This window comes from Actinokineospora lacus, from assembly GCF_053813445.1.
In genome coordinates this window covers 403,266-459,752 of sequence record NZ_JBQERA010000005.1, presented here as the reverse complement: position 1 = coordinate 459,752, position 56,487 = coordinate 403,266, and the positions used below count along the sequence as shown (strand labels likewise).

General features: G+C 72.0%; 50 protein-coding genes and 2 pseudogenes (2 of these 52 running past the window's edge). 27 read left to right on the top strand and 25 right to left on the bottom strand.

The features are described from left to right. The 3 genes in view from ACTG9Q_RS15340 to ACTG9Q_RS15330 are tightly spaced (at most 45 nt apart) and all read right to left on the bottom strand, a layout consistent with a single transcriptional unit that may run on beyond the window. Positions 1-186, bottom strand: partial view of an LLM class flavin-dependent oxidoreductase gene (locus tag ACTG9Q_RS15340; protein WP_455573438.1) — the 5' portion only. Its footprint begins 717 nt before the window's first position; 186 of the gene's 903 nt are visible here — the first part of the coding sequence; it begins with the start codon at positions 184-186; its stop codon lies beyond the left edge, outside the window. 45 nt (positions 187-231) lie between these two features. Beyond that, positions 232-1,419, bottom strand: coding sequence for a cytochrome P450 (locus ACTG9Q_RS15335; RefSeq protein WP_455573437.1), 1,188 nt, complete (start codon positions 1,417-1,419; stop codon positions 232-234). Then, positions 1,416-2,723 (bottom strand): helix-turn-helix domain-containing protein, encoded by a 1,308-nt coding sequence (locus ACTG9Q_RS15330; protein WP_455573436.1) that lies wholly within the window; start codon positions 2,721-2,723, stop codon positions 1,416-1,418. The genes ACTG9Q_RS15335 and ACTG9Q_RS15330 overlap by 4 nt, the downstream gene beginning before the upstream one ends. A 196-nt stretch (positions 2,724-2,919) precedes the next feature. Here ACTG9Q_RS15330 and ACTG9Q_RS15325 point away from each other — a divergent pair, with 196 nt between their 5' ends. The 6 genes from ACTG9Q_RS15325 (at position 2,920) to ACTG9Q_RS15300 (ending at position 8,225) form a co-directional block, all read left to right on the top strand. After that, positions 2,920-3,921 (top strand): thymidylate synthase, encoded by a 1,002-nt coding sequence (locus ACTG9Q_RS15325; RefSeq protein ID WP_455573435.1) that lies wholly within the window; start codon positions 2,920-2,922, stop codon positions 3,919-3,921. Beyond that, complete coding sequence (locus ACTG9Q_RS15320; protein WP_455573434.1) at positions 3,918-4,421, top strand: nucleoside 2-deoxyribosyltransferase; 504 nt, start codon at positions 3,918-3,920, stop codon at positions 4,419-4,421. The genes ACTG9Q_RS15325 and ACTG9Q_RS15320 overlap by 4 nt, the downstream gene beginning before the upstream one ends. Further along, on the top strand, positions 4,421-5,221 hold the full coding sequence (gene thiD / locus ACTG9Q_RS15315) for a bifunctional hydroxymethylpyrimidine kinase/phosphomethylpyrimidine kinase (RefSeq protein WP_455573556.1): 801 nt from the start codon (positions 4,421-4,423) through the stop codon (positions 5,219-5,221). The genes ACTG9Q_RS15320 and thiD overlap by 1 nt, the downstream gene beginning before the upstream one ends. Then, the gene (locus ACTG9Q_RS15310; RefSeq protein WP_455573433.1) at positions 5,218-6,312 is read left to right on the top strand and encodes an NAD(P)/FAD-dependent oxidoreductase; all 1,095 of its coding nucleotides are present in this window, start codon (positions 5,218-5,220) and stop codon (positions 6,310-6,312) included. Before thiD ends, ACTG9Q_RS15310 begins: the two co-directional genes overlap by 4 nt. Further along, positions 6,309-7,052 carry a TenA family protein gene (locus tag ACTG9Q_RS15305; RefSeq protein WP_455573432.1) on the top strand — a complete coding sequence of 248 codons (744 nt, stop codon included), beginning with the start codon at positions 6,309-6,311 and terminating at the stop codon, positions 7,050-7,052. Before ACTG9Q_RS15310 ends, ACTG9Q_RS15305 begins: the two co-directional genes overlap by 4 nt. A 177-nt stretch (positions 7,053-7,229) precedes the next feature. Continuing rightward, positions 7,230-8,225 carry a tetratricopeptide repeat protein gene (locus ACTG9Q_RS15300; RefSeq protein ID WP_455573431.1) on the top strand — a complete coding sequence of 332 codons (996 nt, stop codon included), beginning with the start codon at positions 7,230-7,232 and terminating at the stop codon, positions 8,223-8,225. 312 nt (positions 8,226-8,537) lie between these two features. On the opposite strand, the gene ACTG9Q_RS15295 is transcribed toward ACTG9Q_RS15300, so the two are convergent. Next, on the bottom strand, positions 8,538-9,101 hold the full coding sequence (locus ACTG9Q_RS15295) for a hypothetical protein (protein WP_455573430.1): 564 nt from the start codon (positions 9,099-9,101) through the stop codon (positions 8,538-8,540). 245 nt (positions 9,102-9,346) lie between these two features. On the opposite strand from ACTG9Q_RS15295, the gene ACTG9Q_RS15290 reads away from it, so the two are divergent. Beyond that, positions 9,347-10,456, top strand: coding sequence for a hypothetical protein (locus ACTG9Q_RS15290; RefSeq protein WP_455573429.1), 1,110 nt, complete (start codon positions 9,347-9,349; stop codon positions 10,454-10,456). 5 nt (positions 10,457-10,461) lie between these two features. On the opposite strand, the gene ACTG9Q_RS15285 is transcribed toward ACTG9Q_RS15290, so the two are convergent. Then, positions 10,462-10,680: a hypothetical protein gene (locus ACTG9Q_RS15285; RefSeq protein ID WP_455573428.1), complete on the bottom strand. Its 219-nt coding sequence runs from the start codon at positions 10,678-10,680 to the stop codon at positions 10,462-10,464. Between the two features lie 208 nt (positions 10,681-10,888). Between ACTG9Q_RS15285 and ACTG9Q_RS15280 the strand changes: the two genes are divergently transcribed. After that, complete coding sequence (locus ACTG9Q_RS15280) at positions 10,889-11,818, top strand: TIGR03619 family F420-dependent LLM class oxidoreductase (protein WP_455573427.1); 930 nt, start codon at positions 10,889-10,891, stop codon at positions 11,816-11,818. Positions 11,819-11,837: 19 nt separating this feature from the next. Here the strand turns inward: ACTG9Q_RS15280 and ACTG9Q_RS15275 are convergent, their stop codons facing one another. Continuing rightward, entirely contained in the window at positions 11,838-12,713 is an 876-nt protein-coding gene (locus tag ACTG9Q_RS15275; protein ID WP_455573426.1) for a hypothetical protein, read from the bottom strand. Between the two features lie 199 nt (positions 12,714-12,912). Between ACTG9Q_RS15275 and ACTG9Q_RS15270 the strand changes: the two genes are divergently transcribed. Continuing rightward, positions 12,913-13,530: an RNA polymerase sigma factor gene (locus tag ACTG9Q_RS15270; protein WP_455573425.1), complete on the top strand. Its 618-nt coding sequence runs from the start codon at positions 12,913-12,915 to the stop codon at positions 13,528-13,530. 9 nt (positions 13,531-13,539) lie between these two features. Here the strand turns inward: ACTG9Q_RS15270 and ACTG9Q_RS15265 are convergent, their stop codons facing one another. After that, complete coding sequence (locus tag ACTG9Q_RS15265; RefSeq protein ID WP_455573424.1) at positions 13,540-14,376, bottom strand: hypothetical protein; 837 nt, start codon at positions 14,374-14,376, stop codon at positions 13,540-13,542. Positions 14,377-14,633: 257 nt separating this feature from the next. On the opposite strand from ACTG9Q_RS15265, the gene ACTG9Q_RS15260 reads away from it, so the two are divergent. Next, positions 14,634-15,200, top strand: coding sequence for a peroxiredoxin (locus ACTG9Q_RS15260; RefSeq protein ID WP_455573423.1), 567 nt, complete (start codon positions 14,634-14,636; stop codon positions 15,198-15,200). Between the two features lie 224 nt (positions 15,201-15,424). Here the strand turns inward: ACTG9Q_RS15260 and ACTG9Q_RS15255 are convergent, their stop codons facing one another. The 3 genes from ACTG9Q_RS15255 to ACTG9Q_RS15245 all read right to left on the bottom strand — a co-directional run bounded on the left by ACTG9Q_RS15255 (position 15,425) and on the right by ACTG9Q_RS15245 (position 18,942). Continuing rightward, positions 15,425-15,802 (bottom strand): BP74-related protein, encoded by a 378-nt coding sequence (locus ACTG9Q_RS15255; protein WP_455573422.1) that lies wholly within the window; start codon positions 15,800-15,802, stop codon positions 15,425-15,427. Positions 15,803-15,997: 195 nt separating this feature from the next. Next, the gene (locus ACTG9Q_RS15250) at positions 15,998-17,212 is read right to left on the bottom strand and encodes an MFS transporter (protein WP_455573421.1); all 1,215 of its coding nucleotides are present in this window, start codon (positions 17,210-17,212) and stop codon (positions 15,998-16,000) included. 191 nt (positions 17,213-17,403) lie between these two features. Then, complete coding sequence (locus ACTG9Q_RS15245; RefSeq protein ID WP_455573420.1) at positions 17,404-18,942, bottom strand: proprotein convertase P-domain-containing protein; 1,539 nt, start codon at positions 18,940-18,942, stop codon at positions 17,404-17,406. A 471-nt stretch (positions 18,943-19,413) separates the two neighbouring features. Here ACTG9Q_RS15245 and ACTG9Q_RS15240 point away from each other — a divergent pair, with 471 nt between their 5' ends. Continuing rightward, positions 19,414-20,277 (top strand): sterol desaturase family protein, encoded by an 864-nt coding sequence (locus ACTG9Q_RS15240; protein ID WP_455573419.1) that lies wholly within the window; start codon positions 19,414-19,416, stop codon positions 20,275-20,277. A 354-nt stretch (positions 20,278-20,631) separates the two neighbouring features. Further along, positions 20,632-21,330 carry a lysoplasmalogenase family protein gene (locus tag ACTG9Q_RS15235; RefSeq protein ID WP_455573418.1) on the top strand — a complete coding sequence of 233 codons (699 nt, stop codon included), beginning with the start codon at positions 20,632-20,634 and terminating at the stop codon, positions 21,328-21,330. A gap of 61 nt (positions 21,331-21,391) precedes the next feature. Here the strand turns inward: ACTG9Q_RS15235 and ACTG9Q_RS15230 are convergent, their stop codons facing one another. Both ACTG9Q_RS15230 and ACTG9Q_RS15225 read right to left on the bottom strand, forming a co-directional pair. Continuing rightward, positions 21,392-21,949, bottom strand: a complete 558-nt coding sequence (locus tag ACTG9Q_RS15230; RefSeq protein WP_455573417.1) for an RNA polymerase sigma factor — start codon at positions 21,947-21,949, stop codon at positions 21,392-21,394. 380 nt (positions 21,950-22,329) lie between these two features. Continuing rightward, on the bottom strand, positions 22,330-24,060 hold the full coding sequence (locus ACTG9Q_RS15225; RefSeq protein WP_455573416.1) for a protein kinase domain-containing protein: 1,731 nt from the start codon (positions 24,058-24,060) through the stop codon (positions 22,330-22,332). Positions 24,061-24,264: 204 nt separating this feature from the next. Here ACTG9Q_RS15225 and ACTG9Q_RS15220 point away from each other — a divergent pair, with 204 nt between their 5' ends. After that, positions 24,265-25,431 carry a hypothetical protein gene (locus ACTG9Q_RS15220; protein ID WP_455573415.1) on the top strand — a complete coding sequence of 389 codons (1,167 nt, stop codon included), beginning with the start codon at positions 24,265-24,267 and terminating at the stop codon, positions 25,429-25,431. A gap of 63 nt (positions 25,432-25,494) precedes the next feature. Here ACTG9Q_RS15220 and ACTG9Q_RS15215 read toward each other — a convergent pair whose 3' ends face one another. After that, positions 25,495-26,676: an MFS transporter gene (locus tag ACTG9Q_RS15215; protein ID WP_455573414.1), complete on the bottom strand. Its 1,182-nt coding sequence runs from the start codon at positions 26,674-26,676 to the stop codon at positions 25,495-25,497. A gap of 362 nt (positions 26,677-27,038) precedes the next feature. Here ACTG9Q_RS15215 and ACTG9Q_RS15210 point away from each other — a divergent pair, with 362 nt between their 5' ends. Then, a complete protein-coding gene (locus tag ACTG9Q_RS15210; RefSeq protein WP_455573413.1) occupies positions 27,039-28,454 on the top strand; it encodes a S8 family peptidase in 1,416 nt (471 codons plus the stop codon). 501 nt (positions 28,455-28,955) lie between these two features. On the opposite strand, the gene ACTG9Q_RS15205 is transcribed toward ACTG9Q_RS15210, so the two are convergent. The 4 genes from ACTG9Q_RS15205 to ACTG9Q_RS15190 all read right to left on the bottom strand — a co-directional run bounded on the left by ACTG9Q_RS15205 (position 28,956) and on the right by ACTG9Q_RS15190 (position 31,695). Next, positions 28,956-29,168 (bottom strand): hypothetical protein, encoded by a 213-nt coding sequence (locus ACTG9Q_RS15205; protein WP_455573412.1) that lies wholly within the window; start codon positions 29,166-29,168, stop codon positions 28,956-28,958. Continuing rightward, positions 29,165-30,361: a hypothetical protein gene (locus ACTG9Q_RS15200; protein ID WP_455573411.1), complete on the bottom strand. Its 1,197-nt coding sequence runs from the start codon at positions 30,359-30,361 to the stop codon at positions 29,165-29,167. The genes ACTG9Q_RS15205 and ACTG9Q_RS15200 overlap by 4 nt, the downstream gene beginning before the upstream one ends. Then, entirely contained in the window at positions 30,325-30,990 is a 666-nt protein-coding gene (locus ACTG9Q_RS15195) for a hypothetical protein (RefSeq protein ID WP_455573410.1), read from the bottom strand. The genes ACTG9Q_RS15200 and ACTG9Q_RS15195 overlap by 37 nt, the downstream gene beginning before the upstream one ends. Positions 30,991-31,098: 108 nt before the next feature. Then, on the bottom strand, positions 31,099-31,695 hold the full coding sequence (locus ACTG9Q_RS15190) for a DUF4328 domain-containing protein (RefSeq protein WP_455573409.1): 597 nt from the start codon (positions 31,693-31,695) through the stop codon (positions 31,099-31,101). Positions 31,696-32,143: 448 nt separating this feature from the next. On the opposite strand from ACTG9Q_RS15190, the gene ACTG9Q_RS15185 reads away from it, so the two are divergent. The 7 genes from ACTG9Q_RS15185 (at position 32,144) to ACTG9Q_RS15155 (ending at position 37,696) form a co-directional block, all read left to right on the top strand. Further along, positions 32,144-33,292 carry a sensor histidine kinase gene (locus ACTG9Q_RS15185; protein WP_455573408.1) on the top strand — a complete coding sequence of 383 codons (1,149 nt, stop codon included), beginning with the start codon at positions 32,144-32,146 and terminating at the stop codon, positions 33,290-33,292. Further along, positions 33,285-33,716 (top strand): roadblock/LC7 domain-containing protein, encoded by a 432-nt coding sequence (locus ACTG9Q_RS15180; RefSeq protein ID WP_455573407.1) that lies wholly within the window; start codon positions 33,285-33,287, stop codon positions 33,714-33,716. The genes ACTG9Q_RS15185 and ACTG9Q_RS15180 overlap by 8 nt, the downstream gene beginning before the upstream one ends. Positions 33,717-33,799: 83 nt before the next feature. Beyond that, positions 33,800-34,135, top strand: coding sequence for a DUF742 domain-containing protein (locus ACTG9Q_RS15175; RefSeq protein ID WP_455573406.1), 336 nt, complete (start codon positions 33,800-33,802; stop codon positions 34,133-34,135). Continuing rightward, on the top strand, positions 34,116-34,706 hold the full coding sequence (locus ACTG9Q_RS15170; RefSeq protein WP_455573405.1) for a GTP-binding protein: 591 nt from the start codon (positions 34,116-34,118) through the stop codon (positions 34,704-34,706). Before ACTG9Q_RS15175 ends, ACTG9Q_RS15170 begins: the two co-directional genes overlap by 20 nt. Before the next feature lie 32 nt (positions 34,707-34,738). After that, positions 34,739-35,995, top strand: coding sequence for a styrene monooxygenase/indole monooxygenase family protein (locus tag ACTG9Q_RS15165; protein ID WP_455573404.1), 1,257 nt, complete (start codon positions 34,739-34,741; stop codon positions 35,993-35,995). A gap of 185 nt (positions 35,996-36,180) precedes the next feature. Then, positions 36,181-37,107 (top strand): AAA family ATPase, encoded by a 927-nt coding sequence (locus ACTG9Q_RS15160; RefSeq protein WP_455573403.1) that lies wholly within the window; start codon positions 36,181-36,183, stop codon positions 37,105-37,107. A gap of 25 nt (positions 37,108-37,132) precedes the next feature. Next, the gene (locus ACTG9Q_RS15155; protein WP_455573402.1) at positions 37,133-37,696 is read left to right on the top strand and encodes a DUF4232 domain-containing protein; all 564 of its coding nucleotides are present in this window, start codon (positions 37,133-37,135) and stop codon (positions 37,694-37,696) included. 580 nt (positions 37,697-38,276) lie between these two features. Here the strand turns inward: ACTG9Q_RS15155 and ACTG9Q_RS15150 are convergent. From ACTG9Q_RS15150 to ACTG9Q_RS15130, 5 genes and pseudogenes are all read right to left on the bottom strand, one after another. Continuing rightward, positions 38,277-38,846: pseudogene (locus ACTG9Q_RS15150) on the bottom strand (alpha/beta fold hydrolase); the annotation flags it as partial. 428 nt (positions 38,847-39,274) lie between these two features. After that, positions 39,275-43,550: pseudogene (locus tag ACTG9Q_RS15145) on the bottom strand (type I polyketide synthase); the annotation flags it as partial. 309 nt (positions 43,551-43,859) lie between these two features. Continuing rightward, complete coding sequence (locus ACTG9Q_RS15140) at positions 43,860-44,078, bottom strand: hypothetical protein (RefSeq protein WP_455573401.1); 219 nt, start codon at positions 44,076-44,078, stop codon at positions 43,860-43,862. Positions 44,079-44,230: 152 nt separating this feature from the next. Continuing rightward, on the bottom strand, positions 44,231-45,967 hold the full coding sequence (argS, locus tag ACTG9Q_RS15135) for an arginine--tRNA ligase (protein WP_455573400.1): 1,737 nt from the start codon (positions 45,965-45,967) through the stop codon (positions 44,231-44,233). A 384-nt stretch (positions 45,968-46,351) separates the two neighbouring features. Beyond that, complete coding sequence (locus ACTG9Q_RS15130; protein ID WP_455573399.1) at positions 46,352-46,999, bottom strand: hypothetical protein; 648 nt, start codon at positions 46,997-46,999, stop codon at positions 46,352-46,354. A 31-nt stretch (positions 47,000-47,030) separates the two neighbouring features. Between ACTG9Q_RS15130 and ACTG9Q_RS15125 the strand changes: the two genes are divergently transcribed. Further along, positions 47,031-47,201: a hypothetical protein gene (locus ACTG9Q_RS15125; protein WP_455573398.1), complete on the top strand. Its 171-nt coding sequence runs from the start codon at positions 47,031-47,033 to the stop codon at positions 47,199-47,201. A 126-nt stretch (positions 47,202-47,327) separates the two neighbouring features. Further along, positions 47,328-47,591, top strand: a complete 264-nt coding sequence (locus ACTG9Q_RS15120) for a hypothetical protein (RefSeq protein ID WP_455573397.1) — start codon at positions 47,328-47,330, stop codon at positions 47,589-47,591. Positions 47,592-47,669: 78 nt separating this feature from the next. Here the strand turns inward: ACTG9Q_RS15120 and ACTG9Q_RS15115 are convergent, their stop codons facing one another. Then, entirely contained in the window at positions 47,670-48,293 is a 624-nt protein-coding gene (locus tag ACTG9Q_RS15115; protein WP_455573396.1) for a VanZ family protein, read from the bottom strand. A gap of 274 nt (positions 48,294-48,567) precedes the next feature. After that, positions 48,568-49,887 (bottom strand): hypothetical protein, encoded by a 1,320-nt coding sequence (locus tag ACTG9Q_RS15110; protein WP_455573395.1) that lies wholly within the window; start codon positions 49,885-49,887, stop codon positions 48,568-48,570. Between the two features lie 968 nt (positions 49,888-50,855). Between ACTG9Q_RS15110 and ACTG9Q_RS15105 the strand changes: the two genes are divergently transcribed. The 4 genes from ACTG9Q_RS15105 to ACTG9Q_RS15090 are packed head-to-tail and all read left to right on the top strand — an operon-like array spanning position 50,856 to position 55,422. Next, positions 50,856-52,085 (top strand): ABC transporter substrate-binding protein, encoded by a 1,230-nt coding sequence (locus ACTG9Q_RS15105; RefSeq protein WP_455573394.1) that lies wholly within the window; start codon positions 50,856-50,858, stop codon positions 52,083-52,085. 24 nt (positions 52,086-52,109) lie between these two features. Next, complete coding sequence (locus ACTG9Q_RS15100) at positions 52,110-53,033, top strand: carbohydrate ABC transporter permease (protein ID WP_455573393.1); 924 nt, start codon at positions 52,110-52,112, stop codon at positions 53,031-53,033. After that, the gene (locus ACTG9Q_RS15095) at positions 53,030-53,866 is read left to right on the top strand and encodes a carbohydrate ABC transporter permease (RefSeq protein WP_455573392.1); all 837 of its coding nucleotides are present in this window, start codon (positions 53,030-53,032) and stop codon (positions 53,864-53,866) included. The genes ACTG9Q_RS15100 and ACTG9Q_RS15095 overlap by 4 nt, the downstream gene beginning before the upstream one ends. A 35-nt stretch (positions 53,867-53,901) precedes the next feature. Then, on the top strand, positions 53,902-55,422 hold the full coding sequence (locus ACTG9Q_RS15090; protein WP_455573391.1) for a glycoside hydrolase family 43 protein: 1,521 nt from the start codon (positions 53,902-53,904) through the stop codon (positions 55,420-55,422). 99 nt (positions 55,423-55,521) lie between these two features. Here the strand turns inward: ACTG9Q_RS15090 and ACTG9Q_RS15085 are convergent, their stop codons facing one another. Next, a protein-coding gene (locus tag ACTG9Q_RS15085) for a family 43 glycosylhydrolase (RefSeq protein WP_455573390.1) crosses the window boundary here: on the bottom strand, positions 55,522-56,487 show its end. It continues 1,143 nt past the right edge of the window; the window shows 966 of its 2,109 coding nt (coding positions 1,144-2,109); the start codon falls outside the window, past its right edge; it ends in the stop codon at positions 55,522-55,524.

Here is a 56,487-nt window from a genome sequence, read left to right as displayed (position 1 = left end):
GGAGGTGACCCCGGCCGCGGCCGCCAGCGTGGTGGCCGCGTCGAACCACGGCCCGTCCAGCAGCGGCCCCCAGCCGAGGTGGTCATAGGTCCAGGCGTGGTCGAAGCCGTACTCCTCGGCGGCCTGCCAGCGGCGCCGGTTCTCGGCCCAGCGCCGCTCGGGCAGGATGACGATGCCCACTCGCATGGGGATGCTCCTCACGTGTGGTCGGCGGCGGAGCCGACCGACTGGTCAGGCCGCGAAGATCAGCGGCAGGTGGTCGGGTCCGTAGGCGGTGGTGGTGCGGGGCCGCCAGCGGCTGGGCCCCGCGGCCGACGGCGGGGTGAAGCGCCCGGTCAGCGCGGTGACCGCCACGGCGATGAGCATGCGGCCGAGCGCGCTGCCGGGGCAGAAGTACGGCCCGCCGCCGAAGGCGATCGGCGGCCGCCGCCGCTCGGCGGCGATGTCGAAGACCTCCGGTCTGGCGAAGGCGCGCGGGTCGCGGTTGGCGGCGGTGTTGGCGGTGAGGACCGGGCCGCCGATCGGCACGGCCAGGCCCGCGTACTCGAAGTCCGCCACGGCGAAGCGCATCGTGTGGGTGTGCGCGGTCCAGCGCAGGATCTCCTCGGTGGCACGGTCGGCCAGGCGCGGCTCCCCACCCAGCAGCGCCCACTGCTCGGGGTGCTCGGCGAGTGCGGCCACCGCGCACCCCACCTGGTGCATCGGAGCGTCGTGGCCGCCCATGACCAGCGAGGTGAGGACGCTGCGGCACTGGGCGCGGCTGATGCCCTCGGCGGCCATGGCGGCGGCGAGCGCGGAGACGAAGTCGGCGCCGGGCTCGCGCAGCCGCCGGGCGAGCAGGTCGTCGAAGTAGTCCGACAGGGTCGCCAGGTGCGCCTCGACCAGCGGCCGAAGACCGTCCATGGACAGGCTGAACACCAAGCCCACCTCCGCTGACGCCGCCGCGAACCGGTCGGCGTCCTCGGGCGGCAGCCCCAGCAGCTCGCAGCACACCGCGAACGCCAGGGGACCGGCGAAGTCGGACATCACCTCGGCTTCCCCGGCCAGGCCCTCGGCCAGCTCACGCGCTCTGGCCGTGGCGAAGGCGCGCAGGCAGGCCAACCTCCGGGAGCCGAGATAGGGCGCCAGGACAGCGCGCAGGCGCACGTGGTCGTTGCGGGCGCGGCTGGAGAGGTTGACCGAGAAGTAATCGTGGATCGGCCCGGAATCGATCCCGTGCAGCGCCAGGTGCCCGGCGCCGGTGGGCGAGAGCCGCCGGTCGGCGAGGATGTCGGTGGCCTCGGCGTAGCGCAGCACCATCGGACCGATCGGGGTGCGCGCGTGCCAGCCGAGTTCCCTGGCGGCGTGCACGTCCGAGCGGCCGAAGTGGAAGCCGGGGCCGGTGACGTCGATGTGCGGGGCCTGCCCGACGGCGGTCACGGGCGGCCTCCCCGGACCCGGGCGTCCAGGCCGCAGCGGGCCGCCAAGTGGAGCAGCGCCGGGCTGGGCGCGGCGGCGGCGCGGGCCAGGTTCCGCAGGGCGGGCCGCACCCAGTGGTGCTGCCGGACGTACCCGGGGGCGAGCAGCTCGGCCTCCAGCGTCGCGCGCACCACGCCCGCGGTGTCCCCGCGCTGCAGATGGGCGCGGGCGATGTCGAGCTTGAGCTGCACGGCGCGGTCTGCCGGGAGGTGCAGGGCGCTCAGCGGCACCGACTGGCGCAGCGCCGTGGCCGCCTCGCCCAGCTCGACCGCGGCCGAGACCTCGGTGAGGGCCAGGTCGACCCGGCTGATCCGGACCGGGCCGTCCGGGAAGTCGTCCATCCGGTCGCGGCGGACGCGGTCCAGGGCGACGCCCGCGCGGTCCAGCGCCCGCCGGGCCTGGTCGCGGTCGTGGCGGCGGGCGCTGGCCATCGCGGTCTCCAGCCAGAGGAGCGCGGCGACGGCCTGGACTTCGGGGTCGGCGGTGTGGGCGCGGGCGACGTCCACCACCGGAGCAGCCGGGAGGGCGGGTAGCGCGGACAGCAGCGCCCGGATGGCGGCGCCTGCGGTGTGCTCGGCCTGGACGTGCCTGCCGCTCACGCTGAGCACCCGGACCAAGGCGGCTGCGCAGACGGCGACCTGCGACCGGTCGCCGGAACGCTCGGCAGCGCGCGCGGCGCGGTCGGCGGCCAGCCAGGCCGAGGTGGTGTCCCCCAGCCTGCACAGGGCGTCGGCGGCAATGAGGTAAGCCCGGGCAGCCAGCGCGTGCAGGGCGGTCCGCCTCCCCGCGGACGCGGCGCGGGCCGCGCGTTCGAGGTCGAAGAGCAGGGGCGCCATGACCCCCGGCAGCACCTCGTACCTGGCCCGCCGGGCCAAGTCCGCCGCCTCGCCGACCCGGGCGGGCAGCAGCTCGTCCCCCTCACGTGCCGCGGAATCCGCGGTGGACCACGGGGTGACCCCGGCGGCCAGCAGCAGGCGCAGTCCGTCGGCGGTGTCCGGCCGCTCCGCGACCGCCCCGGTGAGCGGGGTGTCGGTGACCAGCTCGTCCAGGGGGGCGCGGACGGCGTCGGCGACGACGCGCAGCACCGACATCCGGTCGATGCGCCGCACCCCGCGCTCGACCTGGGAGACCCAGGACTCCGAGCGGTTCACCAACGCCGCCAGGTCGCGCTGGGAGTACCCGCACCGAAGCCGGTGGTAGGCGATCCGACGGCCGAGGGTCGCACCCGCGTGGTCGTCGACGCGCTGCCGAGCATAAGTCGTCATACCGGACCGTCCGTCTCACGTGGAGGATCGGACCGACACCATGGGCTCCCGTTCTTCCACCTGGCTTTCACCACGCTTTCGCCGGATCGGAACGCCCGCGGGTCGCAGGAAAAGTACGGACGCGCTTCCCGGATGAGAGCTAGATTTCACGGCCCGGGTCCGCTGGTTGGACCTCGTTCGGCCGGAAGGTGCCCTCATGCCGCACGCTGGATTCCACGAGGCCTATCTCGCTCAGCTCGCCGAACTGCTCGCCCGGCCGCGGTTCTCCAACGCGCCCAGGGGCTTCAGCAGCGTCGAGCGGCTGGGGGTGTCCTTCGAGGTCGCCGATGCCCGGCGCAGGCTCGTGCCGTGCCCGGTCCGGCGCGCCAACATCGTCTTCTGCCTCGCCGAGGTGCTGTGGTACTTCGCGGGCCGCGACGACATCGGATACCTGTCCTACTACGCCCCAGGCGTCAGCCGGTTCGTCTCCGGGGCCGACACCGTGACCGGAACCGCGTACGGCCCCCGCATCTTCCGCTTCGGCGCGACCGTGCTGGACCAGTGGGCCTCGGTCGCGCGCACCCTGGCCGACGACCGCGACAGCAAGCGCGCGGTGGTGCAGATCTTCCAACCGGAGGAGCTGACCGTCCCTGGCAACCCGGACGTGGCCTGCACCCTGGGACTGCAGTTCTTCATCCGGGAGGACCGGCTGTTCACCGTCGGCTACATGCGTGCCAACGACGCCTTCCGGGGGATGGTCAGCGACGTCTTCTCGTTCACCTTCCTGCAGGAGCTCATGGCCGCCCAACTCGGTGTCGGCACCGGGTCCTATGTGCACATGGTGGGGTCCTCGCACCTCTACGCCCCGGACGCCGCCGCGGCCCGTCGGGTCGTCGCCGCGAGCGCGGAACTGGACGACCGGATGCCCGCCATGCCCTCCGGCGACCAGCGGGAGCACGTCGACCGCCTGATGGCCGTGGAGGCGGCGCTGCGCGTGGACCGGCTCAGGCTCACCCCGGACGCGGTGCGGGACCTGCCGCTGCCCGAGTACTGGCGGCACGTCGCCGTCCTCTTCGAGCTGTACCGCGGCGTCCGGCACGGGAGCGCGCGGGACACCGCCGCGCTGCTGGCCGGGCTGCCGCCCGTCTACCGCCGGATGATCAGCGCCCGGTTCCCGTCCCTGAACCACTCCCCCATCGCCGCGGAGGCAGCATCATGACCTCGTCCACCACCTCCACCGCCACGGTGTTCGTCGGCGGCCCGTTCAAAGGGCTCATCGATCCGGTGACGGGCGCCATCGACCCGCGGGCCCGGCACCGCTACACCCGGTTGATCGAGTTCTTCAGCGCCCAGGGGTGCGGGGTCTTCAACGCGCACACGACCGAGGGGTGGGGCCAGAACCTGGTGCCGGACACCGAGTGCACCGCGCGCGACTTGGCGTGGATGCGGGACTGCGACGTGTTCGTGGCCTTCCCCGGCGCCCCGGCTTCCCCCGGCACCCACGTCGAGATCGGGTGGGCCAGCGCGCTGGGCAAGCCGATGGTGCTGGTGCTGGAGCCAGGCGTCGAGCACGCGGCGCTGGTCACCGGGCTGCACGCGGTGGCTCCGGTCGTCTACGTCGAGTACGCCGACGGCCCGCGCTTCGAGCAGGCCGTCGGCGCCGCGGTGGCGTCGGTGACGGCCATGGCGGGCGACCGCGGAGCGCGGGCGGCGTCGTGATGCGACCTGGGCCGGTGCGCTGCCTGGCGATCGGTTCGTCGGACTCCGGCGGCGGAGCGGGCATCCAGGGTGACATCAAGGCAGCGACCGCCTTGGACGCCTATTGCGCCACCGCCGTGGTCGGGGTCACCGCGCAGAACACGCAGGGCGTGCGCGCCACCCACGGGATTCCGCCCGACGTGGTGGCGGCCCAGATCGAGGCGGTCCTGGCCGACATCGGAGTGGACGCGGTGAAGGTGGGCACCACGTGGAGCGGCGAGGTGATCGATGCCGTCGTCGAGCTGATCGGGCCGCTGCGCGTCCCCATCGTGGTGGACCCGGTGCTGGTGACGGCCTCCGGCGCACCCCTCGGTGACGCCTTGGACGCCGTCCGGGCGCGCCTGCTCCCGGTCGCGAGCGTCGCGACACCCAATCTGCGCGAGGCGCAGGCCATCGCCGGGCTGCCCGACGAGTGGAGCCCCTCGGTGCTCGCCGAGGAGCTGGCGGGGCTGGGGGCGCGGGCCGTGCTGATCACCGACGCGCTCGGGGAGCGGGGCGGCGACTGGCTCTTCGACGGACGGGAGCACACGTCGATCGCGGGCGTGCGCCACCGCACGGGCTGCGAGCACGGCGCGGGATGCGCCCATTCCACCGCGCTGGCCGTGCTGCTGGCCGGGGGGATGCCGCTGCCTCGTGCGGCGAGGCGCGCACGCGAGGTGGTGGCCTCCGCGGTGCGGGCGGGCGCGGCGGGCATCGGGCGGGGCGTGCACCCGGTGGACATCAGGGCCGGGCTGCGCAGGCTCGCCAGGAGCCGGGCATGAGCGAGGCCGTGGTCGTCGGAGGCGGGCTCGTGGGGTTGGCCGCGGCGTGGGCGCTGGCCGAACGCGGGCTCGACGTGGAACTCATCGACGCGGGTGGGCCGGGTGCCTCGGACCGGGCCCAGGGCCAAGTGGTCCCACCGCGCTTCGCCCCCCGTGCGCTGTGGAGCGACAGCCTGCGGTTCTACGACCGGCTCGCCGGGCTGGGCGAGTTCGAGTGGGACGGCATCGCCGTGGGCTCGCTCGAACTCGCGGGCACCGCGGCGGAGCTGGCCGAGCTGGCCGAGCAGGGCCGCGGCCAGGTGCTCGACGCCCAAGGCGTGGCCGAGCGGGAACCGGGGCTCGCGCCCACGGCGGGCGGGCTGCTGGTCGACGAGGGTCGCAGGCTTCGGCCCGACCTGGTCGTGGCCACGCTGAACCGGGTGGTGCGCCACGCCGGGGTGCGTGTGCGCGCGGGCCTCCGCGCGACCGCGCTGGAACGGACCGCGGGCGGTCGCTGGCGGGTGTCCACATCGGACGGGGGTCGCACCGCGGCGGTGTCGGTCGTGCTGGCCGCCGGGCTCGGGACCGAAGAACTCGTCGCCCCGCTGGGGATGTCCCTGCCGCTGGCGGGGGTGCGGGGCCACGTCCTGCTGACCGAGCCGCTGCCCCCCACGCTGCGCGGCCTGGTGGCGGGCCCGCGGCTGGGCCCGGCGACCGATCCCCGCGCCACGGCGGTGGCGCTGATGGCCCACCAGCGCCGGGACGGCCGGGTCGTGGTGGGTGCCAGCTGGACCCGCGACGGCGCGGCCGTGCCCGCCGACCTCGACCACCGGGTGCTCCGCGGTGCCGCGGCCTGGATTCCCGCGTTGGGCGGGGCCGGGATCGACGCGGCGTGGTGGGGCGTCCGCCCGGGCACACCGGACGGCCTCCCGGTGGTGGACGAGTTGGCACCGGGCCTCTTCGCCTGCTGCGGCCACGGCGGCGAGGGGTTCATCTGCGGCCCAGGCTCGGCCCGGTTGGTGGCGGGCATGGTGATGGCCGACCTGGTGGGCCCGCACGCACTGCGCGCTGACCGCTTCCCTTCCACCGAGCGGCGAGGAGCCACGGCATGACCTTTTTGGATGATTGCGACCAGCGGGTGGCCGACCTGTGGCGGGCGTATCGACGGCACCCGTGGATCGAGGCGCTGGCGGCGGGGGTGCTGGAACCGCGCAAGTTCGCGTTCTTCCAGCTCGACGACGGCGCGCACGTGGCCGAGTTCAACCGCACCCTCGCCCTGGGCGTGGCCAAGGCGCCCACCGGCCACGAGTGGGCCGCGGCCGCGGCGCACGTGCTCGACGACATGTCCACGGTGGCTGAGCTGGAGGAGAAGCGGTCGCTGGTCGCCGAGCTGGGCTTCGACGCGCCCCCGGAACCGGACCGCCTGCTGGCCTCGCCTGCCCGGGAGGGCTACGTCAACCACCTGGTGCGCACCGGCTATGAGGGAACGTTCCCGCAGATCGCCACGGCGCTGCTGCCGTGCGCGATGTTCGTCGAGGTGATTGGCGCGCGGTTCCGCGGGGTGGAGCTCGTGGGCCCGACCGCCTACCGGCGCTGGGCGGACATGTACACCCGGCGCACCCGCTCGCAGATGTGCGCCGCGCACCGCGCCGTGGTCACCGAGGAGGCGGGCCGCACCGACGACGCGGGCCGCGAGCACCTGTTCCGGATCTACCGGCGCAGCCTGGAGCACCAGGTGCGGGTGTTCGACGCGGCCTGGTCACTGGAGGGGGCCTGGCCCGGCGGGCACCGCTGCCACGCGGACCAAGTGGTCGGCGGCGCCCGGCCAGTGGAGGCGCGGACCGCCGTGTAGCCATTCCGGGTGGGCGGCCGTGACAGGCCGCCCGCGGGTCGCCACTCTTGACGCGCATCGGGTTCCTCTCTCCAAGCGCGAGCGATGTGACGACGGCAGCCACGTCAAGGCCCGGTGGTGGGCGGTCAGGTTTCGGTTGAAAGCATGGAGACAGTGCGTTGCGGTCCACTTGGCGGTATGACTTCCCCAGCAGGGCGCCCCACTCTCGCCCCCTGTCCCGGCTGCGGTGCGCCGCCGCGGTCGCCCGGCCCTGACCCCACCGCCGAACGGCACCTGATCACCGCGGCCGAACTGCAGGGACTCGGCCTCGCCGATGACGCCGTCGCGGTGCTGTGGTGCCCGGCGATCGACGCGGTGGCGTGGCCGGACCTGGTGCGGGCGCGGATGGGCCTGGCGGAGGTGCTCGCGGGTGGTGGCGATCTGGCGGGCGCCCGCGACGCGCTGCTCCCCCACCTGCGCACCGACCTCGACCCGGCCGACAGCGCCGCGCAGCGGGCGCAGGCCACGCTGGAGAACGCGCTGGGGGTCATCGCCCGCACCCTCGGCCACCTCGACGAGGCCGCGGCGCACTACGCGGCGGCCCTGGAGCGGCTGACGGCACTGGAGCCCGACGACCAGCTGGCGTCCCTGCTGCACAACCTGGCGGGCCTGTGCCACGCGCGCAGCGCGTCCGCCGAGGGGGTGGGCCACGGCCGCGCGGGGCTGGAGCTGCGGGAGCGGCTGCACGGGCCCGACCACGTGCTCGTCGCCGCCGACCGGGCCAACCTGGCGGGCCTGCTCTACGACGTCGGCCTCGTCGACGAGGCCGAGTCCCGCTTCCGGCAGGCGATGGCCACCTTCGCCAAAGCCCTCGGCGACGGCCACCCCGAGGTCGCGGTGTGCCTGAGCGGCCTGGCATCGATCAGCGCCCGCCGCGGGGACCGCGCCCAGGCCGAGCGGCTCTACCGGCGGGCGGTCGGCATCAAGACCGCGCACCGGGGCGGGGCGCATCTCGACACGCTGGTCACCGAATACAACCTGGCGCGGCTGCTCCACGAGGACGGCCGCCCGAACGAGGCCCGCGCCCTCGCCGAACGAGTGGTGACAGAGCTGTCGGGTGTCGTCGCGGCCGAGCACCGGGTACTGGTCAGGGCCCGTGCACTGCTGTCCGAGCTGGACGCGACCACCGCCTAGCCGGGCCCGCTTCACCTGCCCCGTCCGCGCGCCCCGCCGTCCTGCCGCCGGGAGGACGGCACCGCTGTGCGGCACTCCCAGCCGACCCATCCGCGGATAGAACTGTCGGTGTGGCGCTTCCGGGGCCGCGGACGATGCAGCAGGTCCGGCGGGGGAGTGCCAGCGACCGCGGCCACCCGTCCTCGGCGACACGGGTGACGAGGTTGCCGTCATGCGAGCAGACCTCACGGTCCGCGGGTGCCGACGCGGTGACCTGCGGGCGACCGCCCCGCCATGTGGCCGGGTGCGGTCACCGGACGGGCGGCCCTGGGATCAGGCGGACAAGGGCAGCAGCGACGGTCCGTCCGAGTCGGGCTCGCGCAGCACGGCCAGCACGGTGTCACGCGAGGGTGGCGCCCAGCCGCACGCGGACGGCGGGACGACCCACCGGCTCACCGCGCCGCAGGGGCTCCCCGGGGGCAGCACGACCCACGGTCGGTGGACCATGGTCGACGGCGCAGGCCGGGTCGTGACGATGACGTGCGCCGAGGCCCCGGTCGCCACCAGCGGCGCCGGGGTGCCCGCCGTGGCGAGAGCGTCCGCGACGGCACGGGCGGAGCGCACGGTGATGCCGATCGCGGCCCAGCCGGGCCGCAGGTCGAGCAGGATCGAGTATGGCCGTGCGGTCCACAGCTCTTCGCTGCGGTCGGCGCTGAGCGGGGCCGCGAACCGGAAGCGGTCGACGGGTGCGAGGTGCTCGGCGCCGATCCAGGGGCCGTCCTCGGTAAGCCGGTAGCTTCCCGGCACGACTGGCCAGCCGTGGCCGGAGCACTCGACGGCAGCGGCTCGGATCTCCGACCAGAGCAGTCCTGGCATCGGGTGGAGGAGTCTGTTCACGGTGATCACCTCGTCGCCGCGGGCGGTGAATCCATCTCGGGTTCAGTGTCGGGGGGCGTCCCGGGCGCGGAATCAGCGTGCGCCCGCGCGCTGTCGTGCCGCCTTCACGTCCTTGCAGTTCACCCTCACCACGCGGACACCACTGTGAAAGCCGGTGGCGATCGGCCTCCCGACCGGAGAACCGACGGGCAGGAGTGGCTCGTAGACCGTCATGCGAGTTCCAACCCCTTGTGGAGGACGCACCCTTGACGATCACCAGCACCGCCCGCGCCCGGCTCATGGCGACCGCGGGGAGCGCGCTGCTCGTCTTGGCCGCCGCCTGCGGCGGCGCCCAGGACGGTGGAGCCGCCAGGGCGCCCGAGCCGATCCCGCTGCCGACCCCGGGCCCGTCGACCACCCGGACTGCGGGCCCCACCGCCACGACCATGACCACCACCACGCCGAGGTCGTCATCCCCCGCGCCGAGAACCACGGCGGCGCGGCAGGGGGGCTCCTGCCCGGTGGCGCCCGCGGACAGCGTCTGGCGCTCGGATGTGTCACGGCTGCCGGTCCTGCCCGCCTCGGACGACCACGTGGCGGCCATCGGCGCGGGCAAGGACCTCAAGGCCGACTTCGGCTCCGGGCTGTGGGAGGGGGCGCCCATCGGCATCCCGGTGACCGTGATCGGCCAGGCGCGAGCCGCGGTGCCGGTGTCGTTCGAGTACGCCGAGGACAGCGATCCCGGCCCCTACCCGATCCCGCGCGACGCCCGGGTCGAGGGCGGCTCGTCCGCCGACGGCGACCGGCACGTCATCGTCCTGCGGACGGACACGTGCACGCTCTACGAACTGTGGCACGCCCGGCCGACGGGGGCGGGCTGGGCGGCAGGCTCGGGTGCGGTGTTCGACCTGCGGAGCAACGCGCTGCGCCCGGACGGCCACACCTCGGCGGACGCCGCGGGCCTGCCGATCTACCCGGGACTGGCGCGCTACGACGAGGTGGCCGCGGGCCGGATCGACCACGCGCTGCGGATCACCGTGCCGCGCACCCGCGCGGCGCACGTGTGGCCCGCGCGCCACCACGCATCCGCTCGCACCGACCCCGCGCTGCCGCCGATGGGTCTGCGGCTGCGGCTGCGCGGCGACGCCGACCTGAGCGGGCTCGGCCCGCAGGCCAGGGTGATCGCCAGGGCGCTGCAACGGCACGGCGCGATCGTGGCGGACAACGGGTCGGCGTGGTACGTCAGCGGCACCGAGGACCCGCGCTGGGACAACGACGACCTGGCCACGCTCGGCACGCTCGGCGGCTCCGACTTCGACGCGGTGGACACCTCGGGCCTGATGGTGTCGCCGAACTCGGCGCGGGCGCGGGGCTGAGCGACCTACGCCCGCGAGTCCACTGTGGTCCCGTGGGGCTGGGCGCCCGCGTCGGTCCGCAGGCCCAGCGCGGCGAGCAGCAGCGCGAGGTCGGCGGCGTCATGCGCGACCCGCGCCACCGCTCGGCGGGCCAGGGCGACCTCGCGGTCGCTCGGCGGGGACACCGCGGCAGGCTCGGTGTACAGGTCGGAGAGCTTCGCGCGGGAGTGGTCTGGGCTGTTCATCCGTCCTTCTCCGATCCGCCGGGGTGGTTGGGAGCGCTCGCCCCTCAACCGCGCACGGCGTTGTCGAGTGCGGTACGCCGACGGCCTCCGCTCGGTTCCGGGCGGATACCGGCACCGCCGGCAGAGGGCTGAAAGCAGGTCGGCAGGCACCGAACCCACCCTGTGCGTCTGCGAGGCTGCGGGGTCTCGCCGGGAGAGAGGGGTTCTCGTGCGCGTGGGATTCGGACTGCCGCAGGCGGGGGACATCGCCACACCCTGGTTCGCCACCCAGGTGGCCCGCCGCGCGGAGGACATCGGCTACGACAGCCTGTGGGTCTTCGAGCGGCTGCTGCGCCCGGTCGCCCCGCGCAACCCCTACCCCGCGAGCCCGACCGGGCGGCTGCCCGAGCACATGGCGAGGACGCTGGAGCCGTTGAGCACCTTGGCGTTCGTGGCGGGCCAGACCTCGACCATCGCGCTGGGGACGAGCGTGCTGATCGCGCCCCTGCACAACCCGGTCGTCTTGGCCAAGCAGCTCGCGACGATCGATGTGCTGTCGCAGGGCAGGCTCGTGGTCGGGCTGGGCCTGGGCTGGTCGGACGACGAGTTCGAGGCGGCGGGCGCCGACGGCCGCTCGCGCGGAGCGCGGTTCGAGGAGTTCCTGGCCGTGCTCAAGGCGGTGTGGACCGACGACGAGCCGGAGTACACGGGCGAGCACTACCGCCTGGCCCGGTCGGTGATGGGTCCGCGGCCGGTCCGCGCGCCGCACCCGCCGCTCTACCTCGGCGCGTTCGACGAGCGCGCGCTGCGCCGGGTGGGCCGCCAGGCCGACGGCTGGAACCCCGCCGGAGTGCCCGCGGCCCACCTCGCGCCGATGATGTCGGTGGCGCGCGCCGCGGCGGCCGACGCGGGCCGCGACCCGGCGTCGCTGGAGCTGGTCGTGCGGGCCAACGTCGTGCTGACCGACGCGCCCGCGGGCGCGGACCGGCCGCCTTTCCTGGGCTCCTGGGACCAGCTCATGTCCGATGTGCGCGAAGTCCACGCCGCCGGGGCACAGGAGCTGTTCTTCGACTGCACCGTGGCCGACACCCCGTCGGAGAGCCGTTTCCTCGACCTGCTGGAGCGCTTCCTCCCCGCCGTCCGCGCCATCACCGGGTGACGCGCGCCCGGCGCTCGGCCTAGGCCGAGCGCCGGAAGTGGTCGAGGACCGCCTGGATGTCCTCGCGCAGCAGGGCCGCGGGCCAACTGACGCTGTCTCGGCGGTAGTGGACGTGGCCGCTGAAGCTGGGCAGGGGCAGGGGGAGCTCTCGGCTGGGGGCGGTGAGGTCGGCCAGCGCGGTCGCGGCGCGGGCGAGGTGGCGGGGCGCGGGAGGCGGGGGGCGACAACCGAGCAGCTCGGCGGTCACCGCGGCGATCTCGCGGTAGGTTCGCCTGCTGCCCGCCATGGTCCGCGACGGGCAGCGCTGGTCCACGGCCACCGCGATGATGCCCGCCGCGGCGTCATCCGCTGACAGCAGGCTCGTCGCTCCCCCGCCGACCAGTGGCAGCCGGTCCAGGAGCAGGCGCAGGATGATGGCGTTGACCTCGGTGGTCACCGAGGGCTCCGGTCCGAGTAGTGGAGCGATGTCGACCCGCGCCACGGACAGCCGCGGCGGGAAGGATCGCGCCAGGATCTCGCCCACCCGCCGATGGGCCCATCCGTAGGAACGGCGGTCCTGCATGGACCGGACGTGGACGAGCCTGCTCACCCCGGCCTTGGCCGCCGCGGTGAGCATGACCCTGGTCTCGCACACGTGATCCAGGCCCACGGCACCCGTCCGCCGAGGAGGAGCGGCGGGGATGACGCGGTTGTCGATGACCAGGTCGAAATCGGTCATCACCGCCCCGATGCGGGTCGCCCCGGCCGTGGCCACCAAGGCGTGGCGGGGCAGCACGCGGCGGGCGGCGAACGGGTCCCTGGTGAGCACGGTCACCTGGATGCCGCGGTCGGCCAGCCTGCCGACCAGTGCGTGGGCGAGCGGCCCCTCCCCGTTGGTGATCAGTGCCGTAGCCATCGCCGCGCCCCTCGTTCCGTCCGCGTGCCTTTCCGCCGATACGGCCCCGGACGCGCGGCCGGTTCCTCAGCCGTCACCAGGCGCGCGCCGCGCCCTCGGCCCCGTTCCGCGGCGAGCAGCGTGAAAGCGAGCTGGAAGCCGTCAGACAGGGCTGTCTCGCACTGTGTGACCACCCGGGGTGCAACAGCAAGAGGGGGCCATGGACACCGAAGAGACGACCACGCGAATCGCAGGCACGCACGAAGGCCAGCCGGGCGCGGACATCGCCGAAGCCCGCGCGGCCGACCTCGACCTGCGCCGCCGGTTCGCCGCCGGTGACGTCACCGCCATCAAGGCCATCCACGACGTCTACGCGGGACGCATGTACTCCGCCGCCTACCAGATCCTCGGCGACCACCACCTCGCCGCCGACGCGGTGCAGCAGGCGCTCCTGCAGGCATGGCGGGCCGCGCGGAGCTTCGACCCCGGCCGCCCGCTGGCTCCCTGGCTGTACACAGTGGCCCGCCGCGCCGCCATCGACGTCCACCGCAAGCACTCCGACCGCGGCCGTGTCCACCCCCGCCTGGACCAGCACTTGGACACTGCCGTCCCCCACGACGACGAGACCCCGTGGCTGACGTGGCAGGTGCGCACCGTGCTGGACGCGCTGCCCATTACCGACCGGCAGCTCATCCAGTTGGCCTACTATCACCAGTTCACCCACGCCGAGATCGCCCAACACCTGGGGATTCCGATGGGCACGGTGAAGTCGCGCCTGCACCGCGCGCAGCGCAAGCTCCAAAGCAGCCTGGCGCACTTGAGCGGCCCGCCCTCCTGACCGCCGTCCTCAGCGGAGGCTCACCGCCCCGCGGAAGTGGGCCGCGGTGATGGCGACGTCCTGGCTCAGCACCAGTCGGGACAGCTCCCCAGTCCCGGGCGACCGGTCGCGCCCGCTCCCGGCCAGCAGGCAGGACAGCCGGTTGAGCCTGCCCACGAGCCGTGTGGGCCGTCCGAGTCCCGCGGTCACCAGCTCGGCGATGAGGGCGCGGGGATGCCGCAGGCCCGTCAGCACCCGGGTGCCGGTGATGTCGTCGCCTGCCAGGTCCAGGACCGCCCGCGCGGCGTCTTGGGCGAACAGGAGGTTGGTGGTCCCGTGCGGCGGGGCCGCCAGCCTGCCTTGGGCCAGCCGTGCGATGAGGACGTTGAGATCGGTGGAGGCCGACGCCTCGGGACCGAACAGCGGCGGCACTTCGAGACTGGCCACGGGGACGCCGAACAGCGCACCCGTGGCCAGCACCTCGCAGGCGTAGCGGTGGGCAGCGGCCTGCGGGCCGTCGAGCGCGCCCAGCGGTCGGACCGAGACGAGCCCGCGCACGCGGGCGTCGAAGGCGGCAGTGACCACGCCACGGGTTCCCGCGCAGAAGACCCAGTTCAGCGCTGCCTGCCGTGCGCCGCCCGCGGGCAAGACCCGGTTGTCGATGACGACGTCCACATGGGACATGAGCAGCCTCAGCTCATTCGGGCGCCCCAAGCCCTCCTCTACGACCACTCCAGGGGGCAGCGCCGCACGCGCGGCTGCGACGTCCCCGGCGAGTACGACAGGAATCGCCCCCGCGCGGACCAGCTCGCCCACGAGGGCGTGGGCGAGCGGACCGGTCCACTCGGTCAGCAACGCGGCGCGCAAGCGCGGCCGGCTTTCCCCGGGTCTGCCACATCCGCTCTACGGCCACGGGCAGGCCCGCGGTTCCACCCGGGTGTCGCGGAGCCCCATCCCGGTCAGGCGTTCTCAGCCGACCAGCTCGTCGAGGTCGGTACCGGTATCGATGACGCCCGGTCACGCTGTCCCCTCCAGGGGGTTTCGCGCGGGTGCGCGCTTTCCGGGAACTGGATCGGATCGGCGGCCGTATGCGGTTCGTACCCGCGCACAGATGGAGGCCGGTCATGGCGCACGACCCCACGCAGCTCCCCGAGGACCTTCCCCACCCCACCGACGACGGCGCCGCTGATCACCTGGTGGGCACGCCGATGCCCGCGCTGGCCCTGCCCGCGACCACGGGCGGCACGCTGCGGGTCGACCGGGTCCCCGACGGCCTGGACACCCTCGTCCTCTACGCCTACCCCCACGCGGGCGCACCGGGCAAGCCCCCACCGGTCCCCGGCTGGGACCTCATCCCCGGCACCCGCGGCTGCACTCCCGAGGCCTGCGGCTTCCGCGACCACGCGGCGGACCTGCGCGCGGCGGGCGCCGCGGTGGTCGGGCTGTCGACCCAGGACAGCGCCGCCCAGGCAGACCTCGTCGAGCGCCTGCGGCTGCCCTACCCAATCCTGTCGGACGCCGACCACGAACTGACCGACGCGCTCCGCCTGCCCACCTTCAGCGCGGGCGGGATGCGCATGGTCAAGCGCATCACCCTCTTCATCAAGGCCGGGGTGGTCACCGAGGTCTTCTACCCGGTCTTCCCGCCCGACACCCACGCCGCATCCGTCCTGGCCCGCTTGAGGAGCTGACGAGGAGGCACGACCGATGTGGACGATCCGTTCGCGCCCAAGCACACCGCCTACACAAGCCCTCGCGTTCGGTTCCACCGCGTTTCGGCGATCCGATCCCTTTCGCCGCTGTTCAGGTCACTGGCGACATCAGTGGCAGCCCGAGGCATGGAGCGGGTGCACAGCGGCTCGGCTAGCGACAGCGCTGGGGGCTCTCCGCGCACCGGAGAGCCCCCAGCCTCGCGTCAGCGGGTGAACGTCAGCGATTCCAACTGGGCGGACCACGGGCACAGGTCGCGCAGGAAGGCCAGCCGCTCGACCTGGGAGGGACTGACGTTGCAAATGCTCAGCGCGTAGGGCGTGAACACGAACCGCTTGGAGTCGATGTGCCAGGTGTACCCCTTGTTGACCTCGGTCGTGCCCCGGATGATCGCCCCGTTGGGAATCATCCGGGGCAGTGCGCCCGCCAGGATGCCGCGCGCGGTCGCGATGTCGTCGGATTCGGTGAGCCGGACGCGATAGTGCTCGACCGCGCCGCCGACGGGCACGCGGAAGGTCGCCACCGCTGTCGCAGGCGCCGCGCCGGCGGTTCCGGGGATGAGCGTGACCAGGGTGGTGAGCAAGACGATCGACCGAGTGACGCGCATGTCTCTCCTCACAATCGGATGCCTTGGCACTTGGCGATACGGGAGGGTCGAATGCCGTGGATCACTCAGCGCGGGCTGTTCGCCACTGACAGTTCCGGCGCCACGAGCAGGGGATCCGTCCACGCGACTCCGGGCGGGGCGCGCTGTCGCCCGCATGGCCTCCTGGGAGCTTCAACTCCTCCGGGCGCCCTTCCGGCGGGCCGAGGCGGCGTGCAGGGCCAGGCTCGCCCCACAGCAGGGCAGGGCGAACGCCCAGACCATCCCCGCTCCCGCGGTGCCGACGACCACGCCGCCCGCCGCGGCCCCCGCGGCCAGCCCGATGCTCACCGCTGAGCTGTTCAGCGCGAGCACCGCCGTGGTCGCCGTGGTGTCGAGCCGCGCCAATCGGTGCTGCTGGGCGGGCACGCAGGCCCAAGCCGCCAAACCCAGGACGAACGCGAAGGCCAGGATGCCGATGTCCCCGGCCGCGATGAGCGGGTAGACCGCGAAGGCCGCGGTGAGCAGGCCCAGAGCGGCCATGGCGGTCACCACAGCGCCCCACCGGTCCACGAGCACACCGCCGAACGAGGTGCCCAGCACACCGCCGATGCCGAACACCCCGATCAGCAGACCCATGCCACCCCGCCACCCTGCCGCCTCGCTCATCGGGCCGAGGTAGGTGTAGGCGCTGTATCCCCCCGTCATCGCCAACGACGTCACACCGAGGACCGACCTGGACCGCAACGGGCGGAACCGCTCCCGCAGCGAAGTGGTCCGCGGTGGGCCCCCGGTGAACGGACCGAGCACCAAGGCGGCCGCCGCCAGTCCGGCCAGCACCGCGACCAAGGCGAAAGCCGCGCGCCACGACGTCGCCGCCGCCATGGCGACCCCGAGCGGCGCTCCCGCCACGCCCGCCGCTGAAGCCCCGCCCAGGACGACCGCCATGGCGCGCCCCTGCCTGTTCGGGCTCACCATGCCCAGCGCGGCCGCGCCCGCTGCCGGGATGTAGACGGCCGCCGCCAGCGCGGCCAGGACCCGGGCGGCCACCAGCACCTCGAAGGTGGGAGCCAGGGCGACCACGGCGTTGAAGAACGCGAACGCCAGCAGGGAGGACACCAGCAAGAGCCGTGCGGGCACCGCGCCGAAGACGGCGCTGAGCACGAGAGACCCCACCGCGTAGCCGATCGCGTACGCCGTCACCGACAGGCCCGCGGCGCCCACCGTCGTCCCGAGATCGGCGGCGAGGTCGGCGAGCACCCCCGCCACGACGAACGTCACGGTGCCGACCGAGAACGCGCCGCCGCCGAGGGCGGCGATCGTCAACCACACGCGCCGCTCGCCCGCGGGCGCGATCGGTGCCTGCCTACCCCTCGACGCTGCCCGCGGGCCCTGGCCCATCACCGTCATGCTTTGTCTCCACTGGTCACCAGGGAATACCGGCGATCAAGGACGCGCGGTTCCACCCGAGGACCGCAGGCGCCGCCGTGGTGTCCCAGTGGTGTGTCCCAGTGGTGTGGGCCAAACACCACAGCGCGCGTCCAGCGCTCGCTGCGGCAGAAGGTGGTGGCGCCTGGCCCGGGGCCGGGCGCCACCGTGGATCAGTAGAACTTCAGGTCCCAGCCGCGCAGTGTGCCCTGGAAACCGTCAACCGTGCCGTCCCAGACGATCAGCTTCCACGTCCCGGAAGGGTCCTTCACCACCCATGGGTCCCACACGAAGTAGTCGTAGGTCCACCGGCCGGGCAGGGCGCCCCCGGTGTCCCCGCTGAAGTCGTACAGCAGGCGGGACCGGCCCTGCGGGTCGACCAGCGAGACCTTGAGCTGGCCCTTGCGCGGGTGGGCGATGTCGAGGAAGGGCTGGACGTAGTGCCCCGGCTTGGCGCTTTCCGGCACCACAATGGTGCGGACCATCGGGTTGGGGCCCATCCCCGTGCTCTGCGGGATCGCCAGGTCGGGCGCGGGGTTGTCCACGCCGCCGGGGACCGGGCCCAAGCCCGAGAGCGTCATCTGCTCGGGGAGTCCGGCCTGACCGCCGCCGTTGCGGCACTTGGCCTTGGCCTGGCCCGTCGTGGTGAGGTGGTAGACCCGGAGGCACCGGCCGATCGCCTGCTGCCCCCAGTAGTTGGGGTGGAAGGACTCCGACAGGTGCCGCTGGGGGTTCAGCGCGTCGACCACGTCGTCCTCGGAGAGCGGCCAGTGCCCGGTGGTGGGGTGCGCGATCGCCTTGATGATCTTCCACGCGCTGCTCGCGTTCGGGTGGATGTCGAGGAACCGGACCCACTCGGCGTGGGACGCGGACTGCGCGGCGGCGGTGCCGCGCACCGTTCCCTTCTCGCACAGCCGGTGGCCCTCGAAGGCGTCCGCCATGTCGATGAACCCGACATTGGCCTCTTCCGAGGCAGCCCTCAGCATCTCGTTGAGCCTGGTCACGAAGTGGGTGTTGATGAACCTGGAATCCTCTTTGGTGATCGGGCACCGCTTGTCGAACCCGGCGCCCTCGTCGGCCGTCCAGTCGTCGACTTCCGTGGGGAGGATGGCCGGGTAGCCCTGCAGGACGATCCGGTAGGAGTTGTCCGGCTGCCCCTCGGCCCGCATCTTCTCGCGCACCAGGCCGATGGTCTTGACCGTGTTGTAGTGGATGTCGCTGACCTTGGGGACGAGGTTGTCGCGGACCTGGTCGCGGCACTTCTGCTCGACGGGCGGGAAGGCGATGTCGGCGATGTGCTTCTTGGCCCACGCGGTCAGGCAGTAGCGGATCGCCTCGCCGAACCCGGAGTCGTTGCCGCCCGCGCCGATGACGATCAGCTCGGCGTCGTCGGGGGCCCGGGAGATCGTCCCCGGCCCCAGGGCCAGCGCCAGGTCCTCGATCTGCGGGCGGCGGTCGTTGTAGAACTCCCCGCCGTCCTCCCGGGGCCACAGGTTCTTGCTCTTGGCGCCCGAGCACGCCAGGTTGACGACCTTGGTGCCGCCGGGAACCGCGGACGAGGGCACGGAGTGGACGGGCGATGCCAGGGCGTCATGGCAGTTGTTGCGCCAGCTGTCGCCTTCCCGGCTGCCCGGCTGCCAGATCGGGTTGCCGTTCTCATAGACGAGATAGGGGTTCCGCGCCCACTGGCCATTCGATTGGTATGCCGCCATGTCAGTGCCTTGGCGGTTGCCCGAGTTGGTCAGCGAGTTGCCTTTCCAACCGCCACCCTCTCCGGAGGAGAAACTATCTCCGAGGTGCACGATCGTGGGCATTCCGGGCGCTTTGGCGGCTTGGGCCTGACCTCCGGCGACCAGGGCGAGACTGGTCGCCACCAGCGAGGACGCAAGGACGAAGCCGAACAATCTACGACGCGGGACAGATTTCATGATCACAGGGCGTTCTCCACTTCACAAGTGGTGGAAGAGCTTGCCCTCAGTACGGGCGAATACCTTCCCCGGTTCACGGGCGAGCAATTTGCAAGATCAATTTCCGCTCGAAAACAACCGCGAACCGATTAACCCGGAACATGCGTAGTGCTCCCGATCACACGCCGTCCCCAGTGGCGGCGGCTCCCCCGTGATCCGGACGGGCCGGTCGGTGCGTAGCCAGATTGAGAGCCGACTACCCCGGAGGGCGGACACGTGCCCCAGTTCCCTGATGTCACCACCTGGGCCGTCCCGGTGTTCCTGCTGCTCATCCTCGGCGAGTGGATCCTCAGCGTCGTCCACCCCGACGACGGCAAAGTGGGCTACCGCGGCAAGGACACGGCCACCAGCCTCGCGATGGGCCTGGGCAGCGTCGCGTGGGACCTGCTGTGGCGTGTGCCGGTCCTGGCGGGCTACCTGGCCATCGCCGCGGCCACGCCGTTCGAGTGGGCCGTGCAGTGGTGGCACGTCCCATTGGTGCTGCTGGCGCAGGACTTCTTCTACTACTGGTCGCACCGCGCGCACCACGTCGTCCGGGTACTGTGGGCCGCGCACGTTGTGCACCACTCCAGCCGGATGTTCAACCTGTCGACGGCCCTGCGCCAGTCCTGGACCGGGATCACCAGCGCGCTGTTCTACATCCCGCTGATCGTCGCGGGCGTTCCGCCCACGCTGCTGTTCTTCGTCCAAGGGCTGAATCTCGTCTACCAGTTCTGGGTGCACACCGAGCGGGTGGGAACCCTTCCCCCGCTGGTGGAACTCATCCTCAACACCCCGTCGCACCACCGCGTCCACCACGCGTCCAACGGCTCGTACCTGGACCGCAACTTCGGCGGCGTCCTGATCGTCTGGGACCGGCTTTTCGGCTCGTTCGCCCAGGAGACCGAACGCTGCGACTACGGCCTCACCACGAACATCGAGACCTACAACCCGGTGCGGGTGGCCTACCACGAGTACAGCGCCATCATCCGCGACTTCCGCGCGGCGCGGTCGTGGCGGGCTCGCGCGGGCGTCCTGCTCCGCGGACCGGGGTGGTCGCCGCACGAGCGGCGGTCGACGGACGCTCGGGGCTCCGAGTAGACCGGTCGCCGCGGCGCCTCCCCGTGGGGAAGCACCGCGGCGACCGGTGGAGCGGACGCACCAGACCGTCTCGGCAGGACGATCGGCTCGGACGGCGTCCACCGGGTGGCTGCACGGCGTCCGCCTCGCCTGCCGCGGTGGGGCTCCGCGATCCGCCAGGCGCCGAATGTGGTGTCTGCCCGCTCTCGACTGGGGTACGTTCCCGCCTCCGCTGTCGGTTCCGGCGAGCGGGCACGGATTCAGGCGGGCGCTCGATGTGGCCCGGTCGGTCCTCGCCTGGGTTCCGCCGGGAACCGATCGACGTCCCGGCGGCGTATCGTCAGCTAGCCATGCGCCTGATCGGAGTCATGCCCCATGCCCCGCTTCGCCCCGCGTCACACCGCGCTCGCCGCGTACGGCGTGGCCTCGGTCGCGCACCTGCTGTCCCTGCACTGGGGCTGGACCGCCATCGAGTGGGCGAGCAAGCCCCTGCTGGCCTTGAGCTTGCTGTGCTACGTGGCGCTTTCCCCGACCACGGCGCGCAAAGCCTACCCAGCGGCTGGGCTGGTATGCGCGCTGGCGGGGGACGTGGTGCTGCAGTTCGAGGGAACGGGGGCGTTCGCCGCCGGAATCCTCTGCTTCGCCGCGATGCAGGTCTGCTATCAGCGCGGTTTCGTCCACATCGGAGCGGTGGACGTCCTGAAGCGCAACCGGGTCATCCCAATCGCCTACGCCGCGGTGTTCCTGGCCCTGGCGGGATGGTTGGTGCCGAGGGTCGGCGGCGTCCTCGCACTGCTGGTCGCCTGCTACGGGCTGTTGCTGGTCGCCACCGCGGCGATCGCGGCGGGCGCGGGGAAGGCGGCAGGGGCGGGAGGCGCGCTGTTCCTCGTCTCGGACGCGGCCATCGCCGCCCGTGCCTTCGCCGGGGTGGAACTCCCGTCACCCTGGTTCGTGATGGCCACCTACGCCTGCGCGCAGCTACTGCTCGTCACCGCCCTCGTCAAGGCGCGCCACGTGTCACCGCCATGCGTCGCCACCCAGGACCTGATCGTGAGCGACCTTCCTCGCCCTTGAGCCAGCCGGGTAGTTCCGGCTGTCATGCGCGGTCGTGGTCCCCGCTTCGGCAGGACGGTTGTCACGAGGGGCACGCCGTCGCGGGAACGGCCGGTTCCCCGAGATGCGCCAGCAGCTTGGCCAGCCTGCGGTGGGCGCGGGCGGAGCGGCTCTTCACCGTGCCGAGCGGAATCCGCAGCTGCGCGCTGATCTCGGTGTGGGTGAGGCCGTGGAAGTAGGCCAGCCGCACCACCTGTGCCTCGTCGGGTGGCATCTGCGCGATGGCGCGGTGCACTTGGACGACGGTCCACGCTTGGTCCAGGCACGGCGCGTCGACGACCACCACCCCGTCGGCGAGGAGGTCCAGCGGGACCTCCCCCGCGAAACGCCGTCCCCGGCGGTACACGTCGATCGCCGCGCGGCGCACGATGGCGTAGAGCCACGGGCTCAGCCGCAAGGACGGGTCGAAGCTGGCCGAGGCGCGCCACGCCTGGACGAAGGCCTGCTGCACCGCCTCGGCCGCCAGCTCACGATCTCCCAGGACGCCGTACGCCGCGCTGAGCATGGGGCGGTGGAACCGCCGGTACACCTCGACCAGCGCGTACTCCTCACCGCGGCTGAATCGCTCCGCCAGATCCATGGAAAGATCAATTTCGGGATTCATGGCAGCACCTCGGGCACACCGGGCTCGGCCGCGGCGCACCCGCCCTCGACTCGGTACTTGGACTCCCCCACTGTCAACCCCGGGCCTGATGGACAGTTTCCATCCATCTGTCACAGCCGGGGTTTCGGGTTTCACCCATTCGGCCGCAAGGGCCCCGCGCCCGCTCCAGGGCGCGCCGCCCCACCTCGCTTTCCCGTGACGAACGCGCTCCACACAGGTGAAATCCCGATCACACCTCCGAGTTCGGGATCGCGCGAGAAGAACGGGCAGCCCGGTTCCGAGCAGCGCTGGGGGTTCCGCGCTCCGCAGCGGATGTCGGGGATTCACCCAACACCCGCTGCTGTCGCTGCTCTCCCTTATGCGGTAACGGCCCAGCGGTCAATCCGGCCAGTGCCGCCCGCGACCCGGTCGTTGACGTCGAGGCGCCAGCTCCCGTCGACGGGGGTGCCCGCGGGGAACGCGTCGGTGAGGGTGAGGCGCACCGAGTAGTCACTGCGGTGGTCGCGGGGGTTGGGCGCCAGCACGCTGTGCCTGCGGCCGTTCGGGGCCACCACGACGACGCTGAGGTCGCCGCGGTTGGCGTGCACCACGCGGATGTCCACGACGACCTCCACCCCGGGATCTCCGACCCGGGTGCCCGAGGCCGCGAGGGTCACGCGCGAGGACGCCACCCGACTCGACCCGTCGGCGATGGGGACGTCGGTGTCGTTGACCGCGCTGGTTGGCTGCCTGGGCGGCGGTACGACCGGGCCGCGGGTGGTGGTCGGTGCCGCGGGCGGCGGGACGACGACCGTTCCCCGGTCGTCGGGCTGCCCGCCGGGAGTGCTGGGAGAGTCGACCGCGCTCTGCGTCGTCCCCGGCGCGGGCTGACCGGGCCGGGTGGGAGATCCGGTGACCGGCCCGGTGACAAGGGGAGCCTCGGTGGGCTCGGAAGTCGGCACCGTGGCCCCCTGGTCGGTGGTCCCGCCGGTGGCGGGAGCGCTGGAAGTCTCGGGCCGTGGCGCGTCGGCTATGGCGGGGTCCGGCCTGCTCCCCATCACCACGGCGATCAGAACCGCGCCGACCAGCACCAAGCCCGCGAGGAGCGCGGGGATCGCCGGGCCGGGCCCCTTCCTCCGCTCGCGCGGCGCGACCCGGGCGGTGGCCTGGTCCGGGAGGGAGAAAGACGCGGTGAGCGGGTGCTCCACACGGCGGCCCGGAGCCAGGACCGGCAGCGCCGCGGTCGGAGGGCCGAGATCCCCCGCCGTGGCCAGCAGGGTGGTGGACTGGGCCGGGCCGCCCTCACGGCTGAGGGCCGCGACGATGTCCCCGGCGGTTGGTCGGGCCGCCGGGTCCTTGTGCAGGCAGGCCGCTACCAGCGCGCGCAGCGGGTCCGGCCAGTCGACGGGAAGCGCGGGCACCGTGTTCAGGTGGCGGTCCAGCAGAGCGGCCGGGCTGCCGTCGCCGAAGACGCGCGTCCCCGTGGCGCACTCGTGGATGAGCAGGCCCAGCGCGTACACATCGGTCGCGGACGACGGGTCCTCGCCGCGGATCACCTCCGGCGCCACGTAGCTGGGCGTGCCCACGATGTGACCGGAGAGGGTGTGGCGGGCACCGCCGGTGAGCAGGGCGATGCCGAAGTCGACCAGCTTGGGCACCACGGCGCCCGCGCTCGGCTGCAGGAGGATGTTCGCGGGTTTGACGTCGCGGTGCACCACACCGGCGGAATGGGCCAGGTGCAGCGCCGAGGCCATCTGGCGGGCGAGATCCGCCGTCTCCGCGATCGACAACCGGGCGCGCGCCCGCAGCACCTCGGCGAGGGTGGCGCCCGCCACGTACTCCATCACCAGCACCGGCGCGGTGCCGTGGGTGACCAGTGCTCGGGAGCGCACGATGTTGGGATGCCGCAGGCGGGTCATCAGCATGAACTCGCCCACCAGCCGGGCCACCTGCTCGGCGTCCTCGACGAACTGCGGGTGGAGCATCTTCACGGCCACCGGCTCGCCCTGGGGCGACCGGGCCCGCCACACCGTGCCGAACCCGCCCTGCCCGACCTTGTCGAGGATCCGATACCCGCCTACCACCGACTCCACCGTCACCCTGCTCATCCGCCCGCGATCGATGCCCGCGTCCCGTCGGGACGTGTGGCGCGTACTCGCGACACGTACGCCGCGCCGCCTGCTGCCGGTTCCCGGCCTGCGGGCGCGGGGATGAGCCATAAAGGACGGATGAACCACGCCGACGCCGATCGCCGTATTGCCTGGCACCAGCAATCCCTGCCCAGAGCAGGCGGACACGACGGCAGGTGCCCATTGACAGCCATCACTTTGCGCCGGATCTTCGCAGGCGGCGCGGCGGCGCTCGCAGCGGCGGGCCTCGCGATCGTCCCCGCGCACGCGCACTCAGTCGTGGCGGAGGACGCCCAGCCGGGCGGATTCGCGACCGCTGAGCAGTTGTGGACCTACCAGACGCGGATGAACTCACTGGCCGCGCGGGTTGAGTCGCTGACCGAACCCGGATACTCGGGCGTGATCGCCGATCCGGGCGCACGCAGGCTGCGCGTGTTCTGGAAGGGATCGGCCCCCACGGCGCTGCGCGCGCTTGCTGCCCAGGCGCCCGCGGACATCCCGGTCGACATCACCCCAGCGCGCTTCACCCGGGACGAACTGCTCGCCGCGACCGCGCGGGCGGCCAAGTCCAAGTCCTTCACCTCGATCGGTCCCGCGGCCGACGGCAGCGGCCTCGTCGCCGGGCTCGCCGAGGGCGCCTCCGCCGCCGCGACGACGGTCGGCGCCGTGCCGGTCACCATCACACCAGGGGTGTCACCCAAGCCGTTCGTCGGCAGGCAGGCGGACTCCAGCCCGTACTGGGGCGGTGGCCGGTGGCGCATCGGCCGCGGGGGCTGCTCCACCGGTTTCGGCGTGGTCCACAAGGGCACCACCAAAGTCCTCAGCGCCGGGCACTGCGGGGCCAACGGCCAGACCGCGATCGACGGCGACGGCGACCCCATGGGCCAGGTGAGCGGTGACAACAACGCGCGGGACACCCTGCTCATCCACGCGCCCGCCCAGGGCAAGGTCTTCATCGGCGACTGGACCAGCGCCCGCTGGAGCGACGTCGGCGGGAAGCAGGCGAGCTACCCCGGGAACAGGATCTGCACATCAGGGGCCAGCAGCGGCCTGCACTGCGACATCCTGGTCACCGGCATCGACAAGGTCATCGACATCGGCTACCAGGTCGGGCCGGTGGTGGCCGCCGAGCACAACACCCGCCAGTGCGCCGCCGCCCCCGGCGACAGCGGCGGACCGGTGATCAGCTTCCGCGCCGACCACAAGGTGGACGCCCGCGGCACCATCGTGGCGGGCAACGACGACCAGACCCGCTGCCCGGGCTCGAACCCGACGGGCTCCTACCAGGTCTGGTACGTCGACATCACCAAGAGCCTCCCCCTCTACGACGCGGCACTGCTCACCCGCTAGGTCGTGTTCCAGGTATGGGGCGCGGCCATGCCGTGCCCCATACCTGGAACACCGCCCAAGGCATCAACGGGCACCGCCGATCGCGGCAGGGGTGCGGGGGGCCGAAGTCCGCGCGGCCACCGCGGCGATCACCGCCGCGCCCAACCCGGCGACCAGGTAGGCCATAGCGGGCGAGGCGTGGTCGACGATCACGCCCGCCAGCGGGGCGCCGAGCATCGCGCCCAGGGTGAACGCCGACCCCTGCAGGCCCATCGCCTCTCCACGCGCGGCGGCGGGCGTGAGCCGCGTGACGTCCTCGCTCGCGCTGGTGATGGTCGGCGCGCAGAGCAGGCTGCTCGGGATGAGCGCCACCGCCAGCAGCCACGGAGAGCCGCCGAGCAGGCCGACCGGCATGGTGAGCAACCCCATGGCACCCATCAGCGCCCACAGCGGTGGAACCCGCTTGAGCCCGCCGTACACGAACCCCCCGACCAGGGAGGCGAGGCACATCACCACGATCACCAGGCCGATCCACGTGGTCAGCCCGAGCGCGGTCATGTTGGCGATCAACGCGACCTCCATGCCGGAGATGACGAAGGCGGCGCCGCCCGCGCACACCAAGGCGCCTGTCAACCGCCTGTCAAGCCACTCCCGCCTGGGTGGTTTCGCACCACTCCCCTCGTGCTCCGGCCGGATCGGCGGGTTCATGGCGTACAGCGCGGCGCCCGACAGCAGCATGGCCACTCCGACCGTCCACATCGCCGCTTGGCTGGAGTGGCGCGACGTCAGGTAGATGGCGACGGCGGGAGCCACCATGAAGACCAGCTCGATGGACATCGAGTCCATCGCCAAGGCGGTGCGCCGCAGGGCCGGGGGCACGACGGCGGTCACGACCTGCCTGCCCAACATCGATACCGGGAGCATGGTCAGACCCGCGAAGAAGCACGCGAGCAGCAGGGCCGGGTACGGCAGCAGCGGCGCCGAGAACCAGAACACGCCCCCGCCCGCGGTGGACACCAGCAGCATCACCCGCAGTCCGCGGCCATCGACGACGCGACCCATCAACGGGGAGCCGACAGCGGTGCCGACGGCGCACACCCCCGCCGCCAGTCCCGCCGCGCCGTATCCGCGCTCCAGTCCGAGCACCACGTGCAAGGTGATCGTCATGCTCGCCGCCAGCGTGGGCAGACGTGCCGCCAGGACGACCAGGCTGATCGACCGCACGCGGGGCGTCCGCAGCACGGCGAGGTATGGGCTCGTTCTCACCGGTTTGACCTCCTCATCGCGGCGGCAGCTCTCCGCTACGTCCTACGCCCCGAACCCGCCCCCGGTTCCACGAGCGGGATGGCGGCGTGCGAGTGGCGGCACAAGCGAGTCCGAAGTAGACATTGCGGTCCGCGACGTCTTCCGGTTTTCGGCTTTTTGGGGGGGCGCCGCCGGTATGCGGAAGCCCTGAGTTCGGCTGGTCACCGTGCGGAACCGCTGTCGAGAAGCGGTCGTATCAGCAAGTACGACCGCGTTCTCTCCCGATTCGAATCGGAGTCTTGTGTATGTCACGAACACGAATTTCCACTGCGCGGTACGGGCGGTCCGTTCGGACACCGGCGCGTGGACGACGGACCGGCAGCGTGGGCGCGGTACTCGCGCTGGCCGCGCTGGCCTCGATCAGCGGCGTCCCCCCGGTCGCGGGTGCCGCCGAGGGAACGATCCTCGGAGCAGGCGCGCCGAACGCCGTTCCGGGCAGCTACATCGTTGTCCTCAAAGGATCGCCATCGACCGCGGCCGTGGATTCGACCGCTCAGTCCCTGGCAGGCAGGCACCGGGGCGCGGTAACGCACACCTATCGGTCCGCGCTGCGCGGCTTCGCGATCGAGATGACCGAGGAGCAGGCCCGTCTACTCGCCGCTGATCCACAAGTTTCCCATGTCGAGCAGGACAGCGTGGTCGAGCTCGCGGACCAGGTCTACCCGCCGTCATGGGGGCTCGACCGGGTCGACCAGGTGGACCAACGGCTGAACGGCAGGTACGGCTACGACGCGACGGCGAGCAACGTCACCGCGTACATCCTCGATACCGGTATCCGCATCACCCACGCGGACTTCGGCGGCCGGGCCCGGTACGGCCGGGACACCGTCAACGACGACAACGTGGCCGACGACTGCAACGGCCACGGCACGAATGTCGCGGGAACGGTGGGTGGAAGCCAGTACGGCGTGGCCAAGGGCGTGCGGCTGGTCGCGGTCAAGGTGCTCCCCTGCACCGGGACGGGCAAGAACTCCGACGTCATCCAGGGAGTGGACTGGGTGACCGCCAACCACGTCAAGCCCGCCGTCGCCAACATGAGCCTCTCCAGCCCTGACTCCGAAGCGATGGACGCGGCGGTCCGTGGGTCGATCAACGCGGGCGTGACCTACGTGGTCGCGGCAGGCAACTACGGTGGGACCTCGTGCAACCGTTCCCCCGCTCGGGTGGAGCAGGCGCTGACGGTGGGAGCCAGCACCATCACCGACCACCGTGCCGACTTCTCGAACCACGGGAGGTGCATGGACCTGTTCGCCCCCGGTCTGGACATCGTCACCGCCGGGCACCAGTCCGACGTCGCCGAGAAGACCACGAGCGGCACGTCCCTCGCCGCACCGCACGTGGCGGGCGCCGCGGCGCTGCTTCTCTCGAAGCACCCCAACGGCATCCCGGCCTGGGTCGCCGCGAACATCATCGAGGACGCGGCGCGGGACCGGATCGTCAACCCGGGCACCAACTCGCCCAACCTCCTCCTGAACACGGTGATGGGGCCGGTGATCAGCAACATCGTCTGCGCGAAGAGCACCGCCCAGGTGACGTGCTCCGGCGTGGCGGCCAGTGGGGTCGCGCCACTCAGGTTCCGCTGGTACCGGAACGGGGTGCACGTCCCCGAGTGGGACGACCGCACCTCGGTCACCGACAGTTGCGCGCCCGGCTTCACCACGTCGAAGAGCTTTCAGATCAGGGTGACCGACGCCAACGGCAAGCAGGACTTCGACAAGCGGAGCGTGCTCTGCGGGTGAGGTCGAGGCCGGGAGCCCGTCCAGGTCTGCCCAGTTCGACGACAACCGGACCGAGCCAACGAATCACGGGGTAGCGCAGCCGCTCCCGGCCACGTCGGCTCCACCGTCCCGCACTGGAGGTGGAGCCGACGCCCGTTGCTCAACCGAGCGTCAGCGGCAGGCAGACGAGGCTTCGGCGGTGGGTCAGGTCGCTCCTGGGCACGGACAGCGCGACACTCGGGAACTGGTGGAGCAGCGCGGCGAAGGCCACCCGGGCCTCCAATCTGCCGAGAGCGGCACCGAGGCAGCCTCGTCAACATTCCGTAGCTTGAGTCTCGTGCCGCCGTACTCTGCTGCCACGGCGCCTCAGGCATTGCCGCAGTTGCCGTTCACTATGACATCGACACGGTGGTTGCCAACAACCGCACATGCGCCCACTCCTGCATCGACGGTCTGTCTGCAAGGGGTGCGCGCGCGGCGCGACCTCCCGCGAGCGGGATTCACCCGCGGGAGGTCACCAGGTCAATCGAAGGGGACCAAGAGCACACCGTCGGCCACCAAGGCCCGAGGGGCGGTCGGATCGCCGGAGAGCAGCGTGAGCACACTCGCGTTGGTGAGCTCGACCGACTGGGGTGTCAGCTTCGTCCACCCGGTTTGGCTGTTCTGGTCCACGGTGTACCGCTGTGGCCCCGCTGCGGTGGTGATCTCGTACGTCGCACTCGAATCGCGGTTCACGCCGGGGGCACGTTGATCCACACATGGAACCTGCGCGTGTCGTCCCGGAAGGCCCGGGACAGCGGCCAGGTCACCGAGGGGTTCGCCGAGCCCGCGGAGGGCGTGTAGCCGAGCGCCTTCCCGCCCCGGCACGGCCAGCACTGCGTTTCCGCCCAGCCCTTCCCGGTCGCGTTCCCGGGAGTGGCGTACACGACCCCGTGGCGCACCTGCTGGTTGCCGAACACCGTGGACGACTCCGCTTCCCGCGCGGGGTCGTCGAAGCGCCACAGGCTCCAGAAGGTGGCGAAATCCAGCGGTACCTCCTCGATCACGTCGTAGATGCTGGCCAACGCGTGCCGGGAGTGGTCGGTGAACCCATCGAAACTCTCGCTGGGCGTGCTGTCGTACAGGTCCCAGAAGGCGGCGGTGACGTGGCCCTCGACCGAGTGCCCCGGTTTGCACGCCCGGAAAGGCCCGGCGTCATCGGAGATGCCGCACTGCTCGACCTCGAGGTACCCGTAATTGACGGTGGCGCGGGGCCTGCTCCACTCCCCTGGCAGGTTCTCCGCGACCGCGGCGATGAAGTTCGCGAAGCCCTCGTCGAAGGCGCACCGCGGGGTCGACGGTTCGGTGAAGCTGTGCCCTTCCCCAGGGCAATCGGAGCCACTGAAGTGCTCGTCCCCGATCAGGGAGTGGTGCAGTCGGTGGGCCACCTCGTGCTTCGTCGTGGACAGCGGCGCCTCATCCGGCTCCAAGTGGATCGTCTCCGTGTCCGGGTCGTAGTGGGAGAACCTGTGGTCCAGTTGGATGCGCACCGGGCCGAGACGGCCGTCGGCGATCCGGTCCACCGCCACAGCGCCCCCGAAGGCGTAGGCGGTGGCGCTTTCGGCCACGGTCCTGCTCCCCTCGGTGGTGCCGGTGAAGAACTGCCCGATGCCCACCTCGGCGGCAGGGGTCAAGTCATCCTGCCCGACATCGAGCACCAGGATCGAGTCGTTGACCGTGGCGGGGTACACCCGGACCCGGATGTGCCCGGCCTCGCACGCGTGCTCACCGGCGAACCGCGTGCCGCCGGCCGCGGGCGCACAGCCCTCCCACGGTGTGCCGTCGGGCAGGTCGTACCGGTTCGGGTAGACGAAGGTGGCGGTGAACCGGCCCTGCTCGTCCAGGTGGCCGGTCACCTCCTCCCCGGTGTCCCCCGGGCCGGTCCGCACGGGCTGCACCCTGCGTCGGCGTCCAGGTACATCAGGTCGAACTCGGCGCCCGCGAGCGGGACGGTGTCCTCGCTGCCGCGGTGTCGCTCCACCGCGACGGTTGCCGGTGGCGGTGACGGTCTGCGGCCCACACCACGGGGCCTCGGGCACCAGGACGGGCAGGGAGGCACCGGGTCGAGCGGGAAGGGGCCGGTGAACTCCATCGGCGGCGGCGGAAGCGGGTGGTCGGGGCTGGTGCTGGCAGCCCGCGAGGGCAGCCCTTGTGACCGCGTAAACGCGTTCGGGTGCTGCTGGGTCTGCGAGGCGGGCTTGAATCCAATCTGGATCACCTCGCGCGGCGAAATGTAAATCACCTTGTCGACAACGTTGGGGAACCCCCAGTGCCGGATCCGGACGTTGAATTCCCCATTAACGTCGACATTGCAGTTCTTGCCGAGGTAGAAGTCGTAGTCCGAACCGGGTATTCCGTCATAGGTGGTCGCGTAGAAGGCGATCCTGAGGCCGCGGTCGGAATCGTTTAAGCACGGCCATAAGGCCGCGGGTCGTTCGGCGGTCCCGGGATCCGCGGTCGCCAACCCGGGGAGTGCGAAGCCCGAGAGCACGAAGCGGCCGACAGCAGGATCATCCACACGCGTTTCGGGAACGGCGGGCTCGCGAATCTGTTCTTTGCTGGTTTCACGTTCTCCGATACGGCATACAGCGGACGGTGGTTCCTGGCGCTTGGCCTCGCTTGGTGCTCACTGAGGACCCGCGACCGCGGAGTCCGAGTGGGACGGCGCGCGCAGGCGCTTCTCCTGCCGGGTCGAGATGTCATGGACCACCAAGGCCAGCAGGACACCGGCCACCGCGGCGAGCACCTTGCCGGGCAGGCTGCCGCCGAGGGCGAAGTGGAACTGGGTGCGCTCCACGGCCCCGCCACCGGGCACCAGGTGCACCACCCGCGACCAGGTGAAACCGGTCACCCAGGCCAACACCCAGCACGCCCACCACCCATACCGGAGGAAGGCGGCACCCGCGGCCCCCTCGTCGTGCCGGTCGACCCGCGCCACGTCCCCCACGACCTGCAACGGGAACCACAGGTTCACCACCGGGCACAGCCACCCCCAGATCACCCACGCCCTGTGCCGCCGCTGCCCTCCCAACCCCTCGACGTTCGACCGGGCCCGGTGTAGCCACACCACGGTCAGCACCATGCAGCCCGGCACCAACAGCGGCACGGCCGCGTCCGCGGCGGGCACCAACACCCACAGACCCATGACCACCGCCGTCAACACCAGCAGCCCCGACAACCACAGGCCCAGCTCCCTGATCGACTTCGGCAGCGGCCTTGGCATCAACGCCGCGTTGCAGCCAGGACACCCCCGCACCGCCTGCCCCTTGACGACCCCACACGTCGCGCACCTGTCCATCACGTGAATCCCCTCCCTTACCCCCCTGTCGCCTCCGCTCCGGGTGACGTGAGAGCGCCGAACGGGTGGTCTTGGGCCGGGGCGTGGCCATCGCCGCACGTGGGTGGCCTTCCGACCAGCGGTCTCGCTGACTTGCGCGGCGGCACGGGAGGAACGGGCGGTCGTCAGGCTGTGGTGGCCACGATCGTGTTTCGGGAGTTCCAGTCGATCACGACACGCTGTCCGACCAGCGGTGTTGGGTGGGAATGAGATCACTTTCGGTGGCCGAGCGGAGGGGTGTGGCTACCCTCCGTCTTGACCGTGACCTCCGCGTGACTAAGGTTGACGCGGTGTTGACCGACGACGTCCAAGCGGAGCACGTATGGTAAGCCGAATGCGGTCGCTGCTCGACCAGTACCGCAGGCAGGGTGCCAGATCACTGCTGGACCAGGCGCGGGGCACCGTCGCCGACTTCCTCGAACCCCGCACCGCGCCAGTCCCCCTCGCCGCGCCGACCTCGGCCGACAGGCCCCGTGACGACGTGCTCGCGGGGGTGTGCGCCGGGATCGCGTTGCGGGACCTGAACCTCGTGGACTCGCTGCTCGCGGAACTGGAGCGGATGGAGGCCGAGGAGCAGGACCCCGACGCGCTGGCCCAGCTCTACCGGCTCGACCACCTGGCCACGCGGCTGCGCCGCAACGCGGAGAACCTGCGCGTCCTCGCCGGTCAGGACGCGGGTGCCGCCGCGGAGGAGACCGCGTCGCTGGTTGACGTCATTCGCGCCGCGATCTCCGCGATCGAGCACTACCCGCGCGTGGAGGTCGGCCGGGTGGCGCAGCTGGCGGTGGTCGGCTTCGCCGCCGACGACATCAGCCGCCTGCTCACCGAGCTGCTCGACAACGCCACCGCCCAGTCGCCGCCCAACTCCACGGTCACGGTCAGCGCCCACATCACCGAGAACGGCAGCATCCTGCTGCGCGTGGAGGACGCGGGCATCGGCCTGCCGCCCGAGCGGATGGCCGGGCTGAACGCCGAGCTGTCCGCCGCGCCCGCCCTCGACAGCGCCGCCATCGAGCACATGGGGCTCGCGGTGGTGCGGCGGCTGGCGGAGAAGCACGACGTGCGCGTGTGGCTGGGCCGCCGGTCACCGCACGGCACGACCGCGTCGGTGCTGCTGCCCGCCGAGCTGGTGCGCGAGGCGCCGCAGGTGTCGTTCGTCCGCACGACCCCCGCACCGCGCACCGCGACCCCCGCACGGCGTGCCCCCGCGCCGCGGGCCGCCACCCCGTCCCGTCCGCGCGTGGAGGCGCCCCGGCGCCCGGCGCCGCAAGGCGACGGCGGCGTGACGTCGAGCGGCCTGCCGCGCCGCGTGCCGACCAGCCTGCGCGGTGGCGCGGCGCCCGCCGCGGCGCAGCCCGAGCGCCGCGAACCGGAGGGCGGCGATCGGTTCTTCGCCGACCTGGCGGACTTCGACGCGGGCGAGCAGGCCGCCCGCGGCACCCTCCCCGCCGACGACCGCGAGGACCACCTGAGTGATGACTGACCAGGCCGCGCCGGACTTCAGCTGGCTGATCAACGACTTCACCAGACGGGTGCACGGCGTCACGCACGCGCTGATCCTGTCCTCCGACGGGCTGCCGCTGGTGGCGTCGGACACCGTCGAGGTGGATGCAGCCGAGCAGCTCGCGGCGATTTCCAGCGGCATGCTCAGCCTGGCGCGCAACGCCGCCGCCGTGTTCGACAAGGGCACGTGCGAGCAGATCGTCGTCCGCCTCAGCGGCGGGTACTTCCTGTTCATGGACATCGGTGAGGGCGCGGGCCTCGGCGTGCTGACCTCGCCTGCGTGCGACATGAAGGTCATCGGCTACGAGATGACCAAGTTCGTCGACAACGCCGGGCACGCGCTCACGCCGCAGTTGCGGGCCGACATGCGCCGCACCGTCACCGCGCGGCGCCCGGGCACGTGACCGCCGAAGGAGAACGACCCGCAGTGACCCCCAGCGCTGTGACACCCCCGAACCCTTGGCCCAGTGCCGTGCCGACCAGTGCCATGCGCAGCACCAGGGTCCGCCCGTACGCCATCACCCGCGGCCGCACCCGGCCCCGCCACCTGCTGCTGGTGGAGACCCTGGTGTCGGTGCCCCACTACGACCCGCAGGCCAGCGCCCAGCTCATGCCGGAGGCGCAGGCGCTCTACGAGCGGGCGCGGCAGCGCACGTCGGTGGCCGAGCTCTCGGCGCACCTGGACATCCCGCTGGGCGTCATCCGCGTGCTGCTCAGCGACCTCGCGGCCCAGGAGATGGTGTTCATCCACCCGACCGGTTCCGACTGCCAGTACGACGTGCACCTCCTGGAGAGGATTCTGGATGGGCTCAAGGGCGTTTGACGCCGCGCCGTTGACGATCTCGGCGAAGATCGTGGTCGCCGGTGGCTTCGGGGTCGGCAAGACGACGTTCGTGGGCTCGGTGTCCGAGGTGCCGCCCATCAACACCGAGGCGTGGATGACCGAGGCCGCCGAGGGCGTGGACCCCGTCGACCCGGAGGGCGACAAGACCACGACGACGGTCGCGATGGACTTCGGCAGGCTGACGCTGAGCGACGACCTGGTGCTGTACCTGTTCGGCACGCCGGGCCAGCCGCGCTTCTGGTTCATGTGGGACGACCTCTCGCGCGGAGCGCTGGGCGCGGTCGTGCTGGTCGACACCCGCCGCCTCGCCGAGTCGTTCGCGGCCATCAACTACTTCGAGAACGACTCGGACCTGCCGTTCGTCGTCGTGGTGAACATGTTCGACGGGCTGCTCGCGCATGACCTGGAGGAGGTGCGCGACGCGCTCGCGCTCTCACCGGACGTCCCCCTGGTCACCTGCGACGCGCGGGACCGTGCCTCGGTGGGCGCGGCGCTGAGAGCCCTGGTCTCCTACGCGATGGATCTGAGCCTGTCCTTCGGGCCGGTGTGAGCGGACGCCCTGCGGTGGAAGAGGTGGCGGTAATGCGGAAGGTGCTGATCGTCGGCGCGGGCCAGGCGGGCCTGCAACTGGCGCTCGGGTTGGTGGACGGGGGGTACGACGTCACGGTGATGTCCGCGCGGACACCGGAGGAGATCCGCGGCGGGCGCGTGATGTCCACGCAGTGCATGTTCGGCCCCGCGCTCCAGCACGAGCGGGACCTCGGCCTGAACCTGTGGGAGGAGCAGACGCCGGACGTGCGGGGCCTCGGCCTGTCGGTGGGCGTGCCCGCCGAGGGTGGCGGCGTCCAGCGCGCGCTCGACTGGTTGGGGCTGCTCGACGAGGTCGCGCAGTCGGTCGACCAGCGCGTGAAGATGGCGGGCTGGCTGGAACTGCTGGAGGACCGCGGCGGCAAGGTCGTCTACCACGGCGTGACCACCGCGGACCTGGACTCCCTGACCAGCCTGTACGACCTGGTCGTGGTGGCGGCGGGCAAGGGCGAGCTGGTGCAGCTGTTCGACCGCGACGCCGAGCGGTCCCCGTACCGGACGCCCCAGCGCGTCCTGTCCGTGGCCTACGTGCACGGCATGGCGCCCCGCCCCGAGCACCCGGACGTGCGCGCGGTGCGGTTCAACGCCGTGCCGGGCGTCGGCGAGCTGTTCGTCATCCCCGGCTACACCTTCAGCGGGCCGTGCGACATCCTGTTCTACGAAGGACTCCCCGGCGGGCCCCTGGACTGCTGGGACGACCGGCCGGACCCGGCCGAGCACCTCGACCGGACGCTGCGCCTGATGCGCGAGTTCATGCCGTGGGAGTACGAGCGCTGCGGTTCGGTCGAGCTGACCGACGCGCGGGCCACGCTGACCGGCTCCTACCCGCCGGTGGTGCGCAAGCCGGTGGGCAGGCTGCCCTCGGGCGGCCGGGTGCTCGGCATGGCGGACGTGGTGGTCGCCAACGACCCGATCACCGGTCAGGGCTCGAACAACGCCGCCAAGTGCGCGGCGTCCTATTTGGACAGCATCAGGGCGCGCGGCGACCGGCCCTTCGACGAGGAGTGGATGACCGGCGCCTTCGAGTCGTACTGGGAGCACGCCCGCCACGCCACGCTCTGGACCAACGCCATGCTCCAGCCGCCGCCCGAGCACATCATGCGCATATTCGGCACGGCGGCCGAGGTCCCGGCGGTGGCCACGCGGTTCGTCAACGCCTTCGCCGACCCCGCGGACCTCCAGCACTGGTTCTTCGACCCGGAACTGGCCGACCGCTACCTGGTCTCGGTCGGCCCGGGTTCCGGCGGGTGACCCTCTGACCGGATGTGGGTCGCCTCCGACTGTCGGATCAGGGAGTCGGCGGTAGTTCGGGTCCGGCCCGGCACCACCTGCCTGGGTGGTGTCGGGCAGACCGGCTGGCCGAATCCCTGTGGTGCGACGACTCTGCGTCTAGAGGACGCCCGCGGTGGTGTCCCGTGACGTCCGGAGGGGACAGGATGCGCCGAGCGGAGATGGTCGCGTCGGGGACGCCCAAGCGTCCATGGTGGTCGCGGCTCGTGGTCGCGGTGCTGGTGATGGTCTCGCTGGTCACCGCGCCGGTGACCGCGTCGGCCGGTGGGCCCGGCACGCTGGAGCCGCTGACCGACGAGCAGTGGGCCGCCCACGTCCAGGAGGTCGACGCCAAGGTCGCCGAGGCGCTCGCGCAGGGCAGGGCCACCTCCGTCACGCACACCGTCAACGGGGACGGCGTCCGCTGGCTCCCCGAGCGCGCGGCGAAGCAGCGCCGGATCGCCGCCGAGCTGTACGCGCGGGGCGCGTGGGTGCCCAACGAGGGTGAGGCGCTGTTCACCGGAGGTCTGCCGGGAGCGGGCAAGACCACGGCGCTGCACCAGAACCCCGACGTGGAGCCCTCCCGGTACCTGGTGCTCAACGCCGACGATGCCAAGGAGAAGCTGTGCGAGCACGGCCTGGTCCCGCTGATCGACGGGATCGCGCCGCTGGAGGGCTCGGAACTGGTCCAGAAGGAGGCTTCGGCGATCGCCGACCTGGTCGCCGGGCTGGCCGTCCGGGACCACAAGAACGTCATCTGGGACACCACCATGAGTTCCCGCGAGTCGGTGGACCGGCGGGTCGACCGACTGCGCGACGAGGGCTACGACCGGTTCACCGCGCTGTTCCTGGACGTGCCGATCGACGTCAGCCTCCGGCGCGTCGACCAGCGCCACCGCCAGGGCTACGAGAAGTACCGCAACGGCGACCGGTGCGAAGGCCGCCACGTACTGGCCTCGTACATCCAGAGCGCCGCGGACCCGGACTACACCAGCGTCAACCGCCGGGTCTTCGAGGACCGCAAAGCGCGCTTCGACCGCTGGTACCTCTACGACGCCACCGACATCCCCGCCACCCTCGTCGACCACGGCTGACCGTCGGTCTGGAATGCTCGGTCTGATGAACGCGAAAGCCACCACCCTCCGCCGCTTGGGCCTGCTGCTCTGCGGGACCGCCGTGCTCGCGGGCTGCGCAGGCCCCGCGCCGGTTCCCCCTCCGCCCGCGCCACCTCCGACCAGCACAGCCACGGACTGCCCGGAATCGGGGGCCGTGATCAGCGTGGGCGAAGTGGACAGTGCCATGGGGCTGCGAGCGCTCGGTATCCTCGTGACCAACTGCGGCACGGACGACTACACCGTCAACGGCTACCCGGCCGTCCAGGTGCTGGACGCGGACCGGCAGCCGCTCGATGTCACCGTGGGGAACGGCTCAGCGCCGGTCAGCTCGCCCGACAGCTATGACGTGCCGCCCCGCCCGGTGACGCTGCGGCCTGGCGAGCACGCGACGGCACGAGTGCTGTGGCGCAACACGGTCACCGACCCGACGGTGCCCGCCACGGAAGGCCACTACCTGGGAATCGCCCCGATGCCTGGGGAATCGCCGCAGATCGTGGCACCCGGTGGCGGGATCGACCTCGGCACCACGGGACGACTGGCGGTGAACCCCTGGGCTGTCCGTCCCTGATCGGCGTCGGGCAAGTGTCGATCGGCGACTGCCCGACATCCGAGGCGAGAACGCCGATAGCGGTTCTCGTGCGGCGGATCATGCTTCCTCTCCGACGAGGTGACGCGGCCGTGTCTTGGTGATCATGTGCGTCCTCCGGTTCTGGGTACCGCGACGACATCCGGCGCGCAGGCGTGGCCACGGCGGCGCGGATCGGTGCGGGGCATCCGAGACTTCCTGCTCACGTTCCATTCCCCTGTCGCCAGCTAGCGAGTGGGGTTCGCGCAGTGCCGCGAGCGTGCGGTCGGCGAGGTGTGAGCGGACGAACTCAAACACCTAGTCGGTCGTGATCTCAACTCGGGTGTGCAAGCTCAGCACGCCCGCGGCCTCGTCCTGGATCTCTCCGTTGGCCAGCACGGCGACCTGTGCGCTCGGCACGCCGTACTTCGCGACGAGCCCGCGCAGATCCCACCCATTCCACCAGCCTGGGGAATGTCTCGCTGGTGGCGACGAGATGCCGACCGCTCGCCGCCGTTCCCGGGTCAGTGTCCGGCCAGCCAGGCCAGGGTCGCGGCGGCGGTGGTCGGGGCGTTGTCCTCCATCAGGGTGAAGTGGGTGCCGGGGACGCTGATCTCGTCGGCGCCGGGGCAGGTGGGCTGCCAGGGGCCGGCGGGGTCGGCGAGTGGGGTGTTGCGGTGAGCAGCAGGGTCGGGGCGGTGAGGGGGGCCGGGGTCCAGTCGAGGGCGGCGTAGCGGGACATGGCGGCGGGCCAGTTGTCGCCCCAGGCGGACGCGTGGGTTTCCAGGCGGGTCAGCAGGGCCCGGTGGAGGATGGTGTCGAACTGGGCGAGGGCTCCGGCCTGCTCCGGCGGGTAGGTGTCGATGAGCACCAGGCCCGCCGCCGGGGTGCCCGCCGCGGCGAGGGCCGTGGCGACAGCGCGGGCGACCAGGCCGCCGCCGGAGTAGCCGACGAGCACCAGCGGGTCGTCGGTGTCCAAATGCGTGGCGATGGCCTCGACGTGCACGTCCACCACGGCGGCCGCGGTGGTGGGCAGGGGTTCGCCGGGGCGGAAGCCGGGCTGGTGCAGGACGTGCACGTCGTGGTGGCCGCCGAGGGCGACCGACCAGCGGGCGTACTGGTGCGGGCCGGACATCCCGGCGTAGGAGGGCACGCACACCAGGTGGACGTTGTCGCTGCTCGCGGCACGGGCGAGCCGGGTGGTGCGCGGGATCTCCGGCAGGTCGCCGATGCCGGTGAACGACTCCTGGAAGGCGGCCGCCGCCTCGAGAACCGCCAGGAACTCCGGTACCCGGTCCCGGCGCACGGCTTGGGCGTACAGCCCGGCCATCCCCTCAAGCGCGGGCCGGACGGTCGGCACACCAGGCCGCCGCCCGGCCACCTCCCCAGACGCAGGCCGGGCGGACGACGCACTGGGCGTCCGTCCGGCCACGTTCTCGGACGCAGGCCGAGCGATCGGCGCCGTGCGACAAGCCAGCCATCCCCTCGGGCGCAGGCTGGGCGGCTGGCACACCGGACGGCCGACCAGCCATGTCCTCGGACGCAAGCTGGGCGGTTGACGCACCAGGCAACGGACCGACCGACGTTGGTGGAGGGGGTGTCCGCGTGCAGGGTGCGCGGCAGGGTGGCGTGGCGCATGGCCTGCACCACCTTGATGATCCCGGCCACCCCCGCCGCCGCCTGGGTGTGCCCGATGTTCGACTTGAGCGACCCCAGCCACAGCGGGGTCTCCCGGTCCTGGCCGTAGGTGGCCAGCAGCGCCTGCGCCTCGATCGGGTCGCCCAGCACCGTCCCGGTGCCGTGTGCCTCCACCGCGTCCACATCGGACGGTCGCAGCCCGGCAGCGGCCAGCGCCGCGCGGATCACCCGCTGCTGCGACGGGCCGTTCGGCGCCGTCAGCCCGTTGGACGCCCCGTCGGAGTTCACCCGCCGTCCCGCGCACCAGCGCCAGCACGGTGTGCCCTCGTCGGCGCGCGTCCGACAGGCGCTCCACCAGCAGGACCCCGACGCCCTCGGACCAGCCGGTGCCGTCGGCCCCATCGGCGAACGACTTGCACCGCCCGTCGCGGGCCAGGCCGCGCTGGCGGCTGAACTCCACGAACGGCCCCGGGGTCGCCATCACCGTCACCCCGGCGACCAGCGCCAGCGAGCACTCCCCGCGCGCCAGCGCCTGCCCGGCCAGGTGCAGCGCCACCAGGGACGACGAGCACCCGGTGTCGACCGTGAGCGTCGGCCCGACCAGGCCGAAGGTGTACGCGAGCCTGCCGCTGACCACGCTGCCCGTGTTGCCGGTCAGCAGGTGGCCCTCCAGGTCGGCCGGGGCGTCGTGCAGGCGGGGCCCGTAGTCCTGGTCCATCGCGCCGACGAACACCCCGGTGTCGGAGCCGCGCACGGTGGCCGGGTCGATCCCGGCCCGCTCGAACGCCTCCCACGACGTCTCCAACAACAGCCGCTGCTGCGGGTCCATCGCCAACGCCTCACGCGGGCTGATCCCGAAGAACTCCGCGTCGAAGTCCCCCGCGCCCGCCAGGAAACCCCCGTGCCGGGGCACGTCGGCGCCGAGCGCGGCCAGGTCCCAGCCGCGGTCGGCCGGGAACCCGGAGATCGCGTCGCCGCCGTCGACCAGCAGCCGCCACAGCTCCTCGGGCGACCCGACGCCGCCGGGCAGCCTGCACCCCATCCCCACAATGGCGATCGGTTCGTCGGTCGCGGTCCCGGGTTCGACTGCGGCGGGCGCGGCACCGGCCAGGAACCGGGCGACGGCGGCGGGGGTCGGGTGGTCGAACAGCAGCGTGGTGGGCAGGGCCCGGTCGAGCGCGCCCGCCAGCCGGGTCCGCAGGTCGACTCCGGCGGCGGAGTCGAAACCCAGGTCGCGGAACGGCAGTCCCGGGTCGACCGCGGCCGGACCCGGGTGCCCGAGGAGCACCGCCGCGTGCGCGCGGACCAGCCGCAGCAGATCCGGCTCGGCGGAACCGGGGGTCGGGATCTCTGGCTCAGCGGGCGGTCCGGGCAGGTCGAGCCTGCCGGACAGCGCGCCCCGGGGCTCGACCGGCTCCGATCCCGGTGCGCCGAGCGCCCAGTGCCGGGTGCGCTGGAAGCGGTAGGTGGGCAAGTCGACCGGGCGGCCACCGGACAGCGCCGGGGTCCAGTCGACGTCGACCCCCGCGACGTGCGCCTCGCCCAGGGCCAGCAGCATCCGGGCCGGGCCGCCGTCGTCGCGGCGCAGCGTGGCCACCGCGGGCGCGACCACACCGGCGTCCTCCGCGGTGGCCTGCACCGCCGCCGTCAGCACCGGGTGCGGGCTGACCTCGATGAACGCCGCCGTGGCCAGCAGAGTCCGCACCACGGGACCGAAGTGGACGGTCTGGCGCAGGTTCCGGTACCAGTACTCGGCGTCCAGCTCGGCGGTGTCCAGCACACGGCCGGTCACGGTGGAGTGGAACGGCACCGCACCGCTGCGCGGCACGATCGGGGCCAGATCGGCGAGCAGCCGTTCGCGGATCGACTCCACGTGCACCGAGTGCGACGCGTAGTCGACCGCCACCCGCCGGGCCCGCACCCCCGCGGCGACGAGGTCGACCACCAGCGCGTCCACGGCCTCGACCAGTCCCGACACCACGACCGCCGACGGCCCGTTCACCGCGGCGATCGACACCCCGTCCCGCCCGGCCAGCCACCGCGCCGCCTCGGCGGGCGGCAGCGGGATCGAGACCATCGCCCCCAGGCCCGCCAGCTCCACCAGCGCCGCACTGCGCCGGGCCACCACCAGCGCCGCGTCCGCCAGGCTCAGCCCACCGGCGACGCACACCGCCGCGATCTCCCCCTGCGAGTGCCCGACCACCCCCGCCGGGTCGACACCGTGCGCCCGCCACACCTCGGCCAGCGACACCATCACCGCCCACAGCGCGGGCTGCACGACGTCGACGCGCCCCAACGCCTCCGCGTCGCCGAGCACGTCGAGCAGCGACCAGTCAACGTGTGGCGCCAGCGCCTCGGCGCACTCGGCCATCCGCGCGGCGAACACCGGGTCCGCCAACAACTCGACCGCCATGCCCGCCCACTGCGCGCCCTGGCCGGGGAACACCAGGACCGGCCCGCGCCGGACCCGACCGGCCGAGCCCTGCGCGAGCGCGGCCGCGGGCACACCCCCGGCGAGGGCGTCCAACGCCGTCAGCAACTCCGCCCGGTCGCCGACCAGCACGGCCCGCCGGTCGAACCGGGTCCGGGCCGTGGCCAGGGTGTGTCCGACGTCCACGGCCCGCTCGTCGGTCAAGTGCGCGCGCAGCGCCGCGGCCTGGTCCCGCAGGGCAGCGTCATCGCGACCGGACAACACCCACGGCACTGGACCCCGCGCCGGGGACGGCTCCACGACACCCTCGTCGATCAGACGCTCACGCAACACCGTGGCCTGATCCGGCAGGGCGGCATCATCGCGACCGGACAAAGACCCCGGACCTTGCGCCGGGGACGGTTCCACAGCACTCTCGTCGGTCACATGCTCACGCAACACCGCGGCCTGGCCCCGCAGGACACCACCGGACAACACTCCCTGCCCCCGTACCGGGGAAGGTTCCACGGCAGGCGGCTCGCTGAGCACGAGGTGGCAGTTGGTGCCACCCACGCCGAACGAGCTGACCCCCGCCACCAGCGGCCGGTCCGGGTGCGGCCACCCACCGAGCCGGGTGGGCACCCGCAGCCGCAACCGCTCCAGCGGGATGTCCGGGTTCGGCTCCTCGAAGTTGAGGCTGGCGGGCAGCTCCCGGTGCCGGATCGCCAGCACCGCCTTGATCAGCCCGACGATCCCGGCCGCGCCCTCGGTGTGCCCCACGTTCGTCTTCGCCGACCCGACCGGCAGCGGGTCGTCCGTGGCCCGCGCCGCGCCGAGCACCACGCCCAGCGCGGCGGCCTCGATCGGGTCGCCGACCGGGGTGCCGGTGCCGTGCAGCTCGACGTGCTGGACCTGCGCCGGGTCGACACCCGCGTCCCGGTAGGCCGCGCGCAACACTTCTTCCTGCGCGGCCTGGTGCGGCACCGTCAGCCCGTCGCCGCCGCCGTCGTTGTTCATCGCCCCGCCGCGGATCACCGCCAGCACCCGGTCGCCGTCGGCCAGCGCCCGGTCCAGCGCCTTGAGCACGACGACCCCGCCGCCCTCGCCCCGCACGTACCCGTTGGCGCGGGCGTCGAAGGTGTGGCAGCGCCCGTCCGGGGACAGCCCCCCGAACCGGTCGGCCACCACCGCCCCCGATGCCGACAGCGCCAGGCTCACCCCGCCCGCCAAGGCCACCCCGGTCTCACCCCGGCGCAGGCTCTCCACCGCCAGGTGCACCGCGACCAGCGAGGACGACTGCGCGGAGTCCACCGTCAGACTGGGCCCGCGCAACCCGAGGAAGTACGACACCCGGTTGGCGATCAGCCCCCGCTGCCCACCGGTGAAGAAATGCCGGTCGACCTCGGCGCCACCGTCACGCAGCAATGCCGAGTACTCGTCGGAAATGGCCCCCAGGAAAACCCCCGTGGGCGAATCCCGCAGGTCACCCGGCACCACCCGCGCGTCCTCCAGCGCCGCCCACACCAACTCCAGCGCCAACCGCTGCTGCGGGTCCGCCGCGGCCGCCTCCCGCGGCGACATCCCGAAGAACCCGGCGTCGAACCCCGCCACGTCCTCCAACAACGCGGCAAACCGCGCACGTGGGGCAAACTCGACATCCCGCCGCTCAGGCGGCACCTCGGACACCGCGTGCCCACCCGCCCGCAGCAGCCGCCAAAACCCCCCTACCTCCTCCCCGCCAGGCAACCGACAAGCCATGCCGACAACGGCGACCGGTTCAGAACGCGCGCGCGAGCGCGATAAGTGCATCGAAGCCCCCCAGTGGGCCGATTCCCCCGGAACAGACGCGAAATGCCCAAGACATCGTCGCCCCAGCAGCGTACACGCGCCCATTTTGATCTTCAACCACTCGTTCGAGCGACCAAATCCCCCCATACCATCCGATCACGGCGGGCAATCCTCCACAAGCAACAGTCCAATCCGACCGTCGGCAGCGCGAAAATCACGGAAGGTCACCAATAGTCGCATTAAGCGATGGTCGCGCCACTGGACAACCCGCGCCAGCCACCCATCACGATCGGGGCATCACAACATTGGACGAATCCGGCGAAAGGAACGTCAAAGTGTCAGGCGCAAGCACGTCAAAGTCCCACCGTGCCGCGATACCGACTTCCTTGGATACTCCTTCGGCTTGAAGTGCTTCATCAGCGCGTCGATTTGCTCACCGGGCGGCACGGCAAGGAGGAATGCGGCCAGACCGCTGGTGAAAGGCATGTCGCCGAGGTGGTGCTGGAAATGTGCCGGGGACCGGTCGTCCTCTGGCAACGCCAGGCGCACGAGTCCTTGGAAGAAGGCGTCAGGGAACTCGGAGCCAGCCTCTTGTAGTCACGCGGCGAGGCTGTGCCCGAGCCGCGCTCCATCACACCCCGGTCGCAAGTGGGCAGTGGGGGCTTGACGGAGGCGCGGCTTGGTGGTGCCCCGGCCGGTGCTCACATGCGTTCAGGCGCTTGGATGCCCAGCAGCTCCAGGCCCGCGGTGAGCACGCTCGAGCACAGGGCCGCCAGGGCCAGGCGGGACTGGCGGACGTGCTCGGGGTTGTCCGAGCGCAGGATTGGGCAGCTCTCGTAGAACGCGGTGAAGGCGCTGGCGGTCTCGAACAGGTAGTGGCACAGCTTGTGCGGGGCGAAGCCCTCGGCGGCGGCGTCGATGGCGGCCGGGAACTGGGCGATGCGCAGCGCGAGGGCGCGCTCGGCCGGGGCGTCCAGCGCGATCGGCGTGCCGGGGGCGGGGTGCGCGCCCGCCTTGCGCAGCATGGACTGGATACGGGCGTTGGCGTACTGCAGGTACACCGAGGTGTTGCCGTCGGTGGCCAGCATCCGCTCCCAGGTGAAGACATAGTCCTTCTCCCGGTCACCGCACAGGTCGGCGTACTTCACCGCGCCGATGCCGACGGCCTTGGCCACCTCGGCCTGAGTCGCGGTGTCCAGTTCGGATCGCTCGCCGACCACCGCCGCGGCCTGCTGCACCGACTCGGTGAGCAGGTCGAGGAGCTTGATGGACTCCCCCGACCGGGTGCGGATGGTCTTGCCGTCCTCGCCGAGGATCGCGCCGAAGCCGATGTGGGTGGTGGTGACGCCCTCGGGGAGGTACCCCGCCATGCGCGCGGCGGCGAAGAGGATCTGGAAGTGCTGGGACTGCGGGGTTCCCACCACGTAGAGCAGGTCGGTGACGCCCCGCTCCCGCACCCAGTACCGGATGGTCGCCATGTCTGTGGCGTGGTAGCCGTAGCCGCCGTCGCGCTTGCGCAGGATCAGCGGCAGCGGGTCGCCGTCGCGGTTGGTGAAGCCGGGCGGGAACACGCACACCGCGCCGTCGCTGACCCGGGTGATGCCGAGCGCCTCAAGTTCGGTGACCGTCTCGTCCAGATACGGGTTGTAGAAGCTCTCGCCGTAGATGTCGTCCTTGGACAGCTGGATGCCGAGCAGGTCGTAAACGCCCTGCAGGTGCTTGGCCGACTCGTCGACGAGCTGGCGCCACAGCGCCAGGGTGGTCTCGTCGCCGCCCTGCAGCGCCACCACGCGCCGCCGGGACCGGTCGGCGAAGGACTCGTCGGCGTCGAACTTCTTGCGGGCCTCGCGGTAGAAGGCGTTGAGGTCGCTGATGTCGTGCTCGGCCGAGGAGCCCTCATCGATCAGGTGCTCAATGAGCATGCCGAACGGGGTGCCCCAGTCGCCGAGGTGGTTGTGCGGGATGACCTCGTGCCCGGCGAAACGCAGCACGCGCAGCACGGCGTCGCCGATGATGGTCGAGCGGATGTGGCCGACGTGCATCTCCTTGGCCACGTTGGGGCTGGAGTAGTCCAGCGCGTAGCGGCGGGGGTGGGCCGTGGGCACCACGCCCAGCCGGGCGTCGCCGGAGAGCCCGGTGACCAGCCCGGCGAGCCAGTCCCCGCGCAGCACGATGTTGATGAACCCGGGGCCCGCGATCTCCGTCGACTCGACGAGGTCCGCCGAGCCCAGCGCGGACACGATCGCGGTGGCGACCTCGCGCGGGGGCTTGCCGACCTTCTTGGCCAGGCTCATGGCGATGTTGCACTGGTAGTCGACACCCGCTCGGGTGGACGGTCGGACCAGCGCCTCGGCGGGGGTGACGCGCACCCCGAGCGTGGCGGCGAGCGCCTGCGCCACCCGCTCCCCGATGACCAGCGCGATGTCTCCGACCGGCATTTATCCGCCTCTCCCTGGGATCTCACGAGATGGAAGTGCATTGTCCCAGTCGCGGCGGCGGCGGCGACGCGAGGGCCGCCTGCCCCGGGGGGCAGCGGCACGCGCTGCCCGGCAGCGACCCGCGGGCAGTCCCCGCAGTCCTTGTCCACCGCCGTGGTACGAGGCACGGTCGTGGTAGTGGGCGCAGTGGTGCTCGTGGGAGCCCGGGTAGCGGTGGGCCGGGATGTCGTGGTGTCCGGAGGAGTGCTGGAGAGGTCCGCGGAGTCCCCGCACCCGGCGAGGAGGACCAGCATCGTCGCGGTGATCAGGGTGCGGCGCATGTGACCCAGGCTCCCAGGCCACGCGGGCTGCTCGCGGGCGTTGACCTCATCCTGCCAACCCTGGTCATCGATCGGAGCGCGGCCCGTTCGGTGGGACGGTGACAGGGACCTCGCCGCCCAGCACGGCGCCGTCGAGCAAGTGGAGGTCGGCGCCGCTCCAGAAGCGGCCGGGGTCGTAGGAGTGGGGGCGTTCACCCGAGGGCAGCAAACCCATCGCCTCGTAGGTCAGCGCGACCACCTCGGCGCAGTACGCGCTCTCCACCGAGGTGGGGGCCGCCTCCTGCCAGCGGGTGCGGGGGACGCGGCCTTTCGCCCAGCGGCCGGCGAGACGGGCGGTCGAGGGGAACGGGGTGCCGTCGTAGCGGGCGATGACCTTCAGCACGGCGTCCTCCTGCTCGGCGGTCACCGGTGTGGTGAGCTGCCGCAGCCAGGCGCGCTGCCCGTAGCGGGTGGCCCAGACGACGACGGCGTCGCGCAGGTCGTGCAGCTGCACGCCGCGTTGGTGCTGCCCCGTCCACACGTCGGGCAGGGAACGCCCGAGTTCGGCGTGCCACATCAGCGGCGGCATGTCCTCCAGCACGACGGCCATGCCGACGTGGTTGACCGGCGCGTTGGTCAGCGTCTGGATGGCCCGGTCGGGCAGCGAGCGGCCGCGGAAGAGCCAGATGTCCCCCGTGCGGGTGAGGTCGACGGCCTCGTCGAGATCGAGCATCCCCTCAGCCTAGGGCGGTTAAGCTGGGCGGATGCGACAGGTGTGGAAGTTCCTGGGATTGGCGGGCGTGGTCGGCGTCGCCGCGAGTGGGGTCGCCGTCGTCCGCGCCGAACGCCAGCGGCGGGCCTACACCCCCGACCAGATCCGCGACCGCCTCCGCGAGCGGGTCGACGAAGCCGAACGCCGCCCACCCTCCCGTTGAGCGAAGACACGGTGTCCGGGCTCTGGATCAGGGCCCGCTCGGCAGCCTCACCGCCCCGAGCGTCGTCGCACTCGGATGAGTAGTTCTCCGCTGTCGGCCGGGCGGGCGCCGACCTACCGTCGGGTCATGGGAACTGGAAAGCCGAGCATGGCGGGCGCGGTGCTGGCCGCCCTGGCGATCGTGGTGCCTGCCGGGCTGGTGGCGGTCTTCGTAGCCTTCATCGGCGGCATGGAGGGCTTCGCCGCCGCGGACGGCGGGCGGCCGTCGAGCGCGGGCGGGTACTTCCTCGCCGCGGCCGTCATCGCCGGGCTGGGGCTGGCCGCCGGAATCACGATCGTGGTCCGTCAGTCCCGGCGGTCCTCATCGAGGAAGCGCGCGACACCGCGATAAGCGCACCGTTGCTGGAGGCGCCCGCAGAGGTGGTTGTGGCGGCTTGACGTGGTGGCGGACTCGTCCCGGCGACGCGACTCAGCCGGTCGATACCGGCGCGGGGCGGGGCACCGGTGCCGTGGTGCGCCACCAGCGGCGTGACGCCAGCCCGGCCAGCACGGTGCCTGCCGCGTTGACCAGGACGTCATCCACGGACGACACCCGGTCCAGCTGGAAGACGTACTGCGCGGTTTCGACCAGGAGCGAGCAGCCCGCCCCGAGCGCCAGGAGCCGCGGCACGGACGCCGGCGGCGCGAACCGCATCGGGGCGAAGAACCCCAGCGCCGCGAAAATCAGCAGGTTGCCGACGATCCCGAGCGGTCCCATTGTGACCAGGTCTTGCAGCGGGACCAGACTCACCCGGCCAGGGACGATGCCCGCCCCGGAACCGGGCATCAGGGTCAGCCACACCAACGGCACCGTCCCGTAGACCATGCCCACCTCGGCCAGCGACATCCGCCACGCCGAGGTGCCCGCCGCACGCCGCCTGCGCGCCAGCCCCCACACCACCAGAGCGGCCAGCGGCAGACCGACCAGCATCACGAGCAGCACACCGTTCACCGTGCCCAAGCACCCGTGCCACCGCCCTGCCATGCACGCCGGAGCGGCCATCAGCAGCGGCCGCCGCACGACGACCACCGCGCACGCCAGACCAAGGATCACCAGCCCGACAAGCACGAACCTGCGCGTGCGACGGTGCGGTGGAGACGGGGATGAGCTGTGGTTCACGCCCCCAATTAGAGACGGAGGGTTGTTGCGACGGCATATCTGGTTCTCGATACGTCCGCGATACACAGGTGACCGAGGGGCCGGGCAAGACCACATGCCTCGCCCTGGCCGGACAACGGTCGCGGCGCGTGCCCGGCAGGACGGGCCCTGTGCCTGCGGCGGGGTGCCGCAGGCACAGGGCCCGCTGGTTATGCGTTCGCGCTGTCGGTCAGCAGGTGCAGACGCCGCCGTTGTTGACACCGGCTACGCCGTTGGGGCCTGCGTTGCCACTGAGTCCGTTGACCACGCTGGCGCCTGCTTCGACGGTGCCGGTGTTGCCGAGGCCGCCCGCGCCCGCGGCGCCGCCGAGGCCGCCTGCGCCGCCGGGAGCACTGCACCCGGTGCCACCGGCGCCGCCAGCGCCGCCGTTGCCGCCCTTGCCGCCGGTGACGGTGATGACGTCGTTGCCGTTCTCACCGTTGACCGCCCCGGAGTTGCCGATACCACCGGAACCGCCCGCGCCACCGACACCACCGGCACCGCCAGGCTGGGTGGCGCTGATGCCGTTGCCGCCCTTGCCTCCGACACCGCCGGCGCCGCCGACGCCGCCGTTGGCCTTGAGGGTGTCCACACCGCCGCCGCCGTTGACGGTCCCGGAGTTGCCGATACCGCCCGCTCCGCCCGCTCCGCCGACGCCACCGGCGCCGCCGCCGCTGCCGCAGCCGCCGACACCGCCCGCGGCGCCGACGCCTCCCGCGCCACCGGTGGTGGTGATGGTGTCAAGGCCGGGACCGGCGACGGTGCCGCCGTTGATGGTCCCCGAGTTCCCGGTTCCGCCGACGCCCGCGGCGCCGCCGATACCGCCTGCTCCCGCGCCGCCCGCGGTGGCGCCGCCGTTGCCGCCGAGCGCGCCGGGCCCGCCGTTGCCGCCCTTGCCCCCGGTGGAGCTGACGGTGTCGTTGCCCGCGTCACCGAAGATGGTGCCCGCGTTGCCGACACCGCCGACCCCGGCCACGCCGCCGTTGCCACCGGCGCCTCCGGCGCCGCTGCCGAGCCCGAGCCCGCCAGTCCCGCCGCCGCCGCCGTTGCCGCCCACACCGCCGGTGATGGTGACGCTGTCCGTGCCCGCGCCACCGTCGACGATGCCGGTGCTGCCGACGCCCGCGCCGCCGCTGGTGCCGACGCCGCCGTTGCCACCGGCACTTCCTGCCGGGGTGCCCACGGTGCCGTTGCTACCGGGTGCGCCGGTCGAGCCCGCACCGCCCGCGACGCCGGTGATGATGATCGTGTCGTTGCCGCCGAGGGCGTTGACGGTGCCGTTGACGGCGCCCCCGGTGATGGTGATGGTGTTGGCGTTCGCGGTGCCGTTCAAGACGTCACCGGCGGGAATCCCGGCGGTGCAGACGAAGTTCTCGCCGGTCTGGGTGCACCCGACGGGGTTGGCCAGGGCCGTGCCGGGGGCCACCAGGGCGAACCCGGCCACCGTGCCCAAGCCGATCATGGCCCGGCCGAGTCGGCCTGCCGTGCTGGCACGCGCTGTCGATTTCATGGTTGGTCTCCACCCGTGGGGTGGGCCCGAGCCGATGCCGCGGACCCGCGGGGCAATCCGGGTGACCGCGGTCTGGCGTCACTTCTCCGGCGCTACTGGAATGAGTGCACCGAATCCTGATAATTACCTCTGCGACCTACACTCCACCCATTTTCGACGAAACGGAAGAGGTACCGATGCCAGCCACCCTAATGCGAAAATTTTCCCCTCAATGCGACAAAATCCGACCCTCCCGCATTTTGAGACCCACTGCGGGTGGTCGGACAGTCGACTGCCGTGGCACAACATTTGAAATCGGAACCACCCGCGCGACGTGCCAGCAGCCGGAAGGATGCGTGTGCAGGTGACAGCATGATCCGGGCGGTTTGGCGTCGTTCATCGCAAAAGGACTTCGGTTTGCCATTCACCTTCGTAGTCGATACAGAGGTGGCGCCTCCCCGGGTACAGGGGAACGACCCTCAACGTACACCCTCGACCGATTGCTCGGCGTCGAATTCGCCCGAATGGCCGCATGTGCCCGACTTTTCGGCGAACGTCGAACGCAATTCCGACGCGGTCGTCCGCGAGGCGCCACGCGCCGGTGACGCCTCATGCCATGCACCGTGATCGTTCGAACTCCAAAAAAAGGGGGATAAAGTGCGAAAATCGACAGCTTTATCCGATTCTGGCCGACGAAGGCGACCGACGACCCTGCCACTGGCGGGCTGGGCCGATCCCCTGCGTCGGGCGCCGACCGGTTCAGCGTGAACTTGCGATAATCTGGTTAGCGCTCACATCGACCCTGCGATAGCCAGACCCTTGACGACGATCACTAGTGCTGCCTAACGTGTTGGCGTTAACAATCGGTGGCTGGTTCAAAAGTTTCGACTTCTGCGAATCGCCAGGCCGCGGTGGCGGGGCCACCACGCGGCTGTGTTCCCTGCTGGAGGGTCGCCGTGAAACGCCGCGTGTCGCTGTTATGCGCTGCCATGGTCTTCGCTGCCGCCTGCTCGCCTGGGACGGGCGGGCAGGGAGGCGGTGGGGACGGCAAGTCGTTCGAGTTCTGGTCTTTCAGCGGTATCAACCAGAAGGCGTCGGTCGACGCCTATCGGCAGGCGCATCCGGACGTGACGGTGAAGCTGACCGAGGTGGGCACGACCGTGGAGACGGCCCAGGCGCTGACCACCGCGCTGGCGGGCGGCAAGGTTCCCGACCTCGTGCTGATCCAGGGTGACGACCTGCCGAAGTTCGTGCAGCAGCCCCAGAACTTCGTCGACCTGCGCACCTTGGGCGCCGACGCGATCACCGGCGACTACCTCGACTGGGTGATCCGGCAGAGCGCCGCCAAGGACGGCGAGGTGTTGGGCATCCCCACCGACGTGGGCGGCATGGCCGTCGCGTACCGCACCGACCTGTTCGCCGACGCGGGTCTGCCCACCGACCGGGACGAGGTGAGCGCGCTCTGGCCGACGTGGGAGGAGTTCATCGAGACCGGCAAGCGCTACAAGCGGGCCACCGGCAAGGCGTTCATCGACAACGCGGCGACCAGCGTCTTCTACCAGGCGGTCAACCAGGGCACCCAGAAGTACTACGACGAGAACCGCGACCCGGTCTACGACACCAACCCCCAGGTCAGGTCGGCGTTCGACCTGGGCATCAAGGCGGCGACGTCGGGCATCACGGCCGGGAAGACATCGTTCGAGAACGCGTGGAGCGCGGGCATGGCGCAGGGGGACTTCGCCGTCGTCGCCGCGCCGTCGTGGATGCTCAACGCGATCCGCAGCAACGCCCCCGACACCACGGGCAAGTGGGACATCGCGCGCATCCCCGGCGGTTCCGGGAACTGGGGCGGCAGCTACCTGGCCATCCCCAAGCGGGCACAGAACCCGCAGGCGGCCTGGGACTACATCAAGGAGATGCAGTCCCCCCAGGGCCAGCTGGAGCACTTCGCCCGTTCCGGCGCCCTGCCGTCGACGCCGTCGGTCTACACCGACGAGCGGCTCGCCTCGGCGGAGGACCCGTTCTTCTCCGACGCGCCGACCGGCAAGATCTTCACCGACTCGCTGCTGAAGCTCGAGCCGTTCCACATCGGCCCGGACAGCTCCACCATCGGCCAGGAGTTCCTCAACGCCATCACCAACGTCGAACAGGCCGACGGCGACCCGGACACGGCCTGGGACGACGCGGTGCGCAACATCAAAACCGCCATCGGCGGCTGAGCCGTGGCGGGCACCCTCGCCCCGGTGCGCCCGGCCGCTCCGTCGGGCACGTCGGGCACCCGGCGGCTGGGCGAGCGCTTGGCGCCCTACGCCTACATCGCCCCGTTCTTCGTCCTGTTCACCGTGTTCGGGCTCATCCCGTTCGCCTTCACCTTCTACGTCGCGCTGTTCGACTGGAACCCCATCGGCGACCGCGAGTTCATCGGGGCCGACAACTTCACCCGCATGTTCGCCGACCCCCGGTTCTGGAACGCGGCGGGCAACACCCTGAGCATCTGGGCGCTGTCGACGATCCCGCAGCTGCTGCTCGCGCTGGGGCTGGCGCACGTGCTCAACCACGCCCGCCTGCGGTTCGCGCTGTTCTTCCGCATGTCGATGCTGATCCCCTACGTCACCTCGGTGGCCGCCACGGCGATCGTGTTCGCGCAGCTGTTCGACCGGGACTACGGCCTGCTCAACTGGCTGCTCGGCCTCTTCGGCGTGGAGCCGATCGACTTCGTGCAGTCCACGTGGGGCAGTCACGTCCTCATCGCCACGATGGTGACCTGGCGGTGGTTCGGGTACACGACCCTGCTCTACCTCGCGTCGCTGCAGGCGGTGCCGCGCTCGGTCTTCGAGGCCGCGGCCATCGACGGCGCGGGCCCGTGGCAGCGATTCCGCCACATCACCGTCCCCGCGCTGCGGCCGGTGATCATCTTCACCGTGGTCACCTCGACCATCGGCGGCCTGCAGATCTTCACCGAGCCCCTGCTCATCGCCACGGGAGCGCCGTTGACCTGCGGTGCTGTGCGGCAGTGCCAGACGCTGACGCTGTTCCTGTACGAGCAGGGTTTCGGGCAGTTCGAGTTCGGCTACGGCTCGGCGGTCGGCGTCGCGCTCTTCGTCATGGTCGTGGCCATCGCCCTCGTCAACTACCTGCTGTCCGCGCGCATCAGGACGGACCGATGACGCGTCACCGCCACCCCGGCCGGGTCCGCTGGTGGACCTACCTGCTGCTCGTGCTGGCCACCGCCGCGTGCCTGTTCCCGCTGTACTGGATGTTCGTCGTCGCCACGACGGACACCGCGACCGCGACCCGGATGCCACCGGAGGTCGTCCCCGGCGACAACTTCCTCCACCTCGCGGGACTGGTGCTCGACACCGTGCCTTTCCTGCAATCGCTGCTCAACAGCGCGTTCGTGGCCACGGCGATCGGTGTGGGGCAGGCGGTGCTGTGCGCGCTGGCCGGTTTCGCCTTCGCCAAACTGAGCTTCCGCGGCCGCGACGTCCTGTTCGTGGTCGTCCTGCTCACGATGACCGTGCCCACCCAGCTGTCGGTGATCCCGCAGTACATGATCATGTCGTCGCTGGGCTGGGTGGACACGATGCAGGCCCTGATCGTGCCCGGCATGGCCAGCGCGTTCGGCATCTTCTGGATGCGCCAGCACATCAGCGCCACCATCGACGACGAGCTGATGCGGGCCGCCCGGGTGGACGGCGCGGGCACCTGGCAGGTCTTCTGGCGCATCGCGTTCCCGATCGTTCGCCCGGCGGCGTTCGTGCTCGGGCTGTTCGGGTTCGTGACCGCGTGGAACGACTTCCTGTGGCCGTTCATCGTGCTCAAGTCCCCGGAGCGCTACACCGCCCAAATCGCGATCAAGGCCCTGCAGAACAGCTACGACGTCGACCTCGGCCTGGCCATGTCCGGGTCGTTCCTGGCCACCATCCCGCTGGTCATCCTGTTCGTCCTCGTCGGACGGCGCATGGTCGCGGGCATCCTCGACGGCGCGTTCAAGGGCTGACGCCGTCCCGAGACAACCCCTGGAGCGACAGAACCGTGCCCGACTGGTCTTTCGACAACCCCGTCATCCCCGGGCTCCACCCCGACCCCAGCGTGTGCCGGGTCGGCGAGGACTACTACCTGGTGTGCAGCAGCTTCGAGTACTTCCCCGGAGTGCCGATCTTCCACAGCGGGGACCTGGTGCACTGGCGCCAGGTAGGCAACGTCCTCGACCGGCCCGCGCAGCTCCCGCTGCCCGCCGACTCGCCCGCGTCCGGCGGCATCTACGCCCCCACGATCCGCCACCACGACGGCCGGTTCTACGTGATCACGACCAACGTCGACGGTGGCGGCAACTTCATCGTCACCGCCGAGCGGCCGGAAGGGCCCTGGTCGGACCCCGTGTGGATCGACCTCCCCGGCATCGACCCCGACCTGGCGTGGGACGAGGACGGCTCCTGCTGGAGCGCCGTCCACGGCGTCCAGATCGCGCGTGTCGACCCCGATTCCGGGACGGTGCTGGAGGGGCCGCTGCCCGCCTGGCCGGGGACCGGTCTGCAGTGGCCCGAGGCGCCCCACCTGTACCGCGTCGGCGAGTGGTGGTACCTGCTGATCGCCGAGGGCGGCACCGAGCGCGGCCACACCGTCGCCGTCGCGCGCGCCCGCTCACCCCGCGGCCCCTGGGAGCCCGCGCCGACCAACCCGATCCTGACCCACCGCAGCACCGACCACCCGGTCCAGAGCACCGGCCACGCCGACCTCGTCACCACACCGGACGGGCAGTGGTGGATGGTGCTGCTGGGCACCCGCCCGCGGGGGTACAGCCCGATGTTCCACGTGCTGGGCCGCGAGACCTTCCTCGCCCCGGTGCGCTGGGTGGACGGCTGGCCGCGGGTCGGGCCGGTCACCCTCCGGGAACGGGCGCCCGGCCGCCCGCGGCCGGTGGCGGCGACCCCGGACCGGGACGAGTTCGACGGGACCGCGCTCGACCCCCGGTGGATCTCGCCGCGCTCGCGCCCGGACGGCTCCTGGTCGCTCACGGAGCGGCCGGGCTGGCTGGCGCTGCACGCCACCGGCCCGACGCTCGACCACCCCGGCCACACCTTCATCGGCCGCCGCCAGCGGTACCCCGAGTCCCGGACGGCCATCCGCGTGGACCCGGGCGCGGGCCGCGCCGGACTGTCGGTGCGCCTGGACGAGGCCCACCACTACGACCTGGAGATCGCGGACGGACGGGCCAGCGTCATCGCCCGCATCGGCCCGCTGCGCCAGAGCGTGGCCATCCGCCCCGTCCCCGCGGGCCCGCTGACCGTGTCCATCACCACCGCACCGGTCCGGCTGCGCGCCCCCGACCCCTCGGAGCCGACGGGCCTGCACGAGTGCGCGCCCGACTACCTCGCCTTCCACGTCGACGGCTACCAGGAGCCGATCGCCGAACTCGACGGCAGGTACCTCTCCACCGAGGTGGCCACCGGCTTCACCGGCCGCGTCATCGGCATGTACGTCACCGAGGGCACCGCGTGGTTCGACTGGTTCAGCCACGAGCCCTGGACCTCGGAGAGCGAAACCCTCACGTAGGGCACGACAGAACCGGGCGTGGCCATGGGGAAGGGGGAGACATGATGGATCAGGTCTCCCCCTTCCCCATGGCGCGGACGAACCCCCGCTGACGAACCGCTATGGGGTGGTGAGGTCGAACCGGCGGACTGTCACCGCGCCACCGAGGGACTGGGTGGCGTGGTTGAAGATGCCGTAGCGGTAGCCCATGAAGAACTGCCAGGCGTTGTTGAGGGTGAACGCGGGCCCGAGGGCCGTGAAGTTGGTGCCGTCGGTGCTGTAGGAGAACCTGGCCTGCCGGTTCGAGCCGGGCCGGATGTCGGCGTTCACCCGCAGCCAGATCCGGCCGCCGGAGACCGCCGTGCCCGCGGCCTCGGAGCCGGTGCCGGTCGTGCGCCAGCTGCTGTCCATGGTGAGGCCGTTGGTCATCACCACCCTGGTCGAGCCCGCCTCGCGCTTGACCCCGATCCACGCCGAGGACTGCCGCAGCATCGCCAGCCCGGCGCGGTCGCCGTCGCGCATCGTGGAGTAGTCCAGCTCGATGGTGGCCGTGGAGGTCGGGCCCTGGATGCGGTGGGTCAGGGTGTTGCGGGCGGCGTACAGGTCGTTGGTGACCGTGGCGGTCTGCAGCCGCAGCCCGTTGTTGACCGAGTACCGGCTGGTGTCGGGGTCGTGGTTCCACTCCCACTGCGGCCCCAGCGAGGTGCCCGCGAACGTGTCGGTGCCGGTTAGCGGCTTGACGGTCCTCGGTGGCTTGGGCACGTTCGGGTACGGGTAGTTGACGCCCCAGCCGCCGTTGACGGTCTGCACGACCGGCCAGCCGTCAGCCGTCCACGTGATCGGCGCGAGCGCGGGCACCCGGCCGCCGGGGTAGGCGTCGACGAAGGCCATGTAGTGCCACTGCCCGTTCTGGGTCTGCACGAGGCTGCCCTGGTGGGGCACTCCCCCGCCGGGGATCGGGCTGGGCATGTCCAGCAGGACCTGGCGCATCGAGTACGGGCCGAACGGGCCGCTGTCGGACTTGAGCACGTACTGGCCGTTGGCCGGGCGGGTGAGCCAGATGTAGTAGCTGCCGTTGCGCTTGTA

What these genes read in the sequence shown, in the direction of transcription:
- ACTG9Q_RS15310 (WP_455573433.1), top strand. Translation starts at nt 5,218, where the DNA reads ATGAGCGAGGCCGTGGTCGTCGGAGGCGGGCTCGTGGGGTTGGCCGCG.
- ACTG9Q_RS15185 (WP_455573408.1), top strand. Translation starts at nt 32,144, where the DNA reads ATGCGGTCGCTGCTCGACCAGTACCGCAGGCAGGGTGCCAGATCACTG.
- ACTG9Q_RS15285 (WP_455573428.1), bottom strand. Translation starts at nt 10,680, where the DNA reads ATGAACAGCCCAGACCACTCCCGCGCGAAGCTCTCCGACCTGTACACC.
- ACTG9Q_RS15235 (WP_455573418.1), top strand. Translation starts at nt 20,632, where the DNA reads ATGCCCCGCTTCGCCCCGCGTCACACCGCGCTCGCCGCGTACGGCGTG.
- ACTG9Q_RS15165 (WP_455573404.1), top strand. Translation starts at nt 34,739, where the DNA reads ATGCGGAAGGTGCTGATCGTCGGCGCGGGCCAGGCGGGCCTGCAACTG.
- ACTG9Q_RS15320 (WP_455573434.1), top strand. Translation starts at nt 3,918, where the DNA reads ATGACCTCGTCCACCACCTCCACCGCCACGGTGTTCGTCGGCGGCCCG.
- ACTG9Q_RS15160 (WP_455573403.1), top strand. Translation starts at nt 36,181, where the DNA reads ATGCGCCGAGCGGAGATGGTCGCGTCGGGGACGCCCAAGCGTCCATGG.
- ACTG9Q_RS15305 (WP_455573432.1), top strand. Translation starts at nt 6,309, where the DNA reads ATGACCTTTTTGGATGATTGCGACCAGCGGGTGGCCGACCTGTGGCGG.
- ACTG9Q_RS15250 (WP_455573421.1), bottom strand. Translation starts at nt 17,212, where the DNA reads ATGACGGTGATGGGCCAGGGCCCGCGGGCAGCGTCGAGGGGTAGGCAG.
- ACTG9Q_RS15270 (WP_455573425.1), top strand. Translation starts at nt 12,913, where the DNA reads ATGGACACCGAAGAGACGACCACGCGAATCGCAGGCACGCACGAAGGC.
- ACTG9Q_RS15120 (WP_455573397.1), top strand. Translation starts at nt 47,328, where the DNA reads ATGGGAACTGGAAAGCCGAGCATGGCGGGCGCGGTGCTGGCCGCCCTG.
- ACTG9Q_RS15110 (WP_455573395.1), bottom strand. Translation starts at nt 49,887, where the DNA reads ATGAAATCGACAGCGCGTGCCAGCACGGCAGGCCGACTCGGCCGGGCC.
- ACTG9Q_RS15175 (WP_455573406.1), top strand. Translation starts at nt 33,800, where the DNA reads ATGCGCAGCACCAGGGTCCGCCCGTACGCCATCACCCGCGGCCGCACC.
- ACTG9Q_RS15170 (WP_455573405.1), top strand. Translation starts at nt 34,116, where the DNA reads ATGGGCTCAAGGGCGTTTGACGCCGCGCCGTTGACGATCTCGGCGAAG.
- ACTG9Q_RS15105 (WP_455573394.1), top strand. Translation starts at nt 50,856, where the DNA reads ATGGTCTTCGCTGCCGCCTGCTCGCCTGGGACGGGCGGGCAGGGAGGC.
- ACTG9Q_RS15155 (WP_455573402.1), top strand. Translation starts at nt 37,133, where the DNA reads ATGAACGCGAAAGCCACCACCCTCCGCCGCTTGGGCCTGCTGCTCTGC.
- ACTG9Q_RS15325 (WP_455573435.1), top strand. Translation starts at nt 2,920, where the DNA reads ATGCCGCACGCTGGATTCCACGAGGCCTATCTCGCTCAGCTCGCCGAA.
- ACTG9Q_RS15225 (WP_455573416.1), bottom strand. Translation starts at nt 24,060, where the DNA reads ATGAGCAGGGTGACGGTGGAGTCGGTGGTAGGCGGGTATCGGATCCTC.
- ACTG9Q_RS15190 (WP_455573409.1), bottom strand. Translation starts at nt 31,695, where the DNA reads ATGCCAAGGCCGCTGCCGAAGTCGATCAGGGAGCTGGGCCTGTGGTTG.
- ACTG9Q_RS15230 (WP_455573417.1), bottom strand. Translation starts at nt 21,949, where the DNA reads ATGGATCTGGCGGAGCGATTCAGCCGCGGTGAGGAGTACGCGCTGGTC.
- ACTG9Q_RS15245 (WP_455573420.1), bottom strand. Translation starts at nt 18,942, where the DNA reads ATGGCGGCATACCAATCGAATGGCCAGTGGGCGCGGAACCCCTATCTC.
- ACTG9Q_RS15275 (WP_455573426.1), bottom strand. Translation starts at nt 12,713, where the DNA reads ATGGCTACGGCACTGATCACCAACGGGGAGGGGCCGCTCGCCCACGCA.
- ACTG9Q_RS15330 (WP_455573436.1), bottom strand. Translation starts at nt 2,723, where the DNA reads ATGACGACTTATGCTCGGCAGCGCGTCGACGACCACGCGGGTGCGACC.
- thiD (WP_455573556.1), top strand. Translation starts at nt 4,421, where the DNA reads ATGCGACCTGGGCCGGTGCGCTGCCTGGCGATCGGTTCGTCGGACTCC.
- ACTG9Q_RS15130 (WP_455573399.1), bottom strand. Translation starts at nt 46,999, where the DNA reads ATGCTCGATCTCGACGAGGCCGTCGACCTCACCCGCACGGGGGACATC.
- ACTG9Q_RS15095 (WP_455573392.1), top strand. Translation starts at nt 53,030, where the DNA reads ATGACGCGTCACCGCCACCCCGGCCGGGTCCGCTGGTGGACCTACCTG.
- ACTG9Q_RS15125 (WP_455573398.1), top strand. Translation starts at nt 47,031, where the DNA reads ATGCGACAGGTGTGGAAGTTCCTGGGATTGGCGGGCGTGGTCGGCGTC.
- ACTG9Q_RS15300 (WP_455573431.1), top strand. Translation starts at nt 7,230, where the DNA reads ATGACTTCCCCAGCAGGGCGCCCCACTCTCGCCCCCTGTCCCGGCTGC.
- ACTG9Q_RS15180 (WP_455573407.1), top strand. Translation starts at nt 33,285, where the DNA reads ATGACTGACCAGGCCGCGCCGGACTTCAGCTGGCTGATCAACGACTTC.
- argS (WP_455573400.1), bottom strand. Translation starts at nt 45,967, where the DNA reads ATGCCGGTCGGAGACATCGCGCTGGTCATCGGGGAGCGGGTGGCGCAG.
- ACTG9Q_RS15260 (WP_455573423.1), top strand. Translation starts at nt 14,634, where the DNA reads ATGGCGCACGACCCCACGCAGCTCCCCGAGGACCTTCCCCACCCCACC.